The organism is Nocardioides sp. Soil777, from assembly GCF_001428425.1.
Classification (GTDB): Bacteria; Actinomycetota; Actinomycetes; order Propionibacteriales; family Nocardioidaceae; genus Nocardioides; species Nocardioides terrigena.
Window position 1 is genome coordinate 170,669 of record NZ_LMSN01000017.1, and the last position, 54,277, is coordinate 224,945.

The window sequence follows — 54,277 nt, forward strand, 5'->3', positions numbered from 1 at the left end:
CCGGGGCCTCTCGGTCCTGCTCGTGCTCTTCGTCGTGATCACGGTGCTGGTGCTGTTCGTCGTCGCCGTCGCGCCGGTCATCAGCGAGCAGATCACCCAGATCACCCAGAACGCCCCGGGCTGGCTCGACAGCCTGCAGCGCAACCGGCAGGTCCAGTCCCTCGACGACCGCTTCGACGTGATCCACAAGGTGCAGGACTACGTCTCGCAGGGCGACTTCGGGGAGAAGGTCTTCGGCGGCGCGCTCGGCGTCGGCCTGGCGGTGCTCTCCGCGCTCGCCAACTCGCTCATCGTCATCGTGCTGATGGTCTACTTCCTGGCCACGCTGCCCAGCATCAAGCACGCGGCGTACAGCCTCGCGCCCGCCTCGACGCGTCCGCGCGTCAGCGAGCTGGGCGACCAGATCATCCGCTCCACCGGTGCCTACGTCGCCGGCGCTTTCCTGGTGTCCGTCTGCGCCGGCCTGAGCACGCTGGTCTTCACCTTCGCGGTGGGCCTGGGCGACTACGCCTTCGCGCTGGCGTTCATCGTCGGCCTGCTCTCGTTGATCCCGGTGATCGGTGCCGTCATCTCGGGCATCATCATCACCGCGCTGGCCCTGACGGTCTCACCGACCACGGCGCTGATCACCGCGACCTACTACATCGCCTACCAGCAGATCGAGTCCTACTTCATCTACCCGCGGATCATGAAGCGCTCGGTCGACATCCCCGGGTCGGTCACGGTCGTCGCGGCGCTGCTGGGCGGCAGCCTGATGGGCATCATCGGCGCGCTGCTGGCGGTGCCGGTGGCCGCCGCCCTGCTCCTGCTGCACCGCGAGGTCTTCCTCAAGCGGCAGGACGCTCGCTGACGGGGCCCGGCACCGGCTCCACCACGGGTGAGGACGACCCCTCCCCCAGCTTGACCACCACGACCCCCGCGAGCACCAGCAGGCCACCGGCCAGCTGGATCGGTCGGGGCAGCTCGCCGAGCAGCAACCAGGCGAAGACGAGCGCCATCAGCACCTCGGTGAGGGCGACGAACGACGCCAGCCGGGACCCGAGCCGCCGGCCCGCCTCGATCCCGGTGACGTAGGCGATGGCCGCCGTGACCAGCCCGAGCGCCAGGACCGGCACCCACCAGTCGACGTCGAAGCCCTGGTAGGACACGCGCTCCGAGGACACCCGCATCGGCAGCACGCCGAGCAGACCCGCGACCCCGAGCACCGTGCCGCCGACGACGAGGCCGCCGGCCGCGAGGCTGATCCCGGGGAGCCCGTTGTCCTCGTCGGCGGAGATCACGAAGTACGTCGCGGCGCCGACCATCGCACCGAGGCCCCAGGCGACGCCGACGAGGTTGAGGTCGGCCCCGGACACCACGTCGAGCACCAGGACCAGGCCGACGGCCGCGATCGCGGCACCGACGACGGTCAGCCGGTGGGGACGGTGCCCGTGACGCAGCCACAGCCACACCACCACGGCGACCGGGGCGGTGTACTCGATGAGCAGCGCGACGCCGACCTGGAGGTAGGAGACGGCGTAGAAGTAGCAGAGCTGGGCACCCGCGACCGCCGCGACGCCGTACGCCGCGACCAGGCCGCCGTTGCGGCTCAGCAGGTGCCACCTGCCCCGCAGGGCCAGGGCGCCCGGGACGACCAGCACCAGGGCGGCGATGGCGATCCGTGCGGTGACCGCGGCGGGGGCGCTCCACCCGCTGTCGAGCAGGCCCCGGGCGAGGGCACCGGAGAGGCCGAAGGTGGTCGCGGAGACGAGCGCGAAGCCGAGGCCGGCACCGAGCCGCGAAGGAGCGACGGTGGGCGTCGTGTCATGAGTCAAACTCGTCATGACACATGACGGTAGTCCGCGCTGTGTAAGGTGTCAACATGGTTTTCGCCCCTGACACGGCCGAGGCGCTGGAGGCCGCCGTGATCCTGGCCAACAGCGCCCTGGAGCCCGACACCCTCACCACCGTCGAGGACCTCAGCGCGTTCTACGAGGGCCAGGGCTACTCGGGCTCGCACCGGGGCGACCGGGCCGAGCTGGACGCCGTGCGGGCCGTCCGGGCCCGGCTGCGTGTGCTGCTGCTCGCCGACCGCGACGGAGCTGTCGGGCAGGTCAACGAGATCCTCGCCGACGCCCGGGCCGTCCCCCGCCTCGTGCGCCACGACAAGCTGGACTGGCACATCCACGCGGTGGACGACGACGCCCCGCTGGCCGAGCGGGTCCTGGTCGAGACGGCCATGGCCATGGTCGACGTCGTCCGCGCCGACGAGATGGGTCGCCTGGGCGTCTGCGCGGCCGACGACTGCGACGGCCTGGTGCTCGACCTGTCCCGCAACCGCTCGCGCCGCTACTGCTCGACCACGTGCGGCAACCGCGAGGCGGTCGCCGCCTACCGGGCCCGGCAGAAGGCCTGACCGGCTCCCCCGGTCACCGGGCCAGGAAGCGGCGCAGCACCTCGGTGAGCACCGCGGGCTGCTGGGAGTGCACCCAGTGCCCGGCGTCCTTGACCATCACGCGACGGTTGCGCGGGAAGCGGCGGTCCATCTCGGGTGCGTGCTCGTCGGTGACGTAGTCCGACAGCGCGCCGCCCACCCAGAGCACCGGCCCGTCGTACGACGCGTCGCCGAGCTCGTCTTCCGGCCAGCCGACGAGCGCGTCCATCTCCTCGCCCAGCAGGTCGAGGTTGACCTGCCAGTGCCAGCCGTCGTCCCCGCGACGCAGGTTCTGCAGGAGGAAGCTGCGGACGGTCGTGTTGGGCACCGCCTCCCCCAGGGCCTCGTCGGCCTGGTCGCGGCGCTCGAGGGCCGAGAGGTCCAGGGCCCGCATCGTCTCGATGTAGCCCACGAACTCCCGCCCCGAGGAGTAGGCGGTCGGCGAGACGTCGACGACCACGAGCCGCTCGACCAGCTCGGGGTGCCGCAGGGCGAGCACCATCGCGATCTTGCCGCCCATCGAGTGCCCGACGAGCGCCACCGGGCCCTCGTCCCGCAGCGCCTCCGCCACCAGGTCGGCCAGCTGGAGGTAGTCGAACGCCTCCGTCCACGGCGAGCGGCCGTGGTTGGGCATGTCGATCAGCAGCACCCGGTGGTCCGCGGCGAGGTCCTTGGCGACCTGGGTCCAGTTCTTGCCCTGGCCGAAGAGTCCGTGGCAGAAGGCGACGACCGGGCCGGCGTCGCCGAGGCGGGTCACGTGCAGTCCGGGAGCGCTCACCGGCCCAGTCTGTCAGCATCGGGCGATGAGCCGACCGACCCCACAGTCAGCGCAGGAGTGGTACGCCGCCACCCGGGCCCGCATCGCGGCCACGGGCTACCGGCCGGCACCGTGGGCGGACCGGCCGACCTGGCCGTTCGACGGCGACCTCGTCCAGCGGGAGCTGTCGCCGCCGGGTGCCGAGCGCCCGCGCGGTGGCGCCGGCGGCTCCGACTGCTTCATCTGCGAGGCGGCCGCCGGTGACGGGGGCGACTACGTCGTGTGGCGCGACGACGTGGCGATGCTGGGGCAGCCGCGCGACGACGTCGCCCTGCCGTTCGTGGCCTTCCTGATGCCCCGTCGCCACGCCGACCTGTCCGACCTGGCGCCGTCCGAGGCCGCCCGGATGGGCGAGCTCATGGTGCTGCTCGAGCGCGCCGTCACCGACGTCCTCGACGTGCCACGGGCCCAGCTGATCCGCTGGGGCGACGGCCAGGAGCACCTGCACTGGTGGGTGCTGGCGCGCCCCGCGGGCCTGGACCAGCTCCGGGGCGCCTTCACCCCCCTGTGGGACGACCTCCTGCCACCGCGCCCACGGGCGGAGTCACGCGGCGACCTGGAGGCCGTGGCGCGGCGCCTCGTCGAGATCGCGGGGGGCGACCTGCCGTGGTCGACGGAGGGCGGGGACTAGAAGTCGAAGCCGTCGAAGAGGTTGCCGATGCCGTCGCCGAGGCCGCCGAACATGTCGCCGACGCCCTCGCCGAGGGCTCCGATCCCCTCGCCCAGGCCGTCGAAGCCACCGCTGAAGAGCATGCCCATGAACATCCAGTCCATCGGCCCGAAGTTGCCGAAGTAGCCCTGGGCGTAGGGCTGGTAGGCCCGGCCGCCCTGCCAGTAGGGCACCCGCCGGGAGCCGACCATCACCTTGCGGATGTCGGGCTCCGCGCCCGCGCGCACCCGCTCGGCGTCGAGCTGGCAGGCGGGCACGTCGCGCCGCGCGCCGCCGGGCGGCGTGTAGGGCACGTCGACCACGGACATGCCGTGGCGGGGGTCGAAGAAGCACGGGGGCCGACGCGTGGGCAGCGGGCGCCCCTCGACCCGGGCGCGCACGCAGGCCATCGCGTAGCGACCGTCCTCGAGGATCTCGGTGACGTGCCGGACGTCGTCGGGCCGCGCCATGGTGGCCGCCGCGATCTTGGCGGACTCGTAGGCGTCCAGCGCCCGCTGGTAGTCGGCGTTCTCGCCGTGGCCGAGCGGCGTGCCGGCGAGCTCGATGTCGAGGTCCTGCAGCTCCACGCCGAGGGCGGTGACGTCCTCCTCGGCGAGCCGCTTGACCGGCTCGAGCTCGGACTCGCGCTTGACGAGCTCACGGCGCTTGCTGGCCTGGCCGGCCATGACGGCGACGGTCACCAGACCGCCCAGCAGCAGGAGGAGGAGCACCATGCCTGTCATGGCGACCAGCGTACGTCGCCCCTCCACGTCGCCCGGGCGACGTCGGGCGACGTCGGGGCGACGTCGGGGCGACGTCGGCGCGACGACGTCCGGTGCCAGACTCCACCCATGACAGCCGACGAGCGCATCGAGGTCAGCCGCCCCGTCCCCGCACCCCCGTCCGAGGTCTTCGCCCTGCTGTGCGACCCGCAAGGACACGTCGCCATCGACGCGTCCGGCATGCTCCAGGACGCGGAGGGCGAGCGGGTCACCGAGGTGGGCCAGACGTTCGTGGTCCACATGGACCGGGAGTCGCTCGGCGACCTCGACCTGGGCCGGTACGACGTCACGGTCACCATCACTGTCCTCGAGCCCGACCGCGAGATCGCGTGGAAGGTGCTGGGCCGGGTCCGCCCGCAGATCGGCCACGTCTACGGCTACCGGCTGGAGCCGACCGACGACGGCGGCACCCTCGTCACGTCGTACTACGACTGGTCCGAGATCGCCCCGCAGTGGCGCGAGGCGGGGATCTTCCCGGTGATCTCCGAGGCCAGCCTCAAGGCCACCCTGGGCATCCTCGACCGCACCGTGCGACGCGGCTACCCGCTGGCCACGGCCCGCTGAAGCCGCGCAGCGAGGCCGACCGCCGCGTCGCGCAGCTCCGGCGGGTCGAGGATCTCGCACTCGAACCCGAGCCACACGACGTGGAAGGCCAGCCAGTCGAGCTCGTCCGCACTCGACTCGAGCAGCGTCGTCGACTCGTCGATCGCCGTCAGCGTCACCCACCGCACGTCGGTGCGCGCGGCCACCTCCTCGAGGGGCGCGCGGACCCGCACGCGGGCGTGGTGGCTGAAGGGTGAGTGGCTCACCGAGCGCTGCACGTACTCCGCGGGGTCGGGGTGCTCGCGGGGCTTGAAGCGCCACGTCGACGCCACCACTGCGCGCATCCGGTCGAGGCGGAAGGTCCGCCAGTCCTCGCGGTCGACGTCCCACGCCATGAGGTACCACCGACGGCCGGTGGCGACGAGGCGGATCGGCTCGACCCACCGCTCGGTGGCGGCGCCGTCGCGGGCGTCGTACCCGAAGCGGACGCGGGTCAGGTCGCGGCAGGCGCGGGCGAGCGTGAGCAGCACGTCACCGTCGACGAGGTCCTGCGCGGTGGACAGGGTGACGGTCGAGTCGTGGATCGCCTTGACCTCCGAGCGCAATCGCGGCGGCATCACCTGGTCGAGCTTGGCGAGCGTGCTGAGCGCAGCCTCGCTGGCGCCGGTCACGGTGCCCCCGGCGGCCAGCCGCAGGGAGACCGCGATCGCCACGGCCTCGGCGTCGTCGAGCAGCAGCGGCGGCAGCTCCTTGCCGCGACCGAGCTGGTAGCCGCCGCCCACCCCCTGGGCGGCGTGCACCGGGTAGCCCAGCCCGCGCAGCCGCTCGACGTCGCGCCGGATGCTGCGCGTGGTGACCCCGAGCCGCTCGGCGAGCTCGGGGCCGCTCCAGACCGGACGTTGCTGGAGCAGGCTCAGGAGTCGGAGCACGCGCTCGGTGGTGTCACCCATGGAGCCATGCTCGCAGAGCATGCGGACAGGACCTGTCCTCGACCGGGGCCAGACTGGGACCATGAGCCGCACGATCCAGCTGACGTACGACGCCCACGACCCGCGCCGCCTCGGCCTCTTCTGGCTGGCCGCGCTCGACTACGCCGTGGACCCACCGCCGGGCGGGGAGATCGGCGACCCGGAGGAGACGGTGGCGGCCTGGACGGACTTCCTCCGCTCGGTCGGGATGCCGGAGGAGCAGCACAACGCCGCCTTCGCCCTCGTGGACCCGCAGGGCACGGGACCGCGGATCTTCTTCCAGCAGGTGCCGGAGGACAAGGTGGCCAAGAACCGGCTGCACGTCGACGTGAGAGCAGCACCCGGGCTCAGCGGTGACGACCGGATGGCGGCGCTGGAGCGGGAGTGCGACCGCCTCGTCGCACTGGGGGCGACCCGACGGGCGCGCCACGAGCCGGACGGCGGGATGCACGCCGGGCACATCGTGATGGCCGACCCGGAGGGCAACGAGTTCTGCCTGGACTGAGACCGTTGCAGCGGGCCACCGACCTCCCCCGAGATCCATGGCCCGCCGCCGGATGTGCGGGTGGGCCCTCCCCTGTGGAGCCCACGCGCCGTCTGACGTGACGAGCCTCTCGCGGTCAAGGCGTTCTTGGCATCCGTAGTCCTACGTAATCCGGTCGCGCGAGCGCTAGATTCTCAGGCGTGCTCACTCCTTGTCTCGGACGCGAGCAGACGCAGCAGCGCCTGGCGTCTGCGCTGGCGACCTCGCGGTGGGTGTCCATCGTCGGACCGCCCGGCAGCGGCAAGACCCTGCTGGCCCGCCACGCGGCCGCCGAGGACGAGAGCACCTGGGTCGACGCCCGCGGCATCCGGCGCCCCGACGACGTCCTCTCGGCCTGTCTCGACGCGCTCGACGTGCAGCCGACGCCCGGGGACTCGGCGCGCGGCGCTCTGTGCCGGGCCGTGGACGGCATCGACCACCTGCTCGTGGTCGACGGGCTCGACATCGATCCGACCCTCCTCGGCCCGACCTTCCAGCACGTGGTGTCGTCCACCACGGACGCCCGGCTGGCCGTCACGTCGGTCGCCATGGCCGGGCAGCCGGCCGAGCGCGTGGTGCGGGTCAGCTCCTTCACCGTGCCCCGGCCCCACGAGCCCCTCTCCGGACCGGCCGTCGACCTCTTCCTGCACGCCGTCGAGGCCGCCGGCGGGCACCCGGTCGACCTCGTGCAGCACGACGACGACGTACGCCGCCTGCTCCACGCCACCGGCGGACTGCCCCTCCTCATCGAGCAGATCGCCGTGCAGATCGCCCTTGTCGGCGTCACCAACGTGGTGCCGACCGCCTCCCTGTCGGAGGCCGTGCACGCCTCCTACGAGCTCCTCGACAGCGAGCAGCAGCGCTGCTTCCGGCGGCTGTCCCACATGTCGTCACCGGTCTCCCTTGACGTGCTGGCGGAGGTCACCGGGGTCTCCCGCGAGGAGGCCGCTGTGATCGCCTCGGCCCTCGTGCGCCGCAGCCTCGTCGAGCTGATGCCCGACGGGCGCTTCGACATGCTGACCCCGATCCGGAGGCACGGCGCCCTCCTCACCGCCTCGACCGACGACCGGGACGAGGCCAGGCGCGCGCTGCTGCGCTGGGCCGACCGGGTCGCCCCCGAGGACCTCAACTCCGGCGCCGGAGACGCGTCGTGGCTGGCCGACCTGCCCGTCATGCGGAGCACGATCACCGCCGCCTGCGATCAGCCGGACAGCCGGCCCCTGGGCTATGCCATCGCCAACCGGATCTTCTCCTCGCTCTACACCTCGATGAAGGCCCGCGAGGCCGTCGAGATCCTCGAGGCCGCCCTCGTCAGCGGTGACGGACCGGCCGAGATCGGCGCGCAGGTGGCCCGCCGGGCCGGCATCGCGGCCTCGGAGGTCCGCGGCACCTACGAGGGCATGTGGCTGCTGGAGCGGGCCGACGCGCACGCCCACAGCGCGCCGGACCCCGAGGGCGAGCTCTCCAAGAACGCCTCGATCCGCGCGGAGATGCACCTCGACGCGGGCGCCCTCGTGCAGGCCGAGGCCGAGGCCCGCCGCGCGCTCGAGCTCGGTGCCGGTGGGGGCGAGATCCGGCGCCAGGTGCTGCGGACCCTGGCCGACGTGCACGTCTCGCGCGGCGACTGCCGGGCGGCGACCGCCGTCGCCGCCGAGATCATCGCCGGCCGGGTGACCCCCGAGGAGCGCTGGACCGTGCTGTCGGCCCGGACCCTGCTCGCCCGGGTCGCGCTCGAGCAGGGCCGCCCGAGCGAGGCCGCCTCGGCCGCGCGAGCCGTGGTGCGCGACGCCCGGGCGGTCGCCGAGGACCGGGTGGCGCTGCTCGCCGAGGTCCTGCTGCGACACCTCGACCCGTCGTACGAGCCCACGCCCCTCGACCGCGACGCCCTGCCGTGGGCGGTGCGGATCCCGGTGCTGGCCCAGGACGCCCGCGACCTGCTCCGTGCCGGCGACGTCCCGAGGGCTTCCGGCCTGGCCGCCGACGTGGTGGTGCTGGCCGACGGCGCGGGCCTCGGTCGCGACGCGGTGGAGGCCCGCCTGCTCCTCGGCCGGGCCCTGCTCGCCGCGGGCGACGAGGGACAGGCCGCGAGCACGTTCCTGGCGGCCCTCGAACGCGCCGCCTCCATGCCGATGCCGCTGCGCGCGGCGGACGCCCTGGACGCGCTGGCCCACCTCGGGCAGCGGCGCGGCATGCGGGACGCCCGCATGCTGGCCACCACCGCGGCCGCCCTGCGGGCGCCGCGCCACGTGGTCGCCTGGGGGTATGCCGCCGACACGCCGCCGGGCGCCGGGCGCGCGGTCCCCCAGGGCTGGATCGCGGACGACGACGTCACCACCGCCGGGGTCGAGGCCGTGATCGCGCTCTTCTCCGGCGCCACCGCACCCGCGAGCGGCGGTGCGCTCGACCAGCTCACGACGGCCGAGCGGCACGTCGCCGACCGCGTGGCGATCGGCCTCACCAGCCGCCAGATCGCGGAGGAGCTCTTCATCTCGCCCCGGACGGTCGACGCGCACCTGACCCACATCTACCGCAAGCTCGGCATCAACAGCCGGGCCCGGCTGGCCGCCCTGGTGGCCGACCGGGGCTGAGCCGCCTCGGCGCGGACCCGCCGGCGCCTCAGCGGGCGCTGTAGTCCCGGAACCCCCGCTGGGTCTTGCGGCCGAGGTAGCCGGCCGTCACCAGGTGCTCCAGCAGCGGGGCGGGAGCGAAGCCCGGCTCGCGGAACTCGAGGTAGAGCTCGCGCTGGATGGCCAGGGACACGTCGTTGCCGACCACGTCGAGCAGCTCGAAGGGCCCCATGGGGAGGGCGCAGCCCTGCTTCATCGCGGTGTCGATGTCGTCGGCCGTCGCGTAGTGCGCCTCGAGCATCTTGACCGCGTCGTTGAGGTAGGGGAACAGCAGCGCGTTGACGATGAAGCCCGCCCGGTCGCCGCAGGACACCGCGACCTTGCCCACCTTGGCGCAGAGGGCACGCACGGTCTCGGCGACGGCGTCGTCGGTGGCGACGGTCGACACGACCTCGACCAGCTTCATGATCGGCGCGGGGTTGAAGAAGTGCATGCCGATGACGTCCTGCGGCCGCGAGGTCACCGTGGCGAGGGAGATGATCGGCAGGCTGGAGGTGGTGGTCGCCAGGATCGTGCCGGGCTTGCAGATCTCGTCGAGGTTCTCGAAGAGGGTGGTCTTGATCGCGAGGTCCTCGGCGATGGCCTCGACCACGATCTCGACGCGGGCCAGGTCGTCCAGCGACGTCGTGCCGGTCAAGCGGCCCAGCACCTCGGTCTTCTGCTCCTCAGTGGCGCGACCACGCTGGATCTGCTTGTCGAAGTTGCGGGTGATCGCGGCCCGGACGCCCTCGACCTTGTCCTGCGAGCGGCCGACGTACAGGACGTCGTACCCGCTCTTGGCGAAGACCTCGACGATCCCCGCGGCCATGGTGCCGGTGCCGACGACGCCCACGGTGCGGATGTCGTGCCTCAGCTCGGGCAGGTCGTCGGTCGACGGGGTCCGGTCGTCGGCCACGACGACCGGGCTGTCGGCCCGCTCGTAGGTGTAGAAGCCACGACCGGACTTGCGGCCCAGCAGGCCGGCGGTGACCATCTGCTTGAGGATCGGGGCCGGCGCGTGCAGGCGGTCGCGGCCCTGGCGGTACATCGTCTCGAGGATCTCGTAGGCCGTGTCGAGGCCGATCAGGTCGAGCAGCGCCAGCGGGCCCATCGGGTAGCCGCAGCCGAAGCGCATGGCCGCGTCGATGTCCTCGCGGGTGGCGTACCTGCCCTCGTACATCGACACGGCGTGGTTGAGGTAGCCGAAGAGCAGGGTGTTGGCGATGAAGCCGGCCTTGTCACCGCAGACCACGGGGTTCTTGCCGACGCGGCCCAGCAGCCCCTCCACGTCCGCGAGCACGGCCGGCTCGGCCACCACGGTGCGGACGATCTCGACGAGGTTCTGCACGGGCGCGGGGTTGAAGAAGTGGACCCCCACGACCCGGCCGGGCCGGGTGTTGGCGGTGGCGATCTCGGTGACCGGCAGCGACGAGGTGTTGGTGGCCAGGATGGCGTCCGGCCGGACGATGTCGTCGAGCCGGCGGAACAGGTCCTTCTTGACCTCGAGCGACTCCACGACCGCCTCGACCACGAAGTCGGCGTCCGCGAGGGCCGACAGGTCGGTGGCGAAGCCGATGCGGCCCAGGATCTCGGCCTGCTGCTCCTCGCTCATCTTGCCGCGGGAGACGGCGCGCCCCGTCGAGTGGGCGAGGTGCTCGCGGCCGCGCTCGACGGCCTCCTCGGTCAGTTCGACGCCGACGACCGTGAAGCCGTTGCGGGCGAAGACCTCGGCGATCCCGGCGCCCATCGTGCCGAGGCCGATGACCCCGATCGTCTCGAAGGTGCGGGCGGCGCGCTCGGTCGATGCAGTCGTCATGCCCCGCATGATGACATGCGTAGGCCCCGGGTGAACTCGTCGGTAACCACCTGCTCAGCACTCGGGCTGAGACGTACGTCACTCCCCCGCGACGGCGTCCAGTGCCGTGAGCAGCCGGTCCACCTCGTCGGCGGTCGTGTAGGCCGCGAGCCCGATGCGCACACCCCCGGCGTCGCCCAGCCCGGCGTGCCGGGACGCCTCGAGGGCGTAGAAGCTGCCCGCGGGGGCCGCGACGCCCCGGGCGGCCAGCCGCTCGCTCACCACGCCCGGCTCGAGCCCGTCGACGTTCACCAGGACGGTGGGCGTACGCCGCGCGGGGCGGCCGTGGACGGTGACCCGCCCGATGCGGCCGAGGCCGTCGAGCAGGTGGTCCAGCAGCGCACGCTCGTGCGCCGCGACGGCCGCCATCCCCCAGTCCTCGGCGAACTCCACGGCCGCCGTCACACCGGCCAGCAGCTCGTAGGGCAGCGTGCCCAGCTCGAAGCGCTCCGGCACCGCGTCGCTCGAGGGCAGCAGCTTGTCGGGCCGCTGCCGCTCGAGGAGGGCGGGGTCCGCCGCGACGGCGCCCAGGTGCGGGCCGAAGAACTTGTACGGCGAGCAGGCCAGCAGGTCTGCCCCCAGCGCGCCCAGGTCGACCGGCACGTGCGCGGCGAGGTGGACCGCGTCGACGTACACCAGCGCGCCGACCTCGTGGGCCTTCGCCGCGACCCCCGCCACGTCAGGACGCGTGCCGAAGAGGTTGGACGCCGCGGTGACGGCGACGAGCCGGGTGCGGTCGGTGAGCAGCGGGCGCACGTCGTCGAGCTCGGCGGTGACCGGGTCGAACCCGAGCCACCGGACAGTGGCGCCGGCCCGCTCGGCGGCGACGACCCAGGGCCGGATGTTGGAGTCGTGGTCGAGGCGCGACACGACGACCTCGTCGCCGGGTCCCCACTCGCGGGAGAGGGTGCGGGCCATGTCGAAGGTGACCGCCGTCATCGACCGCCCGAACACGACGCTCCGAGGGTCGGACAGGCCGACGTGCCGGGCGATGGCGGCCCGTGCGGCGAGGACGGTGTCGTCGGCCAGCCGGCCGACGGCGGTGGGTCCGCCCCGCTGGCACACGCCCGCGCGCAGCATGCCGGCCACGGCGTCCGCCACCACCTCCGGGACGAGCGACCCGCCCGGTCCGTCGAAGCGGGCCAGGTCCGGGTCGACGCCGGGGAAGGCGCGGCGCAGCTCGCGGACGTCGTACGAGGTTCGGGCGTCGGTCGCGGTCACGCCCCGCATGTTCGCACGTCGGCCTGACAGGCGGACCAGGCCGGGGCACGGGGTACATTCCGTCCCCGTGAGGATCGTCGTTGCGCGCTGCCAGGTCGACTACGCCGGGCGGCTGACCGCCCACCTGCCGATGGCCACCCGGGTGCTGATGATCAAGGCCGACGGGTCGGTGCTGGTGCACTCCGACGGCGGGTCCTACAAGCCCCTCAACTGGATGTCGCCGCCGTGCACCTTCCGCGAGGGCAGCACCGAGGACGGCCAGCCCGAGTGGACGGTGACCGCGGCCAAGACCGACGACACGCTGCGCATCCTCATCGAGGAGGTGCACTCCGACTCCAGCCACGACCTCGGCGTCGACCCCGGGCTGCAGAAGGACGGCGTCGAGAAGCACCTCCAGGAGCTGCTCGCCGAGCACCCCGCCTCGCTCGCCGAGGGCCTCTCGCTCGTCCGCCGCGAGTTCATGACCGCGATCGGCCCGGTCGACCTGATGTGCCGCGACGCCGACGGCCTCAGCGTGGCGGTCGAGATCAAGCGCCGCGGTGACATCGACGGCGTCGAGCAGCTCACCCGCTACCTCGACCTGCTCAACCGCGACCCCGCCCTGACCCGCAAGGGTGCGGTCCGCGGCATCTTCGCCGCCCAGGAGATCAAGCCGCAGGCTCGCGTGCTCGCCACCGACCGCGGCATCTCCTGCGCGCTCGTGGACTACGACGCGCTGCGGGGCATGGACGACTCCGAGCACCGGCTCTTCTGATGACCGGCCAGATCCTCCACATCGCCACCCGCGCCGACTGGGAGGCCGCGCAGCGCGACGGCGCCTACACGACCTCGACCCGGGGTCGGACCCTGGCGGAGGAGGGCTTCATCCACGCCGCGCGCCCCGAGCAGGTGCAACCCGTGTTCGACCGTTACTACGCCGACGCCGACGAGCCGCTGGTGCTGCTCGTCATCGACCCGGACCGCCTCGGTGCCGAGGTCCGGGTCGAGCCCGTGGGCGACGACACCTACCCGCACGTCTACGGCCCGATCGAGCCGGCAGCGGTGGTCGAGGTGCACCCGCTGGACGCGGACGGTCGTCGGGATCAGTCGCGCGCCCAGCGGTAGCGACGCTCGGGTCGCCCGGTCGAGCCGTACTTCAGCGTGACCTCCACCCACCCCATCGCGACCAGCCGCTCGAGGTAGCGGCGCGTGCTCACCCGCGACAGCCCGATCCGCTCCCCCACGTCGGCGGCCGCCTCCGGCTCCGCCTGCCCACGCAGGCCCTCGACGACGAGCTCCATCGTCTCCTGCGACAGGCCCTTGGGCAGGGTGCGGGACGACGGTGCCGCCGGACCCACCGGGCGGAAGACCCGGTCGACGTCGGCCTGGCCCCACGGCTCGGGCGACGTCCGCGACAGGTGCCGACGTGCCTCGGCGACCTGGCGAAGCCGCTCGACGAGGTCCGAGGACGCGAAGGGCTTCACGAGGTAGTGGACGGCGCCGTACCTCATGGCGTGCGCGACGGTCGCGGTGTCCCGAGCAGCGGTGATCATCACGACGTCGGCCGAGTGGTGGCCGGCGCGGATCCGCTGGAGCACCTCGGTGCCGGGGATGTCGGGCAGGTAGACGTCGAGCAGCACCACGTCGGGCTCCAGCGAGCCGACCATCGTGAGCGCGTCGGCACCGGTGCGGGCCTCGCCCACCACCTCGAAGCCGGGGATGCGCGAGACGACGTCGCGGTGCACCCGCGCGACCATGAAGTCGTCGTCGACGACCAGCACCCGCACCGGCGAGGAGGACTCAGGCATGCGGGACCTCCTCGTCGACGTGGAGCTCGGCGCACAGCACGGCGCCGCCCCGGTGGGACACGGTCACGGCGCCACCGTGGCGCGCGCACGCCATCCGGGTCAGCGCCAGGCCGAACCCGTGGCCCTTGACGTCCGCGCAGGTCTTGGTGGTGAAGCCAGGCTCGAAGACCCGCTCCACGTCACCGGCCGCGATGCCCGCGCCGCTGTCCCGCACCTCGATCTCGATCCGCTCGCCGTCGTCCTCCACGTCCATCACGACCTCCCCGCCCCGGCCGACCGCGTCGAAGGCGTTGTCCACGAGGTTGCCGACCACGGTCACCAGGTCGGCCGAGAGCACCGGGTCGTGGTGGCGCAGCCGCGCTCCCTCCGCGATCGAGAAGTCCACGCCGAGCTCGTCGGCCCGGCTCAGCTTGGCCACCAGCAGCGCAGCGACCGCGGGGTCCTCGATCGAGCCGCCCACCTCGGCGAGGCGGGCGTCGAGGCTGTCCACGACCGCCTGCACGAACTCCCCCAGCTCCGCGGTCTGCCCCAGCTCGGCCATCCCGCCGATCGCGTGCATGCGGTTGCGGAACTCGTGCACCTGGGCCCGCAGCGTGTCAGTGCCGGCCTGTGCCTCAGCGAGCTCGTGCTGCAGGCCGAGCAGCTCGGTGCGGTCGCGCATCGAGGTGACCCACCCGGTCTGGCGCCCGCGCACCGTCACGGGCTGGTTGTTGAGCACCAGCAGGCGTGGGCCGACCGCGACCGCGAGGTCCTGCTCGCGGTGCAGGCCACGCAGGATCGACGTCACCTCCGCCTCCTGCCCGAGCTCCTCCACCGAGGTGCCCGGGACCGGCCGCTCCAGACCGAGCAGCTGGAGCGCCTCGTCGTTGACGAAGGCCACACCGCCGCGCATGTCGACGCCCACCACGCCCTCGCGCACCCCGTGCAGCATCGCCTCGCGCTGCTCCACCAGCGCGGCGATCTCGCTCGGCTCGAGGCCGAGCGTCTGCCGCTTCACCCGTCGCGCCAGCAGCAGGGAGCCAGCCGCCCCGATGAGCATGGCCAGCGCGAGGTAGGCGAAGACGCTGGGCGCCGCCGATCCCAGCACCTCGAGGCGGGTCGGGTAGGTGCGTCCCAGCACGATCACTCCCAGCTGCTCGACCGGGCGGCCCTCGTCACCGTCGCCGAAGACCGGCGCCTGCGCCTCGATGGACCGCCGCCCGTAGCGCTCGCCCACCCCCGACCAGCTGGCCCCGCCAGCCACCGAGGGGTCCAGCGCCAGGTCGTCGGCACCGGTCGGCAGCGTCGACCCCAGCACGTCGCCGTCGGCGCCCTGCAAGATGGCGTACGTCGCACCCGCCGACGCCCTGGCGCTCTCCAGCCGGATGCCGATGGGCTCCTGCAGCCGGGCCTGGACCTCGATCTCCTCCGAGGTCTCGCCCCCCACGGTGAGGGCGGTCGACTGCCGGAGCAGCCCCTCGGTGGCCAACGACTCGGCGGCACCGAGCATCCGACGCCCCTCCTCGCGTGTGAAGGTGGCGCTGCTCTGCACCAGCGAGACCCCGGCCACGGCGGTCACCACGAAGACGACGATGCACATCTGCAGCAACAGCAGCTGGCGTGACAGCGACAACCTCGACACGAGCGCAGTCTGCAACAGTGCCGTCACGCACGGCGAGGGTGTGAGCGTGACCACAAAGACCGAAACGAACCTTCCGACCACAAGGGAGACAGTGGGTGTGACGGTGGCCACTCTTGCCGTCAACGTCGCAGAGCGCGGCGAGCCCCGGTCGCCGGGGTGATGCGAGGAGAACGTGCATGAGGAAGTTCCAGACGCTGGTCGCCGCCGGAGCGGCCCTGGCCGCTGTCACGGCCCTGGCCGGCTGCAGCGGGTCCGAGGGCGACACGGCGGTGCGCATCATGGTCCCCAACTCCCCCGGCGGCGGGTACGACACCACCGCCCGCGTGGCCGCCAAGATCGTCGAGGACGAGAAGATCAACGACACCGTCGAGGTCTACAACCTCGAGGGCGCCGGCGGCACGACGGGCCTGACCAAGCTGGTCGGCTCGCAGGGCAAGGACGGCGAGCTCATGCTGATGGGCCTCGGCGTCGTCGGTGCGGTCTACACCAACCAGTCGGAGAGCACGCTGGCCGACACCACGCCCATCGCCCGGCTGATCAGCGAGCCGGACATCCTCGTGGTCCCGGCGGACTCGCCGTACGAGACCCTCGACGACCTCGTCGAGGAGTGGACCGCGGCCCCCGGCGACTTCCCCGTCGGCGGCGGCTCCTCCCCCGGGGGCCCCGACCACCTCGCGGCCCACCTGGCGGCCGAGGCCGTCGGCGTGACTCCGACCGACGTCAACTACGTCGTGTACGACGGCGGCGGGCCGCTCCTCGCCGCGCTGCTCAGCGGCGAGGTCGAGCTGGGCGTGTCCGGGCTCGGCGAGTACAAGGACCAGATCCAGGCCGGTCAGCTGCGCGTGCTGGGCGTGACGAGCGGCGAGCGGGTCGAGGGCTTCGACGCCCCCACCCTCACCGAGCAGGGCGTCGACCTGGAGTTCACCAACTGGCGCGGCCTGGTCGCCCCTCCCGGCATCGACGACGAGGAGCGCGACCGCCTCGTCCAGCTGGTGGAGGAGATGCACGAGACGGGCGCCTGGGAGGACGCCATGGCCGAGAACGGCTGGACCGACGCGATGCTCACCGGTGACGAGTTCGGTGACTACATGACCGAGCAGGACGAGCAGGTCCAGGGCCTGCTCAGCGAGCTGGGCCTGGTCTGATGGAGCACCTCGCGGCTGCTGGTCCCGACCCGTCGGGACCCCAGCCCTCCCAGCGGGCCGGCCTCTCCGAGTTCGGAGTGGTCGGCCTGCTGGCCGGGCTCGGGGTGCTCGTCCTCGTCGAGACGCAGCAGATCTCCGACGGCATCGGCTCGGTGCGCACACTCAGCCCGCGCGTGGTGCCCTACTTCGTGGCGGTCTTCCTCCTGGTGGTCGCCGCCCTGCTCGCCCTCGACATCGTCCGGGGCGGGCGCGGGGAGCAGGAGTCCGGCGAGGACGTCGACCTGAGCCACGGCACCGAGTGGCGCACGCTGCTCGGCCTGGCTGCGCTCGTCGCGGGCTGCGGCCAGCTCATCCCGCTGATCGGCTTCCCGGCCGCCGGTGCGCTGCTGTTCTTCGGCACCACCCGGCTGCTCGGCTCGCGTCGGTTGTTCGTCGACCTCGCAGTGAGCATCGTCATCCCCCTCGTCGCGTTCCTCGTCTTCACCGAGGCGCTCGGCATCTACCTCCCCCTGGCAGGTGCGTGATGGACGCGGTCTCCTCCCTGCTCGACGGCTTCGCCGCGGCCGCCCAGCCGGAGAACCTGCTGTGGGCCTTCGTCGGCGTCATGCTCGGCACGTTCGTCGGGGTCCTGCCCGGCGTCGGCCCGGCGATGACCCTCGCCCTGCTGCTGCCGCTGACCTACTCCCTGGACCCGGCCGCGGCCCTGATCCTGTTCGCCGGCATCTACTACGGCGGCATGTACGGCGGGTCGACGACGTCGATCCTGCTCAACGCCCCGGGTGAGAGCTCGTCGGTGATGACGGCCATCGAGGGCAACAAGATGGCTCGGGCCGGACGGGGCGCCCAGGCGCTCGCCTCGGCCGCGATCGGCTCCTTCGTCGCCGGCACCATCGCCACCGTGCTGCTGATCTTCACCGCGCCGGCGATGGCGAGCTTCGCTGTGAGCCTCAAGGCGCAGGACTACTTCGCCATCACCCTGCTCTCCTTCGTCGCCGTCTCCACGGTGCTGGGCTCGTCCCCGGTCCGGGGCCTGGCGGCCCTCGCCCTGGGGCTCACCCTGGGCCTGATCGGCATCGACGCCCTGACCGGGCAGCAGCGACTGACCTTCGGGATCGACTCGCTGTCGACGGGCATCGACACGGTCGTGGTTGCGGTGGCTCTGTTCGCGGTCGGCGAGGCACTCTGGATCGCCGCCCACCTGCGCCAGGCGCCGGCCGAGGTCATCCCGAGCGGCCAGCCCTGGATGAGCAGGTCGGACTGGCGCCGCTCGTGGCCGGCCTGGCTGCGCGGCACCGCGCTCGGCTTCCCCTTCGGGGCCCTTCCGGCCGGTGGCGCCGAGATGCCGACCTTCCTCTCCTACTCCCTGGAGAAGAAGCTCACCCGTCACCCCGAGGAGTTCGGGCGCGGCGCCATCGAGGGCGTCGCGGGTCCCGAGGCCGCCAACAACGCCTCGGCCGCAGGCACGCTCGTGACGTTGCTGGCCCTCGGCATCCCCACCACGGCCACCGCCGCGGTGATGCTGTCGGCCTTCCAGCGCTACGACCTCCAGCCCGGACCGCAGCTCTTCGAGAACACGCCCGACGTGGTCTGGGCCCTGCTCGCCAGTCTGCTCATCGGCAACGTGATGCTGCTGGTCCTCAACCTGCCGCTCGCGCCGCTGTGGGCCAGGCTCCTCAAGCTGCCGCGGCCCTACCTCTACAGCGGGATCCTGTTCTTCTCGATCCTCGGCAGCTACAGCGTCAACCAGAACCCGGCCGACATCCTGGTCCTGGTGGTGCTGGGCCTGCTCGGCTTCCTGATGCGCAGGTACGGCCTGCCGGTGGTCCCGACCGTCATCGGAGTGATCCTCGGTCCGACGTCGGAGGGCAAGCTGCGCCAGGCGCTCCAGGTGAGCAACGGCGACTGGTCCACGCTGTGGGGCACGACCTTCTCGATCGTCATGTACGTCGTGATCGGCAGCCTGCTGACCCTCGCGGTCGTGCGGGCGGTGGCCTCCAAGCGGGTGGCACCGACGCCCACCGTGGAGCCGGTCGAGCGCGACCGCGTCGGCGTCTGACCACGCCCGTCGCCCTGCAGAGGTCGCCCCGGCCACCCGGCCGGGGCGGCCTCGGCGTCTCAGGCGGCGAGCTTCTTGCCGACCTTCTTCTTGACCTTCACCAGCTTGCGCTTCTTGACGGTGTAGCCGTCGGGGAGCGTGCCCTCCTTGAGCATGCGCAGGGGGCAGCGGCCGCACTTCGTCCGGGAGACGCAGCACTCCTTCTTGGGCAGCCTGGCGACCTTGCCCGCCTTGGCTGCCTTCTTGTCCTTGGACTTGCCCATGCCGGGCACCATACCTGCTCATGAGGCAAGCCTTACCTACATGTTGCCCAGGTCTCACCGGACGGTCAGACGGCACGCCAGCCTGAGTCGTCTCCCTCGAGCGCGACGTGGCCACCGCCCGGGAGGACCAGGTCGTACGCCGTCGCCCGCGGCGCCGCGAGCAGCACCGGCACCGTCGTCATGATCGCGCCCCCGTGGCTGACGACGAGGACGCCCTCGCCGCGGTGCGCGTCGCGGACCTCGTCGAGCACGCCGGCCACCCGCGCGGCGATCGCGGCGACGTCCTCGCCGCCCGGGATCCTCGCCGCGTCGTCCCCCGCGACCCACGCCCCGAAGACGGGACCGAGCTCCGCGCCCTCGTCCGCCGCGGTGCCGGCGAGCGACCCGACGCCGTACTCCCGCAGCCCCTCGCGCACGACGACGTCGACGCCGAGCACCGTCGCGGCGATCTCGGCGGTCTGCACGGCCCGCGACAGCGGGCTGCACCAGACCCGGGCGATGCGCTCGCCACACAGCCGCTCCCCCAGCTCGCGCGCCTGCCGGCGGCCCGCCGGGCTGAGCGACCCTCCGTCGTCGGAGACCAGGTCAGTCTCGTAGTCGGCCTCGCCGTGGCGGGCGAGGAAGACGCGCGTCGGGCACTGCAGGTCGCTCATGGCGCCACGCTAGCCGCGACCGGGCGCGGCGTACGTTGGCAGGCATGCGCAGAGTGACGCCCGAGGTCCCCGGTCCCGGCCAGGAGTCCGTGTGGGACTACCCCCGACCACCGCGGGTCGAGCCCAGCACCGAGACCGTCGAGGTCCGGCTCGGTGGCGAGGTCGTCGCCCGCACCACGGCGTCGCTGCGGGTGCTCGAGACCAGCCACCCCCCGACCTACTACCTGCCGCGAGACTCGTTCGCGCCCGGCGTGCTGCGACCCGTCGAGGGCACCACCTTCTGCGAGTGGAAGGGGATGGCGACGTACTTCGACCTCGTCACCCCGACCGCCACCGCCCGGCGGGCGGCCTGGACGTACGCCGACCCCACGCGCGGCTTCGAGGCGATCCACGACCACGTGTCGGTGATGCCCGGCCAGGTCGACGCGTGCCTGGTCGACGACGAGGTCGTGCGGGCCCAGGAGGGCGGCTTCTACGGCGGCTGGGTCACCGACCGGGTGGTCGGCCCGTTCAAGGGCGTGCCGGGCAGCCACGGCTGGTGACCGCCCACGGCGCGCGCCTCAGTCGAGGTCGTGCGCCCGGCGGATGACGTCGACGATGCCGCCCATGATCTCGGTCAGGCCGAAGTCCTTGGGCGTGTAGACCGCCGCGACGCCCTGCTCAACGAGCCGCCGACCGTCGGACTCGGGGATGATCCCGCCGACGATCACCGGCACGTCCTCCAGCCCCGCTGCCCGCAGGCCGTCGAGCACGTCGGGGACGAGCTCCATGTGCGAGCCGGACAGGATCGACAGCCCCACGCAGTGCACGTCCTCGGCCACCGCGGCGGCCACGATCTGGTCCGGGGTGAGCCGGATGCCCTGGTAGATCACCTCGAAGCCCGCGTCCCGCGCGCGGACGGCGACCTGCTCGGCGCCGTTGGAGTGGCCGTCGAGGCCGGGCTTGCCGACGAGCAGCCGCAGCCGCCCGCCGAGCTCCTCGCCCGTCGTACGCACCTTGTCGCGGACCGCGGCCAGCTCGGCGCCGGCCTCCGCGACGCCGACCGCGCCGCTCACCCCGGTCGGCGCACGGAACTCGCCGAACACCTCGCGCAACGTGCCGGCCCACTCCCCCGTGGTCGCGCCCGCGCGGGCGGCGGCCAGGGTGGCGTGCATGAGGTTCTTGTCGGTCTTGGCGTCGGCGGCCAGCGTCGCGAGCGCCTCGGTGACCGCGGCCTCGTCGCGGTGCGCCTTCCAGTCCGCGACGGAGTCCAGCGCGGACTGCTCCGCGGCCGGGTCCGCGGCCATGATCGCCTCGTCGAGGTTGGCGGTGAGCGGCGACGGCTCCGTGGTGTCGTACTTGTTGACGCCGACGATGATCTCGTCGCCGTTCTCGATCCGGGCGCGGCGGGCCGCATGGGCGCTGACGAGCGCCTGCTTCATGTAGCCCGACTCGACGGCCGCGATCGCGCCGCCGAGGGCCTGGACGCGGTCGATCTCCGCCTTGGCGCTCGCCACGAGGAACGCGACCTTGGCCTCGATGACGTGCGAGCCGTCGAAGATGTCGTCGTACTCCAGCAGGTCGGACTCGAAGGCCAGCACCTGCTGCAGCCGCAGCGACCACTGCTGGTCCCACGGCCGCGGGAGGCCGAGGGCCTCGTTCCACGCCGGGAGCTGTACGGCGCGCGCCCGGGCGTTCTTGGACAGCGTCACGCCGAGCATCTCCAGGACGATGCGCTGCACGTTGTTCTCCGGCTGGGCCTCGGTGAGACCGAGGGAGTTGACCTGGACGCCGTAGCGGAAGCGGCGCATCTTCTCGTCAGTCACGCCGTACCGCTCCCGGGTGATCTCGTCCCAGAGCCGCACGAAGGCCCGCATCTTGCAGGTCTCCTCGATGAAGCGGACCCCGGCGTTGACGAAGAAGGAGATCCGCCCGACGACCTTCTCGAAGTCCTGCTCGTCGACCTGGCCGGCCGCCTTGACCTGGTCGAGGACGGCGATCGCCGTGCAGAGCGCGTAGGCGAGCTCCTGCGTCGGCGTCGCCCCCGCCTCCTGGAGGTGGTAGCTGCAGATGTTGATCGGGTTCCACTTCGGGATCTCGTGGACCGTGTAGGCGATCATGTCGCCGATCAGGCGCAGCGAGTGCTCGGGCGGGAAGACGTAGGTCCCGCGGGAGAGGTACTCCTTGATGATGTCGTTCTGCGTCGTCCCGGCGAGCTGGTGCGCCACCGCGCTGCGCTCCTCCGGGCTGGAGTCGGCGGTGAGCCCGTTCTGCTCCTCGGCGGCCACCTGGTACATCGCCAGCATCCACATGGCGGTCGCGTTGATGGTCATGGAGGTGTTCATCCCGGTCAGCGGGATGTCCTCGAAGAGCCGGCGCATCTCGCCGAGGTGCGGGACCGGGACACCGACCTTGCCGACCTCCCCGCGGCTCAGCGGCGAGTCGGGGTCGTAGCCGGTCTGCGTCGGCAGGTCGAAGGCGACCGACAGGCCGGTCTGCCCCTTGGCCAGGTTGGTCCGGTAGAGCGCGTTGGAGGCCGCCGCCGTCGAGTGGCCGGCGTACGTCCTCATCACCCACGGCCGGTCCTTCGCGGGACGTGCGGCCTCGGGGGCGGCCGACGGGACCTGGACCTCGGAGTCAGTCATGGGGTCAATGTAGGCCCGTGGTTACCGGTGAGTCACCGGTTGGAAATGTGAGCAACCCCACCCGGGGTCAGGCCGAGGCGACGGCCCGCTCGACCTCGATGGCCCGCGCCAGGCGGGTCAGGTGCATCATCCGTCGGACCGCGGGCCCGCAGTTGCGGACGGTGAGGTGGTGCCCGTCGAGCCAGGCCTGGCAGGTGGCCACGGCCAGCACGCGCAGCGCGGTGACGTCGATGTTGTCGACGTGGGCCATGTCGATGACGACGTCCTCGTCGAGGCAGCCCTCGAGGTGGTCGTAGATGGCGGCGCGGACCTCCCACGTGCTGCGCACGTCGAAGTCACCGTGCAACGACAGGACCGGCCCGTTCGTCGTGATGTCCATCGTGTCTCCCCCTCTGTCGGCACCCCCCGGCACTCCCAGAATGTGACGTGGCACTCACTATGACGCAGTTGTACCCGAGTTGGTTGCACCGCCGCCTCCCCTTTTTTGCCGGGTCGGACCGCGGGTGGGGTCATCGATAGGGTCGGAGCATGGTCAACCTCACCCGCATCTACACCCGCACCGGCGACGCCGGCACCACCCGCCTCGGCGACATGAGCGAGACCTCCAAGAACGACTCCCGGCTGCACGCGTACGCCGACGTCGACGAGGCCGGCGCGCACCTCGGGCTGGCGCTCGCCCTGAGCGACCTGGACGCCGACGTGGTCACGGTCCTCACCCACGTGCAGAACGACCTCTTCGACGTGGGTGCCGACCTGTGCACGCCCGTGGTCCCCGACCCGGAGTACCCGCCGCTGCGCATCGAGCAGGACTACGTCGACCGCCTCGAGGGCTGGTGCGACCACTACAACGAGCAGCTGCCCAACCTGCGGTCCTTCATCCTCAACGGCGGCACGTCCGGCGCCGCGCACCTGCACGTCGCGCGCACCGTCGTACGCCGCGCGGAGAGGTCCGCGTGGGCGGCCTGGTCCGAGCACGAGGCGTCGATGAACAAGCTCTCGATCACCTACCTCAACCGTCTCTCGGACCTGCTCTTCATCCTCGCCCGGCACGCCAACCGTGCGCAGGGAGACGTGCTGTGGGTCCCCGGTGGCGAGCGCGGCGAGTAGGCGCCTGTGGACGAGCGCTGCCGGATGTCCGCGGTCGGTGCCACGATGACCGGGCCATGGGGATCCGCGACGCGCTGACCGACGACTACCTGGCCCGGTTCTACGACCCGGGCACGCTGGTCCGCGCCCGCGCCATCCTCGACGGGGTCGTGGCGCTGGAGGCCGTGCACGAGACCTCCAGCAGCCTGACCGTCACCGCCGACGTGTGGGGCACCGCCCCCACGCCGTACGCCGTGCAGTTCCACGCCGAGGTCAACGAGACGTCCGACTGGGTCTTCAGCGCCTGCTCGTGCCCGGTCGCGCGGATGTGCAAGCACGGCGCGGCCGTCGCCCTGCGCCTGCGCGGCGCCCCTCCCGTGCCGTCGCAGCCGCTCTGGCAGCAGCGGCTGGCCCGGCTGAGCAGCGAGCTCGACCGCCGCGCGAGGTCCACGATGTCCGGGACGTCCCTCGGGCTGGAGATCTCCCGGCGGCCCACCTCCCGCTGGTCGCGGGGCACCCCCGGCGACTTCACCCTGCGTCCCGTGCGACCGGGCGCACGCCAGGGCTGGGCGCGCAGCGGCGCCGACTGGCCGGACCTCTCCGGGCCCACCGCGTCGGACCGCTACGTGCCGGCGCAGGTCGAGGCCCTGCAGGTCCTGCAGCGAGGGCTGGTCAGCATGCACTCCTACCTCGTGTCGGGCTCGGCACCCCTGCTCGACGACTACGGCGACCGCCTGGTGCCGGCGCTGCGCGCGGCCGTGGCCGCCGGCGTCACCCTGGTGCCCGGAGCGGGCGTCGGCTCGCTCTCCCTGAGCTCCGGACCGGCGCGGGTGGCTGCCGACCTCGTCCGTCGCGGCACCGCGACGGAGCTCACGATCCTCACCGAGGTCGACGACAGACGCTGGCGCGGCGACCTCGTCACCCCGGTCGGGCGACCGGTGACCTCGCTGGTGCTGGTCGAGGGTGACGACGTCCTCATCGCCGACCTGGCCGAGCCGCTGTCCGACGCCCTGGCCGAGCTGCTCGTGGGGCCGCCCCTCGTGGTCGAGGCCGACGACCAGGACACCTTCCTCGAGGCACTGGCGCCCCTGACGCGGCACGTCGAGGTCGCGTCCTCGGACGGGTCGCTGGACGTGCCCACACCACCGCGCCCCCACCTCCACCTCACCGTCACGTGGCGCTCGTCGACGCACGCCACCCTCGCCTGGCAGTGGGCCTACGGCGACGCGCGGTGCGACGCGACGTCCCCCGAGTCGCTCGGCGGGGTGCGCGACCCGGCGGCGGAGCGCGCCGTCCTGGCCACGGTCGCCGACCACCTGGTGGGCCTCACCTCGGCCTCGGGCGGCGACGCGCTGTCCCTGGCCCTCCACGACCTCCCCCACCTCGCCACGCTTCCTGACGTCACGGTGACGGAGGTCGAGGCCCCCGACTTCCGGGAGTCGGCGAGCGCCCCGGAGATCGCCTTCACCCTGGCCGAGCGGCAGCCCGACCACACGGACTGGCTCGACCTCGAGGTGCAGGTGAGCGTCGACGGCGAGCAGGTCCCGCTGCCCGACGTGCTCGCCGCGGTGACCCGCGGCGACGAGTTCCTCGTCCTGCCCAGCGGGCTGTACGTCGCCCTCGACCGGCCGGAGTTCGCCCGGTTGCACGAGGCCGTCGCGGCGGCCGCCCAGCTGCGCGAGGGGGACGACACGCGGGTCAGCGTCGGCACGACCGACCTCAGCGTGTGGGCCGAGCTCACCGAGCTGGGGGTCGTCGACGCGCAGGCCGCGACGTGGGCCGACCGGGCGGTCGCACTGCGCGACCTCACCGAGATCCCCCAGCCCGACCCCGTGGGTCTCACCACCGCGTTGCGGCCCTACCAGCTGGAGGGCTTCTGGTGGCTGGCCTTCCTCCACCAGCACGGCCTCGGCGGGATCCTCGCCGACGACATGGGGCTGGGCAAGACGCTGCAGGTGCTCGCGCTCGTGCAGCACGCCGTCATCCGCGGAGGGGTCGAGGACCCCTTCCTCGTGGTCGCCCCGACCAGCGTGGTGACCGCCTGGCGCCAGCAGGCGGTGACCCATGCGCCGGGCCTCCGGGTGGGGGTCGTCAGCCGGCGCACCGACGACGTCGCCGCCATCGCCCGCGACCACGACGTGGTGGTCACGACCTACGCCCTGCTGCGCCTCGAGCGCGAGCAGTTCGTCTCGCGCCGGTGGAGCGGGCTGGTCCTCGACGAGGCCCAGCAGGTCAAGAACCACCAGGGCAAGACCTACGCCGCGGCCCGGGCAGTGGACGCCGACTTCCGGCTGGCCGTGACCGGCACGCCGTTCGAGAACAGGCTGATGGAGCTGTGGTCCCTCCTCTCCATCACGGCACCCGGCCTCTACCCCGTGCCGCGCCGCTTCCGCGACATGGTGGTCGGCCCCGTCGAGAAGGACGGCGACCAGGCGGCGCTCGACCGTTTCCGCCGGCGGATCCGCCCGTTCCTGCTGCGTCGCACCAAGGAGCTCGTCGCCGCCGACCTCCCGCCCAAGCAGGAGCAGGTGCTCGAGGTCGACCTGGAGCCGCGGCACCGCAAGATCTACGACACCCACCTGGCCAAGGAGCGCCAGAAGATCCTCGGACTCGTCGAGGACTTCGACCGCAACAGGGTGGCCATCTTCAGCGCGCTGACCAAGCTGCGGCAGCTGGCCCTCGACCCGGCCCTGGTCGACCCCGACCACGACCACGTCGGCTCGGCCAAGGTCTCGCTGCTCGCCGAGCACCTGGCGGAGGTGACCGCCGAGGGCCACCAGGCCCTGGTGTTCAGCACGTTCACCTCCTTCCTCGCCCGGGTCCGCGAGCGGCTGGACGCCGACGGCATCCCCACCGTGCAGCTGGACGGGAGCACCCGCGACCGCGAGGCCGTGATCGAGGCGTTCCGCCGGGCCGAGGCGCCGGTCTTCCTGATCAGCCTCAAGGCCGGCGGGGTCGGCCTTACCCTCACGGAGGCCGACTACGTCTACGTCCTCGACCCGTGGTGGAACCCCGCGGCCGAGGCACAGGCGGTCGACCGGGCGCACCGCATCGGTCAGGACAAGCACGTCCACGTCTACCGGCTCGTCGCCACCGACACCATCGAGGAGAAGGTCATGGCCCTCAAGGCCCGCAAGGCCGAGCTCTTCGCCCGGGTGATCGACGGCGGCGGCGCCTCCACGCAAGGCATCAGCGCCGACGACATCAGGGGGTTGTTCGAGGATGGCTGACACCGCGGCGTGGACGACCCACCCGGTCACTGCGGCGCGTTTCGACGACTTCGCGGACGTCATCAACCCGCACCGGCGCAGCACGCACTGCTGGTGCCTCTCCCACCGCCTCCGCGTGAAGGAGATCGAGGAGCTCGGCAGCGGCTCCCGCGAGGACGCCGCCCGGGCCCTGGCCTCCGGGCGCTCGTCGTTCGGCGTGGTGACCTACCGCGACGACGTCCCGGTCGGGTGGTGCCACGTCGCGCCGCGCGACGAGATCCCCCGGCTCGCCGCCTCCCGGCTGATCCGCCCCGTCGATGACCTGCCCGTCTGGAGCATCATCTGCCTCGTGGTCCGCGGCGGGCACCGCAAGCAGGGCGTGACCGGGCACCTCATCGAGGGCGCCGTCGCGTACGCCGCCTCGCGCGGCGCCCCGGCCGTCGAGGCGCACCCCGTCGACCCCGAGGGGCGGATGGACACCACGATGGCCTTCGTCGGCACCCGCGCGATGTTCGAGCGGGCCGGCTTCGAGGTCGTCGGGCAGACCGACGCCGTGGCCAGCCGGATGCCGCGCCTCGTCATGCGTCGGACGCTGGGCTGACTCCTGCCCCCAGGCTCTGCGGACTGGCACGATGGCGGGATGAGGTCACCGGAGGCGCGCCAGGAGCAGGCGGTCGAGATCGCGAGTGCGGTGGCGGTCTTCCTCGGCGTGCTTGCAGTCGGGGTCACTGGGCTCACCGCAGTGGGGCTGCTGACCGACATCTCGCGGAGCTTCGCGGTGGGCCTGACCTGGGTCGTTGGAGTCTCAGCCCTCGCTGCCGTCTCCCGCCTGGCGTCTCGTCGGAGTCCTCCCGGTCACTGACCGCGTCGATGCCCGGCCTGCCAGGAGGCGCGGGCCAGCTCGTAGCCGACCTCGCCGTCCCGCCATCCCGGGACCTCGTGCTTCTCGTTCGCCGCCCAGGAGGCGGTGTGCACCATGCCGAGCTTCTCCAGCACGCGTCGCGAGCCGGTGTGGGCGGCCATCGTGCTGGCGAGGACCCGGGCGATCTCGGGCCGGGCAAAGGCCTGGTCGACCATCACCCGGGCGCCCTCGATGGCCAGGCCCCTCCCCCAGGACGCCGCCGTCAGCCGATAGCCCACCCCGGACACCTCTGGACGCCCCTCGAACGACGACGCCGACCACCAGCCCACGAAGGCCGCCCCGTCGAAGCCCGCCCAGTAACCGAGTCCGCCCAGTAACCGAGTCCGCGCGCGGGGTCGCTCTGGCGTTCCCACCGCTGGCGCCACTCGTCGGCCGTCTCCTGCGCGGTGGCAGCGCGGCCCCGGACGAAGGTCATGACGGCCGGGTCGCTGTTGAGCGAGATCATCAGGTCCAGGTCGTCGGCCGTGACCGGACGCAGCCTCAGGCGCTCCGTCGTCAGGGTCGGCAACGCGGCCAGGGACGAGTCATCCATGCTGGCCATCAGGCTCCGATCGGCGCCGCTCCATCCGGCGCTCCTCGGGCCCGTCGTCCGGCCAGCCCTCCGGGACACCCACGTCCACGAACCCCGCATGTTCGTACGCCGTCCGTGCTCGCCGGTTGTCGGTGCGGACCATCAGGAAGGTCGCCCTCCCCTGACTGGCGGCCCACTCGACGACACCGTCGATGAGCCGGCCGGCAGCACCCGTCCCGCGGGCGGCCGGAGCCACCCACATGGAGATCAGCTCCACCCAGTCGTCGTCGACGAGCTGCCCACTGACGACTCCGACCACTTGAGTCTCCTCACGTGCCACGAGGTTCAGCGGGACCTGGGTCACGCGGGACCGCCAACGCTCGGCGGGTGCGTCGACCCAGTCGGCGTGCCGGGAGCCGAAGGCCGCCGGCGACTCGGCCAGGGACTCCAGACGCACCTCCCGGAAGGTCTCCCAGTCGGCCGGCCCGATGCGCGTGATGTCCATCCGCGGAACCTAGCAACGTCCAGTGCATGGTCGGGCGGGCAACGCTCGCCTCGCCCGGCGGGTCCACGAGCATCACCACCGTGCTGCAGGTGCTGGTCGACCGGAAGGACATGCGGGCGTACGCAACCGTCGCGGTCGGGGCGCTCGTCCTGACGACGCGTTCAGGGGCGACGGGTGCTGGTCACCGCGGCCCACTGACGAGTCGGAGAGACAGTCCACAGGACGTCCTGAGGGGTTGCCTTGCATGCGCGGCAAGCGTAGAATCGAACACATGTTCGACCGTCTCGAGACTGACCTCATGGAGCTACCGGCTCCCGCCGAGCTGGTGCGCGCCCTTCGAGCGACGGTCCTCGACATCTCCCCCGCCCGCGACCCCCGGGAGGGCATCGACCAGATCGACGAGCTCGAGCGCCTCAAGTCCGCGATCTGCGCCGCCCAGGCCCGCATCGCCCGCGAGATCGACCAGCACCGTCAGGCCCAGGACCAGGCGCGTCGGGCACTGGAGCCGCGCCGGCGGCGGACGAGCCCCGACGCCGGCATCGGCATGGAGCTGGGACTGGCGCGGCGGGAGTCGCCGCACGAGGGACGCCGCAAGCTGCGGCTCGCCCGAGCCCTCCTCCACGACCTCCCGCAGACGATGGCCGCGCTGGAGCGCGGCGACCTCAACGAGCGACGGGCAGAGATCATCGCGACCGAGACGGCCGATCTCACCGCCGCGCAACGACAGGCTGTCGACGCGGCGATCCGGCCCGACCTGCCGGGGATGGGTGACGCGGACCTCCGCGACCTGGTCCGGCGTGAGGTGCTGAGCCGGGACGAGGAGGGCTGGCTGGCCCGCCACGCACGGGCCCGGACCAAGCGGCGCGTCAGCGGTCGCATCATCGGCGACGGCATGGGCCACCTGAGTGCAGTCCTGCCGGCGACCGACCTCTCCATGATCATGACGTCGCTCAACGACGCGGCCGAGGCGGCGCGGGCCGGTGGCGACGAGCGTGGCCGAGGACATCTCCTGGCCGACACGCTCGTCGAGCGCCTGGGCGGCCTCGGTCGCACCACACCCGCTCCGACGGCCCTCAAGGTGGTCGTGAGCGCCGAGACCCTGCTGGGCGAGAGCACCGAGCCCGGCTACGTCCTCGGCGCCGGCTACGTGCCGGCGTCGGTCTCCCGCCAGCTGGCCGTCGCCGGCGCCCAGCACCTGGGCTCGACCGTGCAGCGGTTGTTCGCCATGCCGCGGACCGGCGCGCTCGTCGCGATGGAGTCCGCCTCGAGCTTCTTCCGAGGCTCGCTCGCGGAGCTGGTCGACCTGCGCGACCGACGCTGCCGCACACCGTTCTGCAACGCCCCGATCAGGCACCGCGACCACGTGGTCTCCCGTGAGCGAGGCGGAGCCACCTCGGCCGACAACGCGCAAGGCCTCTGCGAGGGCTGCAACTACGCCAAGGAGTCGCCCGGATGGCGGCACGAGCCGGTGGCCGATCCGCTGGCCGTGACCGAAGTGGCGCTGACGACCCCCACCGGCCACGTGCACCTCTCGCGAGCTCCGGCCCAGCCGATCGACCGTGACAGCGCCTCGCCGGCCGAGCTTCTCGCAGCACGCATGCTCCTCGGACGAGCTGCCTGAGCCTGCTGCCGCACCAGTCATGGCGCCCGGCGTCAGGGCCGCCCGAGTCCCGCTGCTCGGGTCGGGACCGCGCGACGTAATGCTGCGTCAGGCCGGCGAGCCGACCGACTGGCTCGTCGGCTTGCGCGCGGCCGGGACGGCGAGCGCCGCCGGGACGAGCAGGACGGCGACGACGAGCAGCGCGTCGAGCGTGCCGACCTGGTCGCCGACGAAGCCGAGGAGCGGGGGCCCGGCGAGGAAGGCGGCGTACCCGATGGTCGAGACGACGCTCACCCGCGCCGCGGCCCGGGCCGGGTCGTCCGCGGCGGCACTCATCCCGACCGGGAAGCCCAGGGACGCACCCGCTCCCCAGAGGACGATGCCGGCCACCACGAGCGCCGGGTGGCCGCCGAGCACGATCAGCAGGACGCCCAGGCCGGCGGCGGCCATCGTCGACCAGAGCACGGCCGTGCGCCCCCACCGGTCGAGCAGATGGGTGCCGGCGAAGCGGCAGGCGGTCATCGCGGCGACGAAGAGCCCGAAGCCGGCCACGCCGACCGCGTGCGAGACGTCGTACCCGTCGACGAGGGCGACCGCGAGCCAGTCGTTGGCGGTGCCCTCGGTCATCGCGAGGGCCAGCACCATGACGCCGATGAGCAGGGTCCTCGGCTCGAGCCAGGCGCGGGCGGCGGAGGTCTGACCCGACTCCTCGACCTCCGGCACCGGCAGGAACGCGGCCGCGCCCCGCCAGACCACGGCGGCCGAGACGACGACCACCAGGACGAGGTGCGGCGCACTCGGCACGTCGAGCGCGACCAGCCCGGCACCGGCCAGAGCCCCGACGACCGTGCCCAGGCTGAAGCCGGCGTGGAAGCGCGGCATCACCGTGCGACCGAGGCGACGCTCCACCTCGGCGCCCTCGACGTTCATGGCCACGTCCCACACGCCGATGCCGACGCCGTAGAACAGAAGCGCGATGCCGGTGACGACCAGCGAGTCACCGAGCGCGAGCCCGGCGGTGCCGAGCCCGAGCGCGGCCATGACGGCACCGGCGCGCAGCACCCGGACCGTGCCCCAGCGCCCGATCGCAGCGCCGGTCGACGGCAGGGCCACGAGCGAGCCGATGGCGATCATGAGGAGAAGCACGCCCAGCCCGCCGTTGCTCAGCCCGAACCCGTCGCGCGCCTCCGGGATGCGGGACACCCAGCTGGCGAAGCAGAGTCCGTTGAGGATGAAGGCCAGCCCGACGGCGTTGCGGGCGGCGATGAGCTGGGGCACGAGCGCACTCCTGGTCGAAACGTTTCGATCGAATCGATTCGACGGTACCCTCTCCGCCATGGACGGACCAAGTCGCACCCCGACCCTCGCGGACGTCGCGAGTGCTGCCGGCGTGTCCCTGTCCACGGCGTCTCTCGCCTTCTCCGGCAACAAGCCCGTGTCCGGGACCACCCGGCAGCGCGTCCTCGACGCGGCCACCGCACTCGGCTATGCCGGCCCCAACCCGATCGCCCGGCACCTGCGGCAGGGGCGCAGCGGCGTCGTCGGCATCGCCCTCGGCCAGCTGAGCACGGCCTTCCGCGACCCCGCCGCCCTGCCGATGCTCGACGCCGTCTCCGAGGTGCTCGGCGCTGCCGGCCTCGGACTGCTGCTCATGGGCGACTCCGACGTCCACGAGCAGCCGCTGCTCCCCCTCGACGGGATCGTCTACAACATCTGCGGCCGTGAGTCCTGGCCGGCGTACGACGACTACACGGCGCGCGGGGTCCCCATCGTGGTGGTCGAGGGTCCCGACTGGCCGGGGGTGACGTCCGTCGACGTCGAGAGCCGCGCCGGCACCGCGCACCTCGCCCGCCACCTGGCCGGCCTCGGCCACCGACGGGTCGCCACCCTCATGCTCGAGCCGTCCCACCCCCAGCGCGAGCGCCTCGCCGGCCTGCGCGAGGTCTTCCCGGAGGCCGAGGTGATCGGGGCTTGCCCGAGCGACACCGCCGCGGCCCAGCGCCTCGCAGCCGACTACCTGGCCGGCGGGCCCGACGTGACCGCCGTCGTGTGCCAGAGCGACGTGCAGGCGGCGGCGGTCGTGGCCGAGGCCCGTCGGCTCGGCCTCGACGTCCCCGGCGACCTCAGCGTCGCCGGCTTCGACGGCGTGCCGACCCCGTGGCTCGACCTCGAGCTCACCACGGTGGTCCAATCCCTGCGCGACAAGGGGCACGCCACCGCGACCGCCCTGCTCGCGCTCGTGGCCGGGGAGCCGGCGCCCGACGTGGTGCTGCCGGTCGAGCTGCGCGTGGGCGCCTCCACGGGACCGGCCCGGAGCGCCTGAGACCCGCGGGGAAGCGCTGCGGTCACGCCCGATTGCGGTTGCGGTCCCAGTCGGCGCCGGGCGGACCGGCCTCGATCCAGGCCTGGAAACCGGTCAGCGAGGCCTCGCTCATGGCGATCTCGAAGGGTCCCCCGGCGGGCGTCGAGCAGCACACCACGACGTGTCCGGCGTACAGGGACATCTCCTCCGCACCGACGAGGTCGCGGCGTCCGGAGTAGGTCATCTGCTGGCGCGACCAGGACATCCGCGGCCTCGGCGAGAGGGAGAAGATCCGGAACCACTCCAGGGAGTCACCGCTGTAGCGGCCCAGGCCCAGCAGCCAGCCCCGGCCCGGGTGGGTGGTGCGCATGCGGTAGCTCAGCTCGAACGTGCCGCCGTTGCGGGACAGGAACCGACGACGCACGATCAGGGCGACGCCGTACAGCAGGGGCAGGACCAGCAGGACGCCCGCGAACTCGAGCAGCCACTGCCACACCGGCATCCACGCCTCCCTGTTGCCACCGCCGAACGCAGTGAGCGCACGGACCGAGAGGTCCGTGCGCTCACCCTAGCGTCAGGTCTTCGTCACTCCGTCAGGACGCCCGCTCGACGGCCCGGATGCGGGCCTCGGCGCGGCGGACCGCCTCCTGGGCGGCGTCGTCGTTCTCGCCGCTGGACTGCGCCCGCTCGAGGTCCTGGCGTGCCTTCTCCAGGTCGATCTCGTGCGACATCTCCGCGTGCTCCGACAGGATCGAGACCCGGTTGTTGGCCACCGACAGGAAGCCGGCGTCCACGGCCGCGATCCACGTCTCGCCCTCGGCGGTCTGCACGTCGACGACACCCTCGATGATCACCGAGAGCATCGGGGCGTGCCCGGGCAGGATGCCGACGTCGCCCTCCGTGGTGCGGGCGATGACCATCTTGGCCTCGCCCGACCACACCAGGCGGTCGGCCGCGACCAGCTCGACCTGGAGGCTCCCGTAGTCGGCCATCAGAGCGTCTTCTGGATCTCAGCCCACTTGGCCTCGACGTCGTCGAGACCACCGCACATGAAGAACGCCTGCTCGGCGACGTGGTCGTACTCGCCGTCCGCGATCTTGTTGAACGCCTCGATGGTGTCGGCCACGGGGACCGTCGAGCCCTCGATGCCGGTGAACTGCTTGGCCACGTAGGTGTTCTGCGAGAGGAAGCGCTGGATGCGGCGCGCCCGGGACACGATGATCTTGTCCTCCTCGGAGAGCTCGTCGACACCGAGGATGGCGATGATGTCCTGGAGCTCCTTGTTGCGCTGCAGGATCTGCTTGATCCGGACCGCGCAGCGGTAGTGCTCCTCGCCGATGTACTGCGGGTCGAGGATCCGCGACGTCGACGTCAGCGGGTCCACCGCGGGGTAGATACCGAGCGAGGCGATCTCTCGCGAGAGCTCGGTGGTCGCGTCGAGGTGGGCGAACGTCGTGGCCGGCGCGGGGTCGGTGTAGTCGTCCGCGGGCACGTAGATCGCCTGCAGCGACGTGATCGAGTGACCACGCGTCGAGGTGATGCGCTCCTGCAGCTGGCCCATCTCGTCGGCGAGGTTGGGCTGGTAGCCCACCGCGGACGGCATGCGACCGAGCAGCGTGGAGACCTCGGAGCCGGCCTGGGTGAAGCGGAAGATGTTGTCGATGAAGAGCAGGACGTCCTGCTTCTGCACGTCGCGGAAGTACTCCGCCATCGTGAGGGCCGACAGCGCGACGCGAAGGCGGGTGCCCGGCGGCTCGTCCATCTGGCCGAAGACGAGGGCGGTCTGGCCGATGACGCCGGCCTCCTCCATCTCGACGATGAGGTCGTTGCCCTCACGGGTGCGCTCGCCGACACCGGCGAACACCGACACACCACCGTGGTCCTTGGCGACACGGGCGATCATCTCCTGGATGAGCACCGTCTTGCCGACGCCGGCACCACCGAACAGGCCGATCTTGCCGCCCTGCACATAGGGGGTGAGTAGGTCGATGACCTTGATGCCGGTCTCGAACATCTGCGTCTTCGACTCGAGCTGGTCGAACGCGGGCGCCTTGCGGTGGATGCCCCACCGCTCCTTGACGTCCAGCGTCTCGCCCTCGGCGAGGTTGAGGCAGTCACCGGTGGTGTTGAACACCTTGCCCAGCGTCACGTCGCCCACGGGCACGGTGATCGAGGCGCCGGTGTCGGTGATCTGGCCACCGCGGACGAGGCCGTCGGTGGGCTTCATCGAGATGGCGCGGACCATGCCGTCGCCGATGTGCTGGGCGACCTCGAGGATGATCGACTGCTTCTCGCCGCCGAGCTCGAACTCGCACGTCAGTGCGTTGTAGATGGGCGGCATCGCGTCGGACGGGAACTCGATGTCCACGACCGGCCCGATGACGCGGGCGATGCGGCCGACCGAGCCGCCGGCCTGGTGGGTCGTCTCTTCAACAGTGGCAGTCATGTTCACTCACTCCCGGCTTGTGCGTCGGCAAGGGCGTTGACGCCACCGACGATCTCGCTGATTTCCTGGGTAATGCCAGCCTGGCGTGCCTGGTTGGCGATGCGCTTGTACTTCTTGATGAGCTCGTCGGCGTTGTCCGTGGCGGACTTCATCGCCTTCTGACGGGCGGCCAGCTCGGAGGCGGCCGCCTGCAGCAGGGCGAAGAAGATCCGGCTCTGGACGTAGCGCGGGAGCAGGGAGTCGAGCACCTCGGACGGCGAGGGCTCGAACTCGTAGAGCGGCAGCAGCTCGGCCTCGGTGGGCTTCTCCTCGCCCTCCACGACCTCCAGCGGCAGCATGCGCAGCGCCACCGGCTCCTGGGCCAACATCGAGCGGAAGCGCGTGTAGACCACGTGCACCTCGTCGACACCCGGCGCGGTGCCCTCCTCGGGCTCCACACCGGTCTCGTTGAGGAACGCCGAGATCAGCGTCGAGCCGATGTCGCTGGCGACGTCGTACGTCGGCTGGTCGGAGAAGCCCGTCCACGACTGCACCACACGGCGCTGCCGGAACTTGAAGTAGGCCTCGCCCTTGCGGCCGGAGACGTAGATGTCGACCTCCTTGCCCTCCTCCTTGAGCTTCTCGACGAGGCGCTCGGCCTCCTTGAGGACATTCGAGGAGTAGGCACCCGCGAGACCCCGGTCGGAGGTGACGATCAGGATCGCCGCCTTCTTGGGGTCCTCGGGCTCCACCGTCAGCGCGTGGTCGACGTTGGAGAAGGTCGCGACGGCCGAGACCGCACGCGTGAGCTCACGGGCGTACGGCGCGGCCGACTGGGCCCGCTGCTGCGCCTTGATGATGCGGGACGCGGCAATGAGCTCCATGGCACGCGTGATCTTCTTCATCGACTCCGTCGACTTGATCCGCGCGCGGTACTCACGTACCGAGAGAGCCATCGTCAGCTCCGCTTCTGCTTGACGATCTGCTCCTGCTCGACGTCCTCGTCCTCGAGAGCGACGTGCTCCTCCTTGCCGGCCTTGATGCTCTGGCCGTCCGAGGTCTCGAACTGGTCGAGGAAGGAGTCGTACGCCTTCTCGAGCTCCGACTCGGTGGAGTCCTCGAACTTCTGCGACTCGCGGATGCCGGCGAGGATGCCCTCGTGGCTGCGACGCAGGTAGTCGAGGAACTCGTTCTCGAAGCGGAGCACGTCGTCGGTGGGCACCTTGTCCAGGCGGCCCGAGGTGCCGGTCCACAGGGACACGGTCATCTCCTCGACGGGGTACGGCGAGTACTGCGGCTGCTTGAGCAGGGCCATCAGGCGCTGGCCGCGGTCGAGCTGCTGGCGCGAGGCGGCGTCGAGGTCCGAGGCGAACATGGCGAAGGCCTCCATGGCGCGGAACTGCGCCAGGTCGACCTTGAGCGAGCCGGTGACGGCCTTCATCGCCTTGGTCATGGCCGAGCCACCCACTCGCGAGACCGAGACACCCACGTCGATGGCGGGGCGCTGGTTAGCCGCGAACAGGTCCGACTGCAGGAAGATCTGGCCGTCGGTGATCGAGATGACGTTGGTCGGGATGAACGCCGACACGTCGTTGGCCTTGGTCTCGATGATCGGCAGGCCGGTCATCGACCCCTTGCCCATCTCGTCGGAGAGCTTGGCGCAACGCTCGAGCAGCCGGCTGTGCAGGTAGAACACGTCACCCGGGTAGGCCTCACGACCCGGCGGGCGGCGCAGCAGCAGCGACACGGCGCGGTAGGCCTCGGCCTGCTTGGTCAGGTCGTCGAAGACGATCAGGACGTGCTTGCCGTCGTACATCCAGTGCTGGCCGATGGCCGAGCCGGTGTAGGGGGCGAGGTACTTGAAGCCGGCGGAGTCGGAGGCGGGTGACGCGACGATCGTCGTGTACTCCAGCGCGCCGGCCTCCTCGAGGGCGCCACGCACCGCGGCGATGGTCGAGCCCTTCTGGCCGATGGCGACGTAGATGCAGCGCACCTGCTTGTCCGGGTCACCGGACTCCCAGTTGGCCTTCTGGTTGATGATCGTGTCGATCGCGATCGTCGTCTTGCCCGTCGACCGGTCACCGATGATGAGCTGGCGCTGGCCGCGGCCGATGGGCGTCAGGGCGTCGATCGCCTTGATGCCGGTCGCCAGCGGCTCGTGCACCGACTTGCGCACCATGACGCCGGGAGCCTGGAGCTCCAGCGCACGACGTCCCTCGAGCGGAGTGATCTCGCCCAGGCCGTCGATCGCGGTGCCGAGCGGGTCCACGACGCGTCCGAGGTAGCCGTCGCCGACCGGGACCGAGAGGATCTCGCCCGTGCGTCGCACGGACTGGCCCTCCTCGATCTTGTCGAAGTCACCCAGGACCACGACGCCGATCTCGCGCGTGTCGAGGTTGAGCGCGATGCCCAGCGTGCCGTCCTCGAACTCGAGCAGCTCGTTGGCCATCACGGAGGGCAGGCCGCTGACGCGGGCGATGCCGTCCGCCGCCTCGGCGACGGTGCCGACCTCTTCCTTGCTGGCCGACTCAGGCTTGTAGTCGGACACGAAGCGCTGCAGCGCGTCCCGGATCTCGTCCGGACGGATCGAAAGCTCCGTCATCTGTCTTCCTTACTCTCGTCTGCTCGAAAAGTTCTAGGTGGGTGCGGGGTGGTGAGGGGCGGGGTCGTCAGCCGGCGAGCTTGCGCCGGGCCTCGTCGAGGCGGTTGGCGACGGTGCCGTCGATGACGTCGTCGCCGACCTCGACCTTGATGCCGCCGAGGACATCGGGGTCCACCACCACGTTGAGGTGGATCTGGCGGTCGTACTGCCGCGACAGCGCGTCGGTGAGGCGCTGGCGATCGGCGTCGGACAGCGGGTGCGCCACCCGGACGGTGGCGACGCGCTGGCCGTGCACGGTGGCCGCCACCTGCTGGTACGTCGAGAGCGCGGCCGCCACGGTGCGGTAGGTCCCGGCCAGCGACTGCTGGGCCAGGGTCACCGTCGCCGGGAGCGCCTTGCCGTCGAGGAGCGACCGCACCAGGGCTGCCTTGTCGGCCTGCGACCGCGAGGGGTCGGACAGGGCGTCACGCAGCCCGGGGTTGTCGTTGACCGCCCGACCGAACGCGAACAGCTCGTCGGCGAGACGACCGGAGTCGCCACCGGCCGAGCGGACCACGGCGACCTCGCTGAGGTGCTCGAGGGCGTAGGCGAGGTCCCGCGAGACCGTCCAGCGACGGCCGACGGCCGACGCGAGCAGGTCCATCGTGCCCCGGTCGACCTTGCCGCCGAAGATCTCGGAGACGAGGCCGGCCTTGGCGGAGGCATCGACGGACGCGTCCGTCGCCACCCGCCGCAACGCGGCCTCCGAGCGCAGCACCGACGAGACCATGAAGAGGTCGTCGCCGATGCGGCTCGCGTCCGCGCCGCCCCGCAGCGTGCTCTCCAGCTCGCTGGTGAGGGCTGCCAGGGCGTCGGCGGACGCTCCACGCAGGGCGCCTGCCATCAGTTGACCCCGCTCCCGGTGGTGGTCGAGCCATCGGACTCGAGGTCGGCGAGGAAGCGCTCGACGACCCGGCTCTGGCGAGCCTCGTCGTCCAGGCTCTCGCCGACGATGCGACCGGCGAGGGTCGTCGCGAGGGCGCCGACCTCGGCCCGCAGGGAGGTGACCGCCTGCTGGCGCTCGGCCTCGATCTGCGTCTTGCCGTGCTCGATGATGCGCGAGGACTCGGCCTGGGCCTGCTCACGCATCTCGACGACGATCTGGGCGCCCTGCTCGCGAGCCTCCTCGCGGATGCGGGCGGCCTCGTGCCGGGCGTCGGCGAGCTGCTTCTCGAGCTCGGCGAGCTTGGCGTCGGCCTCGGCCTGCTTGGTCTCGGCCGCGCTCAGCCCACCCTCGATCGCCTGGGTGCGCTCGGCGAACGTCTTCTCGAAGCTCGGCACGACGAACTTGCGGATCGCGAAGAACAAGATCGCGAAGACGATCAGCGCCAGCACGATCTCCGAGAAGATCGGGAGGAGCGGGTTGTGCGCCTCTTCAGCCGCCTGGACAACGGTGAACACAGGTGATCTCCCTACTGCGGGGACGGTCGTCAGATGGGCAGGACGAACGCGAGCGCGACGGTGATGATGAAGAGTGCCTCAGCGAGAACGAAGCCAAGGATGGCGATCGACTGCAGGCGGCTCTGGGCCTCGGGCTGACGGGCGACACCGCTGATGAACGCGGCGAAGATCAGGCCGATACCGACACCGGGACCGATGGCGGAGAGGCCGAGGCCGATCATGTTGATGGAGCCTTCCACGGCTTTTCCTTTCGTCGGCGACGCGTCCATCGCGCCGCTGTTTGGCGAAACTTGTGGTGGGTCAGTGCTCGTCCGCGAGCGCTTCCCCGATGTACATCGAGCTGAGCAGGGTGAAGACGTACGCCTGGAGGAACATCACCAGCATCTCCAGGAAGCTGACCCCGATGCCGAGGGCGAACGACAGGATGCCCACGCCGGCGTACAGCGCGTTGCCGCTGGTGAGCAGGGCCGCACCGCCGGTCGCGAACAGGATCAGCAGCAGGTGGCCGGCGAACATGTTGCCGAACAGACGCAGCGTGAGCGTGACGGGCCGGACGAGGATGTTGGAGAAGAACTCCAGCGGGACCAGCAGGATCAGGATCGGCCCGCCGACGCCCGCGGGCATGGTGGCGTGCTTGAAGTATCCGAACACCCCGTGCTTCCACATGCCGGCACCGATGTAGATGAGCCACGAGATGAGGGCGAGCGGTATGACGAACCCGATGCGGGACATCGTGGGGAACTGCAGGAACGGGAAGATGCCGTAGTAGTTGTTCACCAGGATGAACATGAACAGCGAGAACAGGTAGGGCACGAACTTCATGAAGTGCTCGCTGCCGATGTTGTCGCGGGCGAGCGTGTTGCGCACGAAGCCGTAGACCGTCTCCCCCGCGAACTGGAGCCGACCCGGCACCATCTGCGCGTTGCGGGAGGCCGAGATCGTGAACGCCAGGATGAGCACCGCGGAGAGGATCAGCAGCAGCATCGGCTTGGTGACGCCGAAGCCGGCGACCTCGAAGACCGGCGGCAGCTCGAAGCTGCCGGGTCCGGGCGCGATGAAACCACCGTCGCCACCCTCCGCCGCTACGGGTGTCGCCTCGCTCAGGCTCACGTGCACGCTCACTCTCTCTCCTGCCTTAGCTCTGCTTGTCCTGCCGCGAGGCAAGCCCGCCGAACCGACCAAAAGTCATGTAGATCGCCAGCGCGACCCCGAACACGATCCCGACAGCGACCAGGAATCTCGTGCCCAGCCATCGATCGAGACCCCAACCGATGAGGCCGTAGACCGCTGCACCCGAGACGAGGTAAGAGAACGCCAACCAGGGGTCGCCGTGAGGGGGTTCGTCCGAGTGCATCGACGGAGCCTTCCGCTGAGCCATCGCGAACCGGACGATAGCAGGTGTGGTGGGTCATCACGCACCCGCCTCCGGGAGGTCGTAGACGGGGATCCGCGCCCGCGTCGCGGCCACGATCTGGGCCACCATCCAGGCCAGCGTGGCCACCGCGACGCCTCCCCCGAACCAGCGTCGGTCGAGGGTGTCGGCCATCATCCCGCTGCGCACGAGCTGGAGCACGACCGCGGCCATCACGACCAGCTGGAGGGCGTAGGTCACGAGCGCCACGAGCACCGTGGCACCGGGCATGACGGAGGCCACCGTGTTGAGCACGAAGACGCCGAAGCCGATCACCACCACCACCAGCAGGGTGCTCAGGAGGACGCTGCGGACCGCGGTGGCGTCGGCGACCAACCAGGCGACGAGCGTCATCACGAGACCCGCCACGAGCGCCGCACCGGCCGCCCCGAGGAGCACGGAGGCACCCGGTCGGGTGTCCTGCTTCGACTCGGTCGTCATGGTGGCGGCCGTCCTGTGGAGGGGGTCTGTCAACGGTGCTGCGGGGCGGTCCGAACAGTGCTCCGACCGCTCGTGAAAACTATCACAAAGTCCCCGTGGGCTCCGAACCGACGATTTCCGCCCCGGGGTGGCCGGGCTTCTTGAGCACCGGGACGAGGAAGGTGAGGGCGACGGTCAGCGCGAACATCGTGCCGAGGCTCCACCACATCCACGGACCGCTGTAGAGGCTGGTCAGCACCGCACCGCAGGAGACGAGCCCCGCCCACAGCCACATGATGAGCACGGCCCGTCGCTGCGAGTGCCCGATCTCGAGCAGCCGGTGGTGCAGGTGCTGCTTGTCGGGGGCGAACGGCGAGCGGCCCGCACGCGTGCGTCGTACGACGGCGAGCACGAGGTCGGCGACCGGCACCATCAGCAGGGACACCGGCAGCAGGACCGGCAGCACCGCGACGAAGATGCTGTTGCCGTCGGAGGAGATGTCGGTGCCGTTGAACTGCCCGGTGAGGGTCAGGGTGCTCGCCGAGAACACGAGCCCCAGCAGCATCGAGCCGGAGTCCCCCATGAAGAGCCGGGCCGGGTGGAAGTTGTGCGGCAGGAAGCCCGCGCAGACCCCGGCGAGCGCGGCGCTGAGGAGGGCGCCCGTGGTGGCCAGGGTGAGGTCCTTCTGCGCGGTGAGGACGTAGCAGAAGACGAAGAACGCCACCGCGCCGATGCAGACCACGCCCGAAGCCAGGCCGTCGAGACCGTCGACGAAGTTGACGGCGTTGATGGTCGCCACCACCACGATGACGGTGAGGAGTGCCCCCTGGGTGGGGTCCAGGAGGAACTGGGAGCCGTCGCTGCCGGGCAGGTAGTAGAAGCGCACGTCGAAGTAGACGAGCAGACCCGCGGCGAGGACCTGTCCCCCGAGCTTGGTGAGCGCGTCGATCTCGAAGATGTCATCGACGACGCCCACCGCGCAGATGAGCGCACCGGCGACCAGCACCACGCCCGCGTCGCGGAAGACGAACGGGTCGCTGCCGGACAGGAACGGCAGCTCGCGGGCCACGAGGTAGGCCGCGACGAGCCCGCCCAGCATCGCCAGGCCACCGAGGTAGGGGATCGGCGCGTCGTGCACGTCGCGGTCCCGGACCGCGGCCACCGCCCCGCTGCGCAGGGCGATCTCCCTTGCGATCACGGTCAGCAGGTAGGTGGAGGTGCCGGCCACCAGGAAGACGAGGAGGTACTCGCGCATCAGGGCTCGTCGGTGAGGGTCACGCCGAGCGTCTCGAGGGCCTCGTTGAGCTGGTCGAGCGAGAGCGCACCCCGGCGCAGGATGCGGCCGTGCGGGCCGGTGCAGTCGACGATCGTCGACGCCTCCCCGCCGAGGGCCGGGCCACCGTCGATGACGACCTCGACGTCGGCGCCGAGCATCTCCTCGACCTCGTCGGCGTCGCGGGCCGGCGGACGGCCGGTGGTGTTGGCCGAGCTCACGGCCAGCGGGCCGGTGCGCTCCAGCAGCGCCAGCGCGAGCTCGTGGTCGGGCATCCGCACCGCGACCGTGCCGCGGGTCTCCCCCAGGTCCCACTGCAGCGAGGTCTGCTGGCGGCACACGATGGTCAGCGGACCGGGCCAGAAGCGCTCGACGAGCGCACGGGCGTAGTCCGGCACCCCGACGGCCAGGGCGTCGAGGGTCGTCGCGGTGCTCACCAGCACGGGCGGGGGCATGTCGCGGCCGCGGCCCTTGGCGTCGAGCAGCGCCTGGACGGCGTCGGGCTCGAACGCGTCCGCCGCGATGCCGTAGACCGTGTCGGTCGGCAGCACCACGAGCAGGCCCCGCCGCAGGGCAGCCGCCGCTGCGTCGATGGCCGCCTCTTGCTCGTCCTCGGTCGTCACGCCCAGCCGTTTCACGCGCTCATCGTGCCAGTCGCGCCGTGGTGAAGCGTGGACGACCTGCCAGATCGCGGTGGTCGGCCACGTCGGCCCACCGTCCGGCGGACCGCAGGACGGCCGGTGCGAGCTCGCCCTGGGCATCGGCGTGCTCGAAGCCGAGCACTCCCCCGGGTCGCAGGAGCAGGGCGGCGCGGACCGACAGGACCCGGATGGCGTCCAGCCCGTCATCACCGGAGTAGAGGGCCAGGTGGGGGTCGTGGTCGCGGGCCTCGACCGCCACCGACTCCCAGGCCCACAGGGGGATGTACGGCGGGTTGCACACCACCACGTCGACCGTGCCGAGCAGGTCCTCGAAGGCGGTGGCGAAGTCGCCGTGGCGCAGGTCGACCCCGGTCCCGGCCAGGTTGCGCTCGGCCCAGGCGAAGGCACCCTCGTCGAGCTCCACCGCGTGGACCCGGGCAGCCGGGACCTCGTCGGCCACCGCGCGGGCGATGGCGCCGGACCCGGTGCAGAGGTCGACGACGACCGGCGAGTCCAGGTCCGCCACGGCGTCGATCGCCCAGCCGGCCAGCAGCTCGGTCTCCGGCCGGGGCACGAAGACCCCCGGCCCGACGAGCAGCTCGACGTGGCGGAAGGCGGCGCTGCCGGTGAGGTGCTGGAGCGGCTCSCGGGCCGCCCGCCGCGCCACCAGCGCGTCGTACTGCTCCTGCTGGTCCGGCGTGACGTCGTCGACGAGGACGAGGCGGCCGAGGGGCACGTCGAGGACGTGGGCGAGCAGCAGCTCGGCGTCCCGCTCCGGGGACGCAACGCCGGCCTCGCGGAGGACGTCGGCGGCCGCGCGGCGCAGGGCCCGGGTCACTGCTCGAGCGCCTCGAGCCGGGCCGCCAGGTCGGCGTCGATGCAGGACTGGAGGACGGGACCGAGGTCCCCGTCGAGCACCTGGTCGAGGTTGTAGGACTTGTAGCCGGTGCGGTGGTCGGAGATGCGGTTCTCCGGGTAGTTGTAGGTGCGGATCCGCTCGGAGCGGTCCACGGTGCGGACCTGGCTGCGGCGGGCCTCGCTGGCCTCGGCGTCGGCCGCCTCCTGCGCGGCGGCCAGCAGCCGCGCCCTCAGGATGCGCATCGCCGACTCCTTGTTCTGGAGCTGGCTCTTCTCGTTCTGGCAGCTCGCCACGATGCCGGTCGGGACGTGGGTGATCCGCACCGCCGAGTCGGTCGTGTTGACGCTCTGCCCACCCGGGCCCGACGAGCGGTAGACGTCGATGCGCAGGTCGGCGTCGTGGATCTCCACGTCGACGTCCTCGGCCTCCGGCATCACCAGCACGCCGGCGGCGCTGGTGTGCACGCGCCCCTGCGACTCGGTGACCGGCACCCGCTGCACGCGGTGGACGCCACCCTCGAACTTGAGCAGGGCGTACGGCGCCCGGCCGGGCTCCGGCGTGCCCTTGGCCTTGACCGCCACGGTGACCGACTTGTAGCCGCCGAGGTCGGACTCGGTGGCGTCGAGGACCTCGGTGCGCCAGCCGTGGGCCTCGGCGAAGCGGGAGTACATGCGCAGGAGGTCGCCCGCGAAGAGCGCGGACTCCTCGCCGCCCTCCCCCGACTTGACCTCGAGGAGCGCGTCCTTGGCGTCGGTCGGGTCGCGCGGCACGAGGAGGTGGCGCAGCCGCTCCTCGGCCTTCTCGCGGCGGGCCTCGAGCACGACGGCCTCGTCGGCGAACGCGGGATCCTCCGAGGCGAGCTCACGGGCCGCCTCGATGTCCTCGGCGAGCTGGAGCCAGTCGCGCCACGTGGCCACCACCGCGCTGAGCTCGGCGTAGCGCTGATTGAGGCGCTTGGCCAGCCGCTGGTCGGCGTGCGTCTCGGGCGCGGCGAGCTGCTCCTCGAGCTCGGCGTGCTCGGCGACGAGTCCCTCGACGGCCTCGAACATCACTGGGCTCCTGGGGTCACGGCGTACGGGCGGATGGCTGGCGACAAATGCCTCGCGCTCTTGCGCGACAAATGCACAGCGCCGACCTCCCGCGGTGCGGGAGGCCGGCGCTGGAGGAAAGCTACTTGCTCTCGGCCTTCTCGGCCGGAGCAGCCTTCTTGGCGTAGCGAGCCTCGAAGCGGGCGACGCGGCCGCCGGTGTCGAGGATCTTCTGCTTGCCGGTGTAGAACGGGTGGCACTGCGAGCAGACATCGGCCTTGAGCGAGCCGGAGGTCGCGGTGCTGCGGGTGGTGAACGTCGCGCCACAGGTGCAGGTGACCTGGGTGTCGACGTACGCCGGGTGGATGTCCTTCTTCATGGGATTCCTCTCGAGCCAATGCCGCCGGGTCGTCCACACGCGGCTGCGTGGACGTGAACCGGAGCCAGCACACAAGTGTGCCACCCGTGACAACGCGCCGCCCAATCGGGGCATTCCCTCGACGGGGCGCGCCCCTCGGCCGGGTCAGCGGCTCCGGGAGAGCAGCGCCTCCACGCGGGTCGCGAGCTCGCGCGGGCTGAAGGGCTTGGTGATGTAGTCGTCGGCACCGGACCCGAATCCGGTCTCGACGTCGGACTCCTGGGCCCGCGCGGTCAGCAGGATGACGGGCAGGTCGGCGAGCGCCTCGTCGGCGCGGATGAGGCGCACCGCGTCGAGGCCCGACAAGCCGGGCATCATCACGTCGAGCACGGCCAGGTCGGGCCGGTCGGCCTGGCAGGCGTCGACCGCCGCCTGGCCGTCGGACACCGCGACGATCTCGTGCCCGAGCGTGGAGAGCTTGAACTCCACGAGCTCCCGGATGTCGATGTCGTCGTCGGCCACCACGATGCGTGCCATGTCCGTCTCCTCGATCCTGTCCCTGTCGACCCTAGCCCGCGTCAGCGACGCTTCGCGGCGGCGGCCGCCGGGGCCCGCTGGACCTGCGTCAGCAGCTCGATGTTGGACTGCGTCGCCCGCACCCGCCCGAGGACGTCGTCGTGCGCCTCGACCGCGGTGCGGTCGAGCAACGAGCGTCGCAGCTTCTCCACGATCTCCAGCTCCTCGCGGCTGAGGAGCAGGTCCTCGCGCCGCGTGCTGGAGGCGAGGACGTCGACCGCGGGGAACGTACGCCGCGCGGCGACGTCGCCGCTCAGCCGCAGCACGCTGTTGGCGGTGCCGGTGAACTCCTCGAGGATGACCTCGTCGGTCGCCGAGCCCGTGTCCACCAGCGCGGTGGCCAGGATGGTGAGCGACCCGCCCTGCTCGATGTTGCGCGCGGCGCCGAAGAACTTCTTCGGCGGGTGCAGCGCCGTCGCGTCCACACCACCGGCGAGCACCCGGCCGTTGGCCGGTGCCGCCAGGTTGTAGGCCCGGCCGAGGCGGGTGAGCGAGTCGAGCAGCACGACCACGTCGTGGCCGAGCTCGACGAGTCGCTTGGCCCGCTCGATCGCCAGCTCCGCGACCATGGTGTGGTCGGTGGAGGGCCGGTCGAAGGTCGAGGCGATCACCTCGCCCTTGACCTGGCGCTGGAAGTCGGTGACCTCCTCGGGACGCTCGTCGATGAGCACGATCATCAGGTGGCAGTCGGGGTTGTTGCGCGAGATCGACGCCGCGATCGACTGCAGCACGGTGGTGGTGCCCGCGTCCGGCGGCGCCAGCACGAGCCCGCGCTGACCCTTGCCGATCGGGGCCACGAGGTCGATCATCCGGCCGACCAGGTTGCCCGAGTCTGTCTCGAGCCGGAGCCGGTCGTCGGGGTGCACCGGGGTGAAGGAGTCGAAGTCGACCCGCTCGCGCGCCGCCTCCGGGTCCGCCCCGTTGACGTTGTCGATGCGCACCATCGGGTTGAACTTCTCCTTGCGCTCGCCCTCGCGGGGCTGGCGCACCTGGCCGACGATGGCGTCGCCGCGGCGCAGGCCGAACTTCCGCACCATCGACAGGGAGAGGTACACGTCGTCGGTCCCGGGCAGGTAGCCGGAGGTGCGGACGAAGGCGTAGTTGTCGAGCACGTCGAGGATGCCCGCCGCCGGGACGAGCACGTCGTCGTCGAGCACGGTGGTGTCGGGCTCGTTGCGGCTGCCCGGGCGGTTGACCGCCCGCTCGCGGTCCCGGCCGCGACGGCGACGGTTGCGGCGGCTGCCGCCCTCGCCGTCGTCGTCGAGGTCCTGCTGGTCCTGGGCGCCGTGCTGGCCCTGGTTCGACTGGCCCTGGTTCGACTGGCCCTGGTTGGGCTGGCTGTTCTGCTGGGCGCCCTGCTTGCCCTGCTGGTCGCGGGACTGCTGGTCGCGGGACCCGGCCTGCTGGCCGTCCTGCCGGTCCTGGCGGTCCTGGCGGTCCTGGCGGTCCTGGCGGTCCTGGCCGCGCTGGCCCTTCTGGTCCTGACCCTTCTGGTCCTGGCCCTTCTGGTCCTGGCCCTTCTGGTCGGGCTTGGAGCGCTGGTCGTCCTGCCCTGCGTCGTCCTGCTGGCGGGCCTGGTTGCGCGTGCGCTGGCGCGACGAGCGCGTCTCGGCCTGACCGTCGGACGACTGGGACTCGCCCTGCGCCTCCTGGGCGGCGCGGTCCTCGCGGGCCGGGCGGTCGTCGCGGGCGGGCCGGTCCTCGCGGGTGGGCCGCTCGTCCTGGGCCGGCTGGGCCGGGGCGTCGGCGCTCGGGGCCTGCTCGACGGCCGCGGCGGCAGTACGGCGTGCGGGGCGCTGGGTGCGGGTGACACGCGGGGCGCTCGAGGCGGCCGCCGCGGGCGCACCGGCGGCGGCCGCGGCCGGGGGCGCGCTCTCGCCGGACGTCGCGGACGGCCCGGACTGGGCTCCCTTGATGGCGTCGACGAGCTGCGCCTTCTTCATGGAGCCCGCGCCGGAGATGCCCATGCCCGCGGCCATCGACTTGAGGTCGGCGAGGAGCATGGAGCTGAGCCCGCCGCCACGCTTCTTGGCGCTGGGCGTTGCTGAGTCGGTCACGTGAGCCCTTCCCACGCTTGGAGCCGGCCCCGGACACGGGGCTGGCTGGTGCTGACAGGTGGTCCCGGGACCGGCTGGTCGCGTGCCGCTCGAGGAGGACACGCCGGGAGGAGAGGGTGCTCCCTCGCCAGCGGCAGGACCGCAGCGGCGGGAGCTCACGCCGATACGGCGCGCCCACAGGCTAGCAGGGCCGTCGCGTCAGTCGGCCACCACGACGCCGCGCGCCTCGACGTCGAGGACGTGGTGCGTCCAGCCGGGCGGCGTCAGGTCGGTGAGGTCACGCCGGCCCGCGCCGACGAGGGCGAGCACGGTCGGCCCCGCGCCACTGATGACGGCGGGGATCCCATCGGCCCGCAGCCGGTGCACCAGGGCGAGCGAGTCGGGCATGGCCGGCTCGCGCTGCTCCTGGTGCAGGTAGTCGCGGGTGGCGACGAGCAGGTGCTCGGGCCGCCCGGCCAGGGCGGCGACCAGCAGTGCCGCCCGGCCGCTGTTGGCAGCCGCGTCGGCGTGCGGCACCGTCGCCGGCAGGAGGCCGCGAGCGACCTCGGTGGCCACGGGAGTGGACGGCACGAAGACCTCGGCCCGCACACGCGGGTCGACGGCCGACGGGACGGCGTACCACTCCCCCGCCTCGCGCCCGCAGATGACGAAGCCGCCCAGCAGCGCCGGCGCGACGTTGTCGGGGTGGCCCTCGATGTCGGCCGCGATCCGCAGCAGTGCCGCGTCGTCGAGCAGCAGCCGGCCGCCCGCGACGAGGGCCCGGGCCAGCGCGACCCCGGCGACGATGGCCGCGGACGACGAGCCGAGACCACGGCTGTGGGGGATGACGTTGCGGCAGGTCAGGCGCAGCCCGGGCGGTCGCGCGTCCATGGCGTCGAACGCCGCGTGCATCGACCGCACGACGAGGTGCGAGGCGTCGCGGGGCACGTCGGCGGCACCCTCGCCGGTGACCTCCACCTCGATCCCCGAGGCGGTCACCTCGGCCTCGAGCTCGTCGCGCAGCGAGAGCGCCAGCCCGAGGGCGTCGAAGCCCGGACCCAGGTTGGCGGACGTGGCGGGGACGGTGACCCGGACGGGCCCGTCGACGTAGGTCGCCATGCCTCAGATGAGCCCGGCGGCCGCGGCCGCGGCGTCCACGTCGGCGTCCACCACGGTGTCGACGATGTCGCCGAAGGACTCGAGCGCGGTGGCGGTGTCCTTGAGGCCGTGGCCGGTCACCGTGATCGCCACCGTCGCGCCGGCGTAGCTCTCCCCCGCAGCGAGCTCGGAGAGCAGCCCGGCGATCCCCGCGGCCGAGGCCGGCTCGACGAAGACGCCGTCGTTGCGGGCCAGCTCGACCTGGGCCGCCAGGATCTGCGAGTCCGACAGGGCGGCGAACCGGCCGCCGGACTCGTGCGCGGCCGCCTCGGCGAGCTTCCACGAGGCGGGGTTGCCGATCCGGATGGCGGTTGCCTTGGTCTCCGGGTCGGGGAAGGGCTCACCGGTCACCAGCGGAGCGGCACCCTCGGCCTGGAAGCCCCGCATGACCGGCCGCTTGGACGACCGGCCGAGGTCGGCGTACTGCTCGTAGCCCATCCAGTAGGCCGAGATGTTGCCGGCGTTGCCGACGGGCAGCAGGTGGTAGTCGGGGGCGTCGCCGAGGAAGTCGCAGATCTCGAACGCCGCGGTCTTCTGGCCCTGGAGCCGGACCGGGTTGACCGAGTTGACCAGCGCGACCGGGTAGTCCCAGGCGAGGCCCTTGGCCATGTGCAGGCAGTGGTCGAAGTTGCCGCGCACCATGATGATCTGCGCGCCGTGCACGACAGCCTGCGCCATCTTGCCGGCAGCGATCTTGCCCTCGGGCACGAGGACGAGCGGCTTGAGGCCGGCCTTCGCGGCGTAGGCCGCCATCGAGGCCGACGTGTTGCCGGTCGAGGCGCAGACGACGGCCTGGGCCCCCTCGTGCTTGGCGACCGAGATGGCGGTCGTCATGCCGCGGTCCTTGAAGGACCCGGTGGGGTTGTCGCCCTCGACCTTGAGCCACACCTGGCCGCCCGTCAGCGACGAGAGCCACTCCGAGTGCACGAGCGGAGTGCCGCCCTCACGCAGGGTCACGGCCTCGAGGCCCTCGGGCAGCAGGTCGATGAGGTCGCGGTACTCCTCGATGAGGCCGCGCCACTGGTGGCGTGCCCAGGGGGCGTCCATCACTCGTCGCCCCCCTCGACGCGCATCACCGAGGTGACGTCGCGGACGATGTCCATGGTGCGCAGGTGCTCCACGGTGGCGCTCAGCGCGGCGTCGGTCGCGGCGTGCGACACCACGACGAGCTGGGCGTCGGCGCCCCGCCCCTCCTGGCGCACGGTCTGGATCGACACGCCCTGGTCGGCGAAGGCCGTCGCGACCGCGGCGAGCACGCCCGAGCGGTCGTCGACGTCGAGGGCCACGTGGTAGCGCGTGCGGGTCTCCCCCATCGGCAGCACCGCACGATCGGCGTACGCCGACTCCCCGGCGCCGCGGGTGCGCGCGAGGCGGTTGCGGGCGACGGTCACCAGGTCGCCGAGCACGGCGCTCGCCGTCGGCGACCCGCCGGCCCCGGGGCCGTAGAACATGAGCTGGCCGGCAGCCTCGGACTCCACGAAGACCGCGTTGTACGCCTCGCGCACGCTGGCCAGCGGGTGCGAGCGCGGGATCATGGCCGGGTGGACGCGCACGGCCACCTGGTCGTCGCGCAGCTCGCAGATGGCGAGCAGCTTGACCACCGAGCCCATCTCGCGGGCCGAGGAGATGTCGCCCGCGGTCACCTCGGAGATGCCCTCGCGGTAGACGTCGGCCGCGGTGACCCGGGAGTGGAAGGCCAGGCTGGCCAGGATCGCGGCCTTGGCGGCGGCGTCGAAGCCCTCGACGTCCGCCGTCGGGTCGGCCTCGGCGTAGCCGAGCTCCTGGGCCTCCTCGAGCGCCTCGGAGAAGCCGGCGCCCGAGGTGTCCATCTTGTCGAGGATGAAGTTGGTGGTGCCGTTGACGATGCCGAGCACCCGGGTGACCCTGTCCCCGGCCAGCGACTCGCGCAGCGGCCGCAGGATCGGGATGGCGCCGGCGACGGCGGCCTCGTAGTAGAGGTCGCGGTCGGCCTTCTCGGCCGCCTCGAAGAGCGTCGGGCCGTCCTCGGCCAGCAGCGCCTTGTTGGCGGTGACGACGCTGGCGCCGTGGTCGAGCGCCGAGAGGATCAGCGAGCGCGCGGGCTCGATGCCCCCGATGACCTCGACGACCAGGTCGACGTCGTCGCGGGCGACCAGCCCGGCGGCGTCGGTGGTCAGCAGGTCGGCCGGCACGTCCACCTCGCGGGCGGCGTCGAGTCGGCGTACGGCGACCCCCACCAGCTCGACGGGTGCACCGACCCGGGCCTCGAGGTCCCCGGCCTGCTCGGTCAGCAGCCGCACCACCTGCGACCCGACCGAGCCGCACCCGAGCACCGCGACCCGGAGCCTGTCCGGTCGCTTGTCTCCCTCACCCATCACGCACCCACGTCTGTCGACAGCACATCGTCCTCAGTCTCGCGCCTCAGCACCACGGAGGTCTTCCCGTCCCGCACAGCGATCACCGGAGGACGTAGCGCGTGGTTGTAGTTGGAGGCCATGGCCCGGCAGTAGGCGCCGGTGCCGGGCACGGCCACCAGGTCGCCGGGTCGCACGTCGCCGGGCAGGAACTCGTCCTTGACGACGATGTCGCCCGCCTCGCAGTGCTTGCCGACGACGCGGGCCAGGATGGCCGGCGCGTCCGAGGCGCGCGAGGCGAGCGTGCAGGAGTAGTCGGCGTCGTACAGGGCGGTGCGGATGTTGTCGCTCATCCCGCCGTCGACCGAGACGTAGGTGCGCCGCGCGCCGCCGTCGAGGGCGACCTCCTTGACGGTGCCCACCTCGTAGACCGTGCACATGGCCGGGCCGACGATCGCCCGGCCGGGCTCGATGGACAACCGGGGCACGTCGACGGCGAGCGCCCGGCACTCGTGCTCGACGATCTTGGTCAGCTCGGTCGCGAGCTGCGCGGGGTCGCTGGGGTCGTCCTGGGTCGTGTAGGCGATGCCGAAGCCGCCCCCGAGGTCCATCTCGGGCATCTGCACGCCGAGCTCCTCGCTGACGCGGGCGTGCAGGGCGAGCACGCGGCGGGCCGCGACCTCGAAGCCGGAGGAGTCGAAGATCTGGCTGCCGATGTGGCTGTGCAGGCCGAGCAGGCGCAGCCCCGGCGCCGCCTCGACGCGGCGTACGGCCTCGAAGGCGTCGCCCGAGGCGATGGAGAAGCCGAACTTCTGGTCCTCGTGGGCGGTGGCGATGTACTCGTGGGTGTGGGCCTCGACGCCGGCGGTGACCCGGATCATCACGCCGATGGTGCGGCCGAGTCCCGACACCACGGCGGCCAGCCGCTCGACCTCGTCGAAGGAGTCGACGATGACCCGGCCCACGCCGAGCCCGACGGCCCGCTCGAGCTCGCGCACCGTCTTGTTGTTGCCGTGGAAGCCCACCCGCTCCATCGGGAAGCCGGCCCGCTCGGCCACGGTCAGCTCGCCGCCGGAGCACACGTCGAGGTGCAGGCCCTCCTCGGCCAGCCACCTCACGGTGGTGGTGGAGAGGAACGCCTTGCCGGCGAAGAACACGTCGTACGCCGCGAACGCGTCGGCGAAGGCGCGGGCGCGCTCGCGGAAGTCGCGCTCGTCGAGGACGTACGCCGGGCTGCCGTGCTCGGCGACGAGGTCCGGCAGGCTCACGCCGCCGACGCTCAGCACGCCGTCGTCCTTGGCCGCCGTGGACGACCAGAGGATCGGGACGAGCGAGTTGGGGTCGGCGGGCTCACGCAACCAGTGCGGTCCGCCGGGTCGGGCCTGGCTGAGGGCGCCGTCGGCGTGGGCCCAGCCGGAGGGGTGCGAGGTGGGCACGACTCACATCCGCTCGGGGGCGGAGACGCCGAGGAGGTCGAGCCCGTTGGCCAGCACGACCCGGGTCGCGTCGACGAGCAGCAACCGGGCGCGGTGCAGGTCGGACGTCTCCTCGTCACCGCGGGGCAGCACCCGGCAGCTGTCGTAGAAGCGGTGGTAGGTCCCCGCCAGCTCCTCGAGGTAGCGGGCGACGCGGTGCGGCTCGCGCAGCTCGGCCGCCGCGGTGATGACGCGCGGCAGCTCGGCGAGCGCGCGGAGGAGCTCGCCCTCCTTGTCGTGCACCAGCAGGTGGGGGTGGCTCTCCGCCTTGACGCCGAGGTCGGCGGCGTTGCGCATGAGGCTCGCCACGCGGGCGTGGGCGTACTGGACGGTGAAGACGGGGTTGTCGTTGGTGGCGCGCGCCCACAGGTCGAGGTCGATGTCGATGGGGCTGTCGCTGCTGTAGCGGGCGAGCGCGTAGCGGGCCGCGTCGACGCCGATCGCCCCCACCAGGTCGTCGATGGTGACGACGGTGCCGGCCCGCTTGGACATCCGCAGCGGCTGGCCGTCGCGGAGCAGGTTGACCATCTGCCCGATGAGGATCTCGAGGTTGACGTGCGGCTCGTCGCCGAAGGCCGCGCACATCGCCATCATCCGGCCGACGTAGCCGTGGTGGTCGGCCCCGAGCATGATGAAGCAGCGGTCGAAGCCGCGCTCACGCTTGTCGAGGTAGTAGGCGAGGTCGCCGGACAGGTAGGCGCCCTGGCCGTCGGACTTGATGACGACCCGGTCCTTGTCGTCACCGAACTTCTCGGTGGCCAGCCAGGTGGCGCCGTCCTTCTCGTAGGTGTTGCCCAGCCCGGTGAGCCGCTCCACCGCCCGGTCCACCGCCCCGCTGCGGTGGAGGTCGTCCTCGTGGAAGTAGACGTCGAAGTCGACCTTGAAGTCGTGCAGCGACTGCTTGATCTCGGTGAACATCATCTCGACGCCGACCTGGCGGAAGACCTCCTGCGCCGCCGGGTCGTCGAGGTCCAGCACGTCGGGCCGCTGCTCCACGACCGAGCGGGCGATCTCGTGGATGTACTCCCCGCCGTACCCGTCCTCGGGGGCCTGGCGACCGCGGGCGCTGGCCAGGAGGGAGGAGCTGAAGCGGTCGATCTGGGCGCCGTGGTCGTTGAAGTAGTACTCCCGGGTGACGACGGCCCCGGTCTTCTCGAAGACGCGGCCGAGCGCGTCACCGACGGCCGCCCAGCGGACGCCCCCCAGGTGCAGCGGGCCGGTCGGGTTGGCGGAGACGAACTCGAGGTTGATCCGCTCCCCCGCGAACGTGTCGGACGAGCCGTACGCCGCCCCGGCGGCCACGATGTCGGCGGCGACCTGCCCCTGGGCGCCCGCCTCGACGGTGATGTTGAGGAAGCCCGGCCCGGCGACCTCGACGCCGGCGACACCGTCGGCGTCGGCCAGCCGGGCGGCCACCAGCGCGGCGAGCGCGCGCGGGTTGGTGCCCGCGCCGTCGACCTGCGCGGCCTTGGCGAGCTGGAGGGCGACGTTGGTGGCGTAGTCGCCGTGGCCCTTCTGGCGCGGCCGCTCCACGGTGACCGTCGTGGGCACGCCCTGCGGCAGCGCCACGGAGCCGTCCGC

57 protein-coding genes (2 of these 57 cut by a window edge) are annotated in these 54,277 nt (G+C 72.1%); 18 read left to right on the forward strand and 39 right to left on the reverse strand.

Annotated elements, in window-relative coordinates; all coding sequences use genetic code 11:
- On the forward strand, nt 1–850 hold the 3' portion of the coding sequence (locus ASG88_RS16010) for an AI-2E family transporter (RefSeq protein ID WP_056888438.1). It extends 392 nt beyond the left edge of the window; 850 of the gene's 1,242 nt are visible here — the last part of the coding sequence; its start codon lies off the left edge, out of view; the stop codon is at nt 848–850.
- Here ASG88_RS16010 and ASG88_RS16015 read toward each other — a convergent pair.
- Nucleotides 828–1,823: an EamA family transporter gene (locus ASG88_RS16015; protein WP_056888439.1), complete on the reverse strand. Its 996-nt coding sequence runs from the start codon at nt 1,821–1,823 to the stop codon at nt 828–830. The two genes, ASG88_RS16010 and ASG88_RS16015, sit on opposite strands and share 23 nt — an antisense overlap.
- 38 nt (nt 1,824–1,861) lie before the next feature.
- Between ASG88_RS16015 and ASG88_RS16020 the strand changes: the two genes are divergently transcribed.
- Nucleotides 1,862–2,395 (forward strand): CGNR zinc finger domain-containing protein, encoded by a 534-nt coding sequence (locus ASG88_RS16020; protein ID WP_056888440.1) that lies wholly within the window; start codon nt 1,862–1,864, stop codon nt 2,393–2,395.
- A 13-nt stretch (nt 2,396–2,408) separates the two neighbouring features.
- Here the strand turns inward: ASG88_RS16020 and ASG88_RS16025 are convergent, their stop codons facing one another.
- A complete protein-coding gene (locus tag ASG88_RS16025; protein ID WP_056888441.1) occupies nt 2,409–3,191 on the reverse strand; it encodes an alpha/beta fold hydrolase in 783 nt (260 codons plus the stop codon).
- 25 nt (nt 3,192–3,216) lie between these two features.
- On the opposite strand from ASG88_RS16025, the gene ASG88_RS16030 reads away from it, so the two are divergent.
- Nucleotides 3,217–3,861: an HIT family protein gene (locus ASG88_RS16030; protein ID WP_056888442.1), complete on the forward strand. Its 645-nt coding sequence runs from the start codon at nt 3,217–3,219 to the stop codon at nt 3,859–3,861.
- Here the strand turns inward: ASG88_RS16030 and ASG88_RS16035 are convergent.
- Nucleotides 3,858–4,622 carry a hypothetical protein gene (locus ASG88_RS16035; protein ID WP_056888443.1) on the reverse strand — a complete coding sequence of 255 codons (765 nt, stop codon included), beginning with the start codon at nt 4,620–4,622 and terminating at the stop codon, nt 3,858–3,860. The genes ASG88_RS16030 and ASG88_RS16035 overlap by 4 nt on opposite strands.
- 108 nt (nt 4,623–4,730) lie before the next feature.
- Here ASG88_RS16035 and ASG88_RS16040 point away from each other — a divergent pair, with 108 nt between their 5' ends.
- Complete coding sequence (locus tag ASG88_RS16040) at nt 4,731–5,225, forward strand: SRPBCC family protein (protein WP_056888444.1); 495 nt, start codon at nt 4,731–4,733, stop codon at nt 5,223–5,225.
- Here ASG88_RS16040 and ASG88_RS16045 read toward each other — a convergent pair.
- The gene (locus ASG88_RS16045) at nt 5,201–6,154 is read right to left on the reverse strand and encodes a helix-turn-helix transcriptional regulator (protein WP_056888445.1); all 954 of its coding nucleotides are present in this window, start codon (nt 6,152–6,154) and stop codon (nt 5,201–5,203) included. The two genes, ASG88_RS16040 and ASG88_RS16045, sit on opposite strands and share 25 nt — an antisense overlap.
- A 61-nt stretch (nt 6,155–6,215) precedes the next feature.
- Between ASG88_RS16045 and ASG88_RS16050 the strand changes: the two genes are divergently transcribed.
- Both ASG88_RS16050 and ASG88_RS16055 read left to right on the forward strand, forming a co-directional pair.
- Nucleotides 6,216–6,677, forward strand: coding sequence for a VOC family protein (locus ASG88_RS16050; RefSeq protein WP_056888446.1), 462 nt, complete (start codon nt 6,216–6,218; stop codon nt 6,675–6,677).
- Nucleotides 6,678–6,856: 179 nt separating this feature from the next.
- On the forward strand, nt 6,857–9,283 hold the full coding sequence (locus ASG88_RS16055; RefSeq protein ID WP_157559779.1) for a LuxR C-terminal-related transcriptional regulator: 2,427 nt from the start codon (nt 6,857–6,859) through the stop codon (nt 9,281–9,283).
- Between the two features lie 28 nt (nt 9,284–9,311).
- Here the strand turns inward: ASG88_RS16055 and ASG88_RS16060 are convergent, their stop codons facing one another.
- Nucleotides 9,312–11,117: a 3-hydroxyacyl-CoA dehydrogenase family protein gene (locus tag ASG88_RS16060; RefSeq protein WP_235534882.1), complete on the reverse strand. Its 1,806-nt coding sequence runs from the start codon at nt 11,115–11,117 to the stop codon at nt 9,312–9,314.
- A gap of 78 nt (nt 11,118–11,195) precedes the next feature.
- Nucleotides 11,196–12,377, reverse strand: a complete 1,182-nt coding sequence (locus tag ASG88_RS16065) for a cysteine desulfurase-like protein (RefSeq protein ID WP_235534883.1) — start codon at nt 12,375–12,377, stop codon at nt 11,196–11,198.
- A 67-nt stretch (nt 12,378–12,444) separates the two neighbouring features.
- On the opposite strand from ASG88_RS16065, the gene nucS reads away from it, so the two are divergent.
- Both nucS and ASG88_RS16075 read left to right on the forward strand, forming a co-directional pair.
- Nucleotides 12,445–13,131, forward strand: coding sequence for an endonuclease NucS (nucS, locus tag ASG88_RS16070; RefSeq protein WP_056888450.1), 687 nt, complete (start codon nt 12,445–12,447; stop codon nt 13,129–13,131).
- Nucleotides 13,131–13,481, forward strand: a complete 351-nt coding sequence (locus ASG88_RS16075; RefSeq protein ID WP_056888451.1) for a DUF952 domain-containing protein — start codon at nt 13,131–13,133, stop codon at nt 13,479–13,481. Before nucS ends, ASG88_RS16075 begins: the two co-directional genes overlap by 1 nt.
- Here the strand turns inward: ASG88_RS16075 and ASG88_RS16080 are convergent.
- A complete protein-coding gene (locus ASG88_RS16080) occupies nt 13,460–14,164 on the reverse strand; it encodes a response regulator (protein ID WP_056888452.1) in 705 nt (234 codons plus the stop codon). The two genes, ASG88_RS16075 and ASG88_RS16080, sit on opposite strands and share 22 nt — an antisense overlap.
- Nucleotides 14,157–15,812 carry an ATP-binding protein gene (locus ASG88_RS16085; RefSeq protein ID WP_157559780.1) on the reverse strand — a complete coding sequence of 552 codons (1,656 nt, stop codon included), beginning with the start codon at nt 15,810–15,812 and terminating at the stop codon, nt 14,157–14,159. Before ASG88_RS16085 ends, ASG88_RS16080 begins: the two co-directional genes overlap by 8 nt.
- Before the next feature lie 149 nt (nt 15,813–15,961).
- Here ASG88_RS16085 and ASG88_RS16090 point away from each other — a divergent pair, with 149 nt between their 5' ends.
- Genes ASG88_RS16090 through ASG88_RS16100 form a run of 3 tightly spaced genes read left to right on the forward strand, consistent with a single transcriptional unit; the run spans nt 15,962 to nt 18,986 of the window.
- On the forward strand, nt 15,962–16,930 hold the full coding sequence (locus ASG88_RS16090) for a Bug family tripartite tricarboxylate transporter substrate binding protein (RefSeq protein WP_056888454.1): 969 nt from the start codon (nt 15,962–15,964) through the stop codon (nt 16,928–16,930).
- Nucleotides 16,930–17,454, forward strand: a complete 525-nt coding sequence (locus ASG88_RS16095) for a tripartite tricarboxylate transporter TctB family protein (RefSeq protein WP_056888455.1) — start codon at nt 16,930–16,932, stop codon at nt 17,452–17,454. The genes ASG88_RS16090 and ASG88_RS16095 overlap by 1 nt, the downstream gene beginning before the upstream one ends.
- Nucleotides 17,454–18,986 (forward strand): tripartite tricarboxylate transporter permease, encoded by a 1,533-nt coding sequence (locus tag ASG88_RS16100; protein ID WP_056888456.1) that lies wholly within the window; start codon nt 17,454–17,456, stop codon nt 18,984–18,986. The genes ASG88_RS16095 and ASG88_RS16100 overlap by 1 nt, the downstream gene beginning before the upstream one ends.
- Nucleotides 18,987–19,045: 59 nt before the next feature.
- Here ASG88_RS16100 and ASG88_RS16105 read toward each other — a convergent pair whose 3' ends face one another.
- Nucleotides 19,046–19,249 (reverse strand): hypothetical protein, encoded by a 204-nt coding sequence (locus ASG88_RS16105; RefSeq protein WP_056888628.1) that lies wholly within the window; start codon nt 19,247–19,249, stop codon nt 19,046–19,048.
- Nucleotides 19,250–19,314: 65 nt separating this feature from the next.
- The gene (locus ASG88_RS16110) at nt 19,315–19,902 is read right to left on the reverse strand and encodes a histidine phosphatase family protein (protein ID WP_056888457.1); all 588 of its coding nucleotides are present in this window, start codon (nt 19,900–19,902) and stop codon (nt 19,315–19,317) included.
- A gap of 44 nt (nt 19,903–19,946) precedes the next feature.
- Between ASG88_RS16110 and ASG88_RS16115 the strand changes: the two genes are divergently transcribed.
- On the forward strand, nt 19,947–20,444 hold the full coding sequence (locus ASG88_RS16115) for a DUF427 domain-containing protein (protein ID WP_056888458.1): 498 nt from the start codon (nt 19,947–19,949) through the stop codon (nt 20,442–20,444).
- A gap of 18 nt (nt 20,445–20,462) precedes the next feature.
- Here the strand turns inward: ASG88_RS16115 and ASG88_RS16120 are convergent, their stop codons facing one another.
- Together ASG88_RS16120 and ASG88_RS16125 are read right to left on the reverse strand one after the other, a co-directional pair.
- Entirely contained in the window at nt 20,463–22,526 is a 2,064-nt protein-coding gene (locus ASG88_RS16120) for a protein meaA (RefSeq protein WP_056888459.1), read from the reverse strand.
- Nucleotides 22,527–22,593: 67 nt separating this feature from the next.
- Nucleotides 22,594–22,905, reverse strand: a complete 312-nt coding sequence (locus tag ASG88_RS16125) for an STAS domain-containing protein (protein ID WP_056888460.1) — start codon at nt 22,903–22,905, stop codon at nt 22,594–22,596.
- A 149-nt stretch (nt 22,906–23,054) separates the two neighbouring features.
- Between ASG88_RS16125 and ASG88_RS16130 the strand changes: the two genes are divergently transcribed.
- The 4 genes from ASG88_RS16130 to ASG88_RS16145 are packed head-to-tail and all read left to right on the forward strand — an operon-like array spanning nt 23,055 to nt 27,683.
- Complete coding sequence (locus ASG88_RS16130) at nt 23,055–23,633, forward strand: cob(I)yrinic acid a,c-diamide adenosyltransferase (protein WP_056888461.1); 579 nt, start codon at nt 23,055–23,057, stop codon at nt 23,631–23,633.
- A gap of 56 nt (nt 23,634–23,689) precedes the next feature.
- Nucleotides 23,690–26,842, forward strand: a complete 3,153-nt coding sequence (locus ASG88_RS16135; protein WP_056888462.1) for a DEAD/DEAH box helicase — start codon at nt 23,690–23,692, stop codon at nt 26,840–26,842.
- The gene (locus tag ASG88_RS16140; protein WP_056888463.1) at nt 26,835–27,422 is read left to right on the forward strand and encodes a GNAT family N-acetyltransferase; all 588 of its coding nucleotides are present in this window, start codon (nt 26,835–26,837) and stop codon (nt 27,420–27,422) included. Before ASG88_RS16135 ends, ASG88_RS16140 begins: the two co-directional genes overlap by 8 nt.
- A 39-nt stretch (nt 27,423–27,461) precedes the next feature.
- On the forward strand, nt 27,462–27,683 hold the full coding sequence (locus tag ASG88_RS16145; RefSeq protein WP_056888464.1) for a hypothetical protein: 222 nt from the start codon (nt 27,462–27,464) through the stop codon (nt 27,681–27,683).
- Here the strand turns inward: ASG88_RS16145 and ASG88_RS16150 are convergent.
- The 3 genes from ASG88_RS16150 to ASG88_RS16155 are packed head-to-tail and all read right to left on the reverse strand — an operon-like array spanning nt 27,677 to nt 28,759.
- Nucleotides 27,677–28,057: a GNAT family N-acetyltransferase gene (locus ASG88_RS16150; RefSeq protein WP_414858646.1), complete on the reverse strand. Its 381-nt coding sequence runs from the start codon at nt 28,055–28,057 to the stop codon at nt 27,677–27,679. The two genes, ASG88_RS16145 and ASG88_RS16150, sit on opposite strands and share 7 nt — an antisense overlap.
- Nucleotides 27,946–28,374 carry a GNAT family N-acetyltransferase gene (locus ASG88_RS24225; protein WP_082600565.1) on the reverse strand — a complete coding sequence of 143 codons (429 nt, stop codon included), beginning with the start codon at nt 28,372–28,374 and terminating at the stop codon, nt 27,946–27,948. Before ASG88_RS24225 ends, ASG88_RS16150 begins: the two co-directional genes overlap by 112 nt.
- A complete protein-coding gene (locus tag ASG88_RS16155; RefSeq protein ID WP_056888465.1) occupies nt 28,268–28,759 on the reverse strand; it encodes a GNAT family N-acetyltransferase in 492 nt (163 codons plus the stop codon). Before ASG88_RS16155 ends, ASG88_RS24225 begins: the two co-directional genes overlap by 107 nt.
- A gap of 271 nt (nt 28,760–29,030) precedes the next feature.
- Here ASG88_RS16155 and ASG88_RS16160 point away from each other — a divergent pair, with 271 nt between their 5' ends.
- Nucleotides 29,031–30,380, forward strand: a complete 1,350-nt coding sequence (locus tag ASG88_RS16160; RefSeq protein WP_056888466.1) for an HNH endonuclease — start codon at nt 29,031–29,033, stop codon at nt 30,378–30,380.
- Between the two features lie 87 nt (nt 30,381–30,467).
- On the opposite strand, the gene ASG88_RS16165 is transcribed toward ASG88_RS16160, so the two are convergent.
- A complete protein-coding gene (locus tag ASG88_RS16165; protein WP_157559781.1) occupies nt 30,468–31,637 on the reverse strand; it encodes an MFS transporter in 1,170 nt (389 codons plus the stop codon).
- 58 nt (nt 31,638–31,695) lie between these two features.
- On the opposite strand from ASG88_RS16165, the gene ASG88_RS23140 reads away from it, so the two are divergent.
- Entirely contained in the window at nt 31,696–32,682 is a 987-nt protein-coding gene (locus ASG88_RS23140) for a LacI family DNA-binding transcriptional regulator (RefSeq protein ID WP_056888468.1), read from the forward strand.
- A 22-nt stretch (nt 32,683–32,704) separates the two neighbouring features.
- Here the strand turns inward: ASG88_RS23140 and ASG88_RS16175 are convergent, their stop codons facing one another.
- From ASG88_RS16175 to argS, 23 genes are all read right to left on the reverse strand, one after another.
- Nucleotides 32,705–33,163: a DUF2550 domain-containing protein gene (locus tag ASG88_RS16175; RefSeq protein WP_056888469.1), complete on the reverse strand. Its 459-nt coding sequence runs from the start codon at nt 33,161–33,163 to the stop codon at nt 32,705–32,707.
- A gap of 91 nt (nt 33,164–33,254) precedes the next feature.
- On the reverse strand, nt 33,255–33,653 hold the full coding sequence (locus ASG88_RS16180; protein WP_056888470.1) for a F0F1 ATP synthase subunit epsilon: 399 nt from the start codon (nt 33,651–33,653) through the stop codon (nt 33,255–33,257).
- Nucleotides 33,653–35,107: a F0F1 ATP synthase subunit beta gene (atpD, locus tag ASG88_RS16185; protein WP_056888471.1), complete on the reverse strand. Its 1,455-nt coding sequence runs from the start codon at nt 35,105–35,107 to the stop codon at nt 33,653–33,655. The genes ASG88_RS16180 and atpD overlap by 1 nt, the downstream gene beginning before the upstream one ends.
- A 2-nt stretch (nt 35,108–35,109) precedes the next feature.
- Nucleotides 35,110–36,042: a F0F1 ATP synthase subunit gamma gene (locus ASG88_RS16190; RefSeq protein WP_056888472.1), complete on the reverse strand. Its 933-nt coding sequence runs from the start codon at nt 36,040–36,042 to the stop codon at nt 35,110–35,112.
- 2 nt (nt 36,043–36,044) lie between these two features.
- On the reverse strand, nt 36,045–37,688 hold the full coding sequence (gene atpA / locus ASG88_RS16195; protein WP_056888473.1) for a F0F1 ATP synthase subunit alpha: 1,644 nt from the start codon (nt 37,686–37,688) through the stop codon (nt 36,045–36,047).
- A 67-nt stretch (nt 37,689–37,755) separates the two neighbouring features.
- A complete protein-coding gene (locus ASG88_RS16200) occupies nt 37,756–38,571 on the reverse strand; it encodes a F0F1 ATP synthase subunit delta (RefSeq protein WP_056888474.1) in 816 nt (271 codons plus the stop codon).
- Complete coding sequence (locus tag ASG88_RS16205) at nt 38,571–39,128, reverse strand: F0F1 ATP synthase subunit B (protein ID WP_056888475.1); 558 nt, start codon at nt 39,126–39,128, stop codon at nt 38,571–38,573. The genes ASG88_RS16200 and ASG88_RS16205 overlap by 1 nt, the downstream gene beginning before the upstream one ends.
- A gap of 29 nt (nt 39,129–39,157) precedes the next feature.
- Entirely contained in the window at nt 39,158–39,397 is a 240-nt protein-coding gene (gene atpE / locus ASG88_RS16210; protein WP_199907451.1) for an ATP synthase F0 subunit C, read from the reverse strand.
- Between the two features lie 31 nt (nt 39,398–39,428).
- The gene (gene atpB / locus ASG88_RS16215; RefSeq protein ID WP_235534884.1) at nt 39,429–40,250 is read right to left on the reverse strand and encodes a F0F1 ATP synthase subunit A; all 822 of its coding nucleotides are present in this window, start codon (nt 40,248–40,250) and stop codon (nt 39,429–39,431) included.
- A 13-nt stretch (nt 40,251–40,263) separates the two neighbouring features.
- On the reverse strand, nt 40,264–40,482 hold the full coding sequence (locus ASG88_RS23350) for a hypothetical protein (RefSeq protein WP_056888630.1): 219 nt from the start codon (nt 40,480–40,482) through the stop codon (nt 40,264–40,266).
- Between the two features lie 57 nt (nt 40,483–40,539).
- Nucleotides 40,540–40,980, reverse strand: a complete 441-nt coding sequence (locus ASG88_RS16225; protein ID WP_056888476.1) for a hypothetical protein — start codon at nt 40,978–40,980, stop codon at nt 40,540–40,542.
- An 82-nt stretch (nt 40,981–41,062) separates the two neighbouring features.
- Nucleotides 41,063–42,214, reverse strand: a complete 1,152-nt coding sequence (locus ASG88_RS16230; RefSeq protein ID WP_056888477.1) for an MraY family glycosyltransferase — start codon at nt 42,212–42,214, stop codon at nt 41,063–41,065.
- On the reverse strand, nt 42,214–42,870 hold the full coding sequence (locus ASG88_RS16235) for an L-threonylcarbamoyladenylate synthase (protein ID WP_056888478.1): 657 nt from the start codon (nt 42,868–42,870) through the stop codon (nt 42,214–42,216). The genes ASG88_RS16230 and ASG88_RS16235 overlap by 1 nt, the downstream gene beginning before the upstream one ends.
- A 4-nt stretch (nt 42,871–42,874) precedes the next feature.
- Entirely contained in the window at nt 42,875–43,711 is an 837-nt protein-coding gene (prmC, locus tag ASG88_RS16240; RefSeq protein ID WP_056888479.1) for a peptide chain release factor N(5)-glutamine methyltransferase, read from the reverse strand.
- Nucleotides 43,708–44,781, reverse strand: coding sequence for a peptide chain release factor 1 (prfA, locus tag ASG88_RS16245; protein WP_056888480.1), 1,074 nt, complete (start codon nt 44,779–44,781; stop codon nt 43,708–43,710). Before prfA ends, prmC begins: the two co-directional genes overlap by 4 nt.
- A 121-nt stretch (nt 44,782–44,902) precedes the next feature.
- Entirely contained in the window at nt 44,903–45,139 is a 237-nt protein-coding gene (gene rpmE, locus ASG88_RS16250) for a 50S ribosomal protein L31 (protein WP_056888481.1), read from the reverse strand.
- A 144-nt stretch (nt 45,140–45,283) separates the two neighbouring features.
- A complete protein-coding gene (locus ASG88_RS16255; RefSeq protein ID WP_056888482.1) occupies nt 45,284–45,655 on the reverse strand; it encodes a response regulator transcription factor in 372 nt (123 codons plus the stop codon).
- A gap of 41 nt (nt 45,656–45,696) precedes the next feature.
- Nucleotides 45,697–47,751, reverse strand: coding sequence for a transcription termination factor Rho (gene rho / locus ASG88_RS16260; RefSeq protein ID WP_321163829.1), 2,055 nt, complete (start codon nt 47,749–47,751; stop codon nt 45,697–45,699).
- A gap of 198 nt (nt 47,752–47,949) precedes the next feature.
- Nucleotides 47,950–48,849 carry a homoserine kinase gene (gene thrB, locus ASG88_RS16265; RefSeq protein WP_056888484.1) on the reverse strand — a complete coding sequence of 300 codons (900 nt, stop codon included), beginning with the start codon at nt 48,847–48,849 and terminating at the stop codon, nt 47,950–47,952.
- 3 nt (nt 48,850–48,852) lie between these two features.
- Nucleotides 48,853–49,935, reverse strand: a complete 1,083-nt coding sequence (gene thrC / locus ASG88_RS16270; protein WP_056888485.1) for a threonine synthase — start codon at nt 49,933–49,935, stop codon at nt 48,853–48,855.
- A complete protein-coding gene (locus ASG88_RS16275; protein ID WP_056888486.1) occupies nt 49,935–51,242 on the reverse strand; it encodes a homoserine dehydrogenase in 1,308 nt (435 codons plus the stop codon). Before ASG88_RS16275 ends, thrC begins: the two co-directional genes overlap by 1 nt.
- On the reverse strand, nt 51,242–52,657 hold the full coding sequence (gene lysA / locus ASG88_RS16280; RefSeq protein ID WP_082600569.1) for a diaminopimelate decarboxylase: 1,416 nt from the start codon (nt 52,655–52,657) through the stop codon (nt 51,242–51,244). The genes ASG88_RS16275 and lysA overlap by 1 nt, the downstream gene beginning before the upstream one ends.
- Before the next feature lie 3 nt (nt 52,658–52,660).
- A protein-coding gene (argS, locus tag ASG88_RS16285) for an arginine--tRNA ligase (RefSeq protein WP_056888487.1) crosses the window boundary here: on the reverse strand, nt 52,661–54,277 show its 3' portion. The gene runs 54 nt beyond the window's last position; only the last 1,617 of its 1,671 coding nucleotides appear in the window; the start codon falls outside the window, past its right edge; it ends in the stop codon at nt 52,661–52,663.

What these genes read in the sequence shown, in the direction of transcription:
- ASG88_RS16135 (WP_056888462.1), top strand. Translation starts at nt 23,690, where the DNA reads ATGGGGATCCGCGACGCGCTGACCGACGACTACCTGGCCCGGTTCTAC.
- ASG88_RS24225 (WP_082600565.1), bottom strand. Translation starts at nt 28,374, where the DNA reads ATGCGGGGTTCGTGGACGTGGGTGTCCCGGAGGGCTGGCCGGACGACG.
- ASG88_RS16180 (WP_056888470.1), bottom strand. Translation starts at nt 33,653, where the DNA reads ATGGCCGACTACGGGAGCCTCCAGGTCGAGCTGGTCGCGGCCGACCGC.
- ASG88_RS16155 (WP_056888465.1), bottom strand. Translation starts at nt 28,759, where the DNA reads ATGGACATCACGCGCATCGGGCCGGCCGACTGGGAGACCTTCCGGGAG.
- ASG88_RS16075 (WP_056888451.1), top strand. Translation starts at nt 13,131, where the DNA reads ATGACCGGCCAGATCCTCCACATCGCCACCCGCGCCGACTGGGAGGCC.
- ASG88_RS16110 (WP_056888457.1), bottom strand. Translation starts at nt 19,902, where the DNA reads ATGAGCGACCTGCAGTGCCCGACGCGCGTCTTCCTCGCCCGCCACGGC.
- atpE (WP_199907451.1), bottom strand. Translation starts at nt 39,397, where the DNA reads ATGGACGCGTCGCCGACGAAAGGAAAAGCCGTGGAAGGCTCCATCAAC.
- atpA (WP_056888473.1), bottom strand. Translation starts at nt 37,688, where the DNA reads ATGACGGAGCTTTCGATCCGTCCGGACGAGATCCGGGACGCGCTGCAG.
- ASG88_RS16120 (WP_056888459.1), bottom strand. Translation starts at nt 22,526, where the DNA reads ATGACTGACTCCGAGGTCCAGGTCCCGTCGGCCGCCCCCGAGGCCGCA.
- atpD (WP_056888471.1), bottom strand. Translation starts at nt 35,107, where the DNA reads ATGACTGCCACTGTTGAAGAGACGACCCACCAGGCCGGCGGCTCGGTC.
- ASG88_RS16050 (WP_056888446.1), top strand. Translation starts at nt 6,216, where the DNA reads ATGAGCCGCACGATCCAGCTGACGTACGACGCCCACGACCCGCGCCGC.
- ASG88_RS16200 (WP_056888474.1), bottom strand. Translation starts at nt 38,571, where the DNA reads ATGGCAGGCGCCCTGCGTGGAGCGTCCGCCGACGCCCTGGCAGCCCTC.
- ASG88_RS16105 (WP_056888628.1), bottom strand. Translation starts at nt 19,249, where the DNA reads ATGGGCAAGTCCAAGGACAAGAAGGCAGCCAAGGCGGGCAAGGTCGCC.
- ASG88_RS16230 (WP_056888477.1), bottom strand. Translation starts at nt 42,214, where the DNA reads ATGCGCGAGTACCTCCTCGTCTTCCTGGTGGCCGGCACCTCCACCTAC.
- ASG88_RS16115 (WP_056888458.1), top strand. Translation starts at nt 19,947, where the DNA reads ATGCGCAGAGTGACGCCCGAGGTCCCCGGTCCCGGCCAGGAGTCCGTG.
- ASG88_RS16130 (WP_056888461.1), top strand. Translation starts at nt 23,055, where the DNA reads ATGGTCAACCTCACCCGCATCTACACCCGCACCGGCGACGCCGGCACC.
- ASG88_RS16035 (WP_056888443.1), bottom strand. Translation starts at nt 4,622, where the DNA reads ATGACAGGCATGGTGCTCCTCCTCCTGCTGCTGGGCGGTCTGGTGACC.
- ASG88_RS16040 (WP_056888444.1), top strand. Translation starts at nt 4,731, where the DNA reads ATGACAGCCGACGAGCGCATCGAGGTCAGCCGCCCCGTCCCCGCACCC.
- rpmE (WP_056888481.1), bottom strand. Translation starts at nt 45,139, where the DNA reads ATGAAGAAGGACATCCACCCGGCGTACGTCGACACCCAGGTCACCTGC.
- thrC (WP_056888485.1), bottom strand. Translation starts at nt 49,935, where the DNA reads ATGGACGCCCCCTGGGCACGCCACCAGTGGCGCGGCCTCATCGAGGAG.
- ASG88_RS16100 (WP_056888456.1), top strand. Translation starts at nt 17,454, where the DNA reads ATGGACGCGGTCTCCTCCCTGCTCGACGGCTTCGCCGCGGCCGCCCAG.
- ASG88_RS16015 (WP_056888439.1), bottom strand. Translation starts at nt 1,823, where the DNA reads ATGACGAGTTTGACTCATGACACGACGCCCACCGTCGCTCCTTCGCGG.
- ASG88_RS16145 (WP_056888464.1), top strand. Translation starts at nt 27,462, where the DNA reads ATGAGGTCACCGGAGGCGCGCCAGGAGCAGGCGGTCGAGATCGCGAGT.
- ASG88_RS16060 (WP_235534882.1), bottom strand. Translation starts at nt 11,117, where the DNA reads ATGACGACTGCATCGACCGAGCGCGCCGCCCGCACCTTCGAGACGATC.
- ASG88_RS16090 (WP_056888454.1), top strand. Translation starts at nt 15,962, where the DNA reads ATGAGGAAGTTCCAGACGCTGGTCGCCGCCGGAGCGGCCCTGGCCGCT.
- ASG88_RS23350 (WP_056888630.1), bottom strand. Translation starts at nt 40,482, where the DNA reads ATGCACTCGGACGAACCCCCTCACGGCGACCCCTGGTTGGCGTTCTCT.
- ASG88_RS16045 (WP_056888445.1), bottom strand. Translation starts at nt 6,154, where the DNA reads ATGGGTGACACCACCGAGCGCGTGCTCCGACTCCTGAGCCTGCTCCAG.
- ASG88_RS16255 (WP_056888482.1), bottom strand. Translation starts at nt 45,655, where the DNA reads ATGGCACGCATCGTGGTGGCCGACGACGACATCGACATCCGGGAGCTC.
- ASG88_RS16095 (WP_056888455.1), top strand. Translation starts at nt 16,930, where the DNA reads ATGGAGCACCTCGCGGCTGCTGGTCCCGACCCGTCGGGACCCCAGCCC.
- ASG88_RS16190 (WP_056888472.1), bottom strand. Translation starts at nt 36,042, where the DNA reads ATGGCTCTCTCGGTACGTGAGTACCGCGCGCGGATCAAGTCGACGGAG.
- ASG88_RS16175 (WP_056888469.1), bottom strand. Translation starts at nt 33,163, where the DNA reads ATGCCGGTGTGGCAGTGGCTGCTCGAGTTCGCGGGCGTCCTGCTGGTC.
- ASG88_RS23140 (WP_056888468.1), top strand. Translation starts at nt 31,696, where the DNA reads ATGGACGGACCAAGTCGCACCCCGACCCTCGCGGACGTCGCGAGTGCT.
- ASG88_RS16080 (WP_056888452.1), bottom strand. Translation starts at nt 14,164, where the DNA reads ATGCCTGAGTCCTCCTCGCCGGTGCGGGTGCTGGTCGTCGACGACGAC.
- prfA (WP_056888480.1), bottom strand. Translation starts at nt 44,781, where the DNA reads ATGTTCGAGGCCGTCGAGGGACTCGTCGCCGAGCACGCCGAGCTCGAG.
- ASG88_RS16020 (WP_056888440.1), top strand. Translation starts at nt 1,862, where the DNA reads ATGGTTTTCGCCCCTGACACGGCCGAGGCGCTGGAGGCCGCCGTGATC.
- thrB (WP_056888484.1), bottom strand. Translation starts at nt 48,849, where the DNA reads ATGGCGACCTACGTCGACGGGCCCGTCCGGGTCACCGTCCCCGCCACG.
- ASG88_RS16275 (WP_056888486.1), bottom strand. Translation starts at nt 51,242, where the DNA reads ATGGGTGAGGGAGACAAGCGACCGGACAGGCTCCGGGTCGCGGTGCTC.
- ASG88_RS16140 (WP_056888463.1), top strand. Translation starts at nt 26,835, where the DNA reads ATGGCTGACACCGCGGCGTGGACGACCCACCCGGTCACTGCGGCGCGT.
- ASG88_RS16030 (WP_056888442.1), top strand. Translation starts at nt 3,217, where the DNA reads ATGAGCCGACCGACCCCACAGTCAGCGCAGGAGTGGTACGCCGCCACC.
- ASG88_RS16160 (WP_056888466.1), top strand. Translation starts at nt 29,031, where the DNA reads ATGTTCGACCGTCTCGAGACTGACCTCATGGAGCTACCGGCTCCCGCC.
- ASG88_RS16225 (WP_056888476.1), bottom strand. Translation starts at nt 40,980, where the DNA reads ATGACGACCGAGTCGAAGCAGGACACCCGACCGGGTGCCTCCGTGCTC.
- ASG88_RS16125 (WP_056888460.1), bottom strand. Translation starts at nt 22,905, where the DNA reads ATGGACATCACGACGAACGGGCCGGTCCTGTCGTTGCACGGTGACTTC.